Origin of the sequence: Caballeronia sp. LZ035 (genome assembly GCF_031451175.1) — a bacterium.
Classification (GTDB): domain Bacteria; phylum Pseudomonadota; class Gammaproteobacteria; order Burkholderiales; family Burkholderiaceae; genus Caballeronia.
Map to the genome: position 1 here is coordinate 1,054,436 of NZ_JARUXS010000002.1, position 55,136 is coordinate 1,109,571.

The following is a 55,136-nucleotide window of genomic DNA, read 5'->3' on the forward strand; positions in this document are numbered from 1 at the left end:
GGCATGTTGTCATTCTTGGACCCTACGAGCCGCTCGACGATTTCCGCGTTGCCGTCATCGACAACGGCGGAATGCCGATTGAATTGATTCAGACGAGCTTGACCAATGCAGAGATCTGGAGCCGTGCCGGCAATGGCGCGAAGTCTCAGCTTTACCGCTGATCTCGAGACTTGCGCACAACCGGCCGGCGAAGATCAATTATGCCAATTCGTCACGGTTCCGTTTTTGAACCAGAACCAGAGCGTATTGCCATAGCCTTCTTTGATGTGGACGTCGGCAACCGTGGTGGCCTGATTCACCGTCGACATGCCCGGGATCATTCCCGAAGCCATCGAAAGCAGGTTATTCCCCGAGCGGTTCTTGGAGTAGATCCATGTATCCGAGTTATTCGCGCTGGTCTGCTTGCTCTCGGGTTCTCCATACAGGGAATAGATATCCTGCTGGGTCGATTTACCGATCACGACATGCTGCTTGATCCAGACCGGATCGAATTTCTCGTTGCCCACTCCCATTGCTCCGCCCGTGGAGCACGCTGCCAGAGAGAGAAGCAGCGCAATCAGAAAGATTTTTTTCATGTTAGCGACGCTGAAAAGAGACTCGGACAAAGCGTTACGCTCGCGGATGGCATTCGCCGTCCGTGTAGGTAGCCTTGTCCAGAGGCGTCAGCCCCGGAATCACGAAAGCCGTGCAGGTGAACTTGCGGCCGCGCGCCGTGGTGGCGTCGTAGCTGATCTTGCTGCCGCCAATAGCATTTTTCTTCACGTATTGGACATTGGTCACCGTGATCTCGTCAGAGGACGCAAGACCCAATGTCTTTGCCGTCGTGGTCTGCATCTCCGTCATGTTCAGCTGTGTGCCCCCGCAGGCTGAAAGAACAAGACACATTGCAGAAGCAGCAGCGCCATAAAACATAACTCTCTTGAACATGTTTAACTTCCTTTTCTTGGTAAGTGCTTACAGAGTGTTACGTAATATAAACAGGTCTTTCATGGGCTGCAAGCTTTTAGCGTGGTAAATCGCACCCTGCTCAAGGAGGGTTGAAAAAATGCTGTCATATCCCGGAGCGAATTGACGCACTCACACGGTGCGTCTTTCGCCGCGCGATCAGACGATCCAGGCGGGTGCATGCGGCAGCGTGGCGCTCTGTGCAATATCGTGATTGATCCAGATGCGGGCACTTTCCTTTGCAGCGATTGCCTCGATCCTGCTCATCGAAGCAAGCGAGGCGTGTGGCGCGGCATTGAATTGCGGAACCCTGCGATGCTTCAGGTTGCAACAACTATGCGCGACGTCGCCGCTCAGGATAACCGGGCCGGTTTGCGGAAGGCGTATCAGCAAGGAACCATGGCCCGGCGTGTGTCCGGGAGTATGAAGCAGACGGATGGCGCCGTCGTCGAAGATGTCGCAATCGCCTTCCACGATTTCGATGTCGTTCTGACGCATTGAATCGTAGAGCTCGGGAAGATAGCCCCACGCTTCGGGATGCGGTCCGAACATGGCATCGTGCTCAGCGCGCTGGACGATCCAACGAGCATTTCTGAACAGCTTCGCATTGCCCACATGGTCATAGTGTGCATGCGAGAACAGGATGATGTCGACGTCGTCGGGAGAGACGCCTATGGCCTGGAATTGCGAGGCGATCGTCCGGGTCACGATGCCGCGAATACCGTGCGCCATGATCGCGCCGCCGGGTTCGGCGTAGACGCGATCCGGCGTGCCTGTGTCCCACATAAGCCACTTGTTCCTGTGGCGGATGAGGTAGGCATTGCAACTCAGCGTCATGGGTACGCCGACATTCACGCCCGGCGAGTAGATCGAGCCGTCTTCGACGCGCGCTATCCCGCCATCCAGAATGCAGATCTTCTCGACGGTGGCGTGCTCATGCATGGCGCGCGCCGGTGCGTGATGGAACCGCTCGCTCACGAGAGCCGTGCTCGGTTGCGCCGGAACTGGCCGACCGAGAGCCATACCGCCGAGATGAGGAAGTAGGCCGCGCCCACGCCGGCATAGCCTGCGATTCGGGAAATGGCCGCAAGCAGCGGTGTGGGCGCAAGCGTGAGGAACAAACACCCGGCGACTGCGGATTGCGCGCCGCTCAGGATCATCGCCCATTGCGCACCCGATTGCTTCCAGCGACGCAGCGCAGTGGCCAGTTGCAGCAGTCCGGACAAGATGGCCCAGACGCCGAAGACGCCGAGCACCCAGGCCGGATCGGTCTTCAATGCTAGGACTACGGCGGCGGCGGTTGCGCTGCTGATCGCTACGTTGATGGCCTGAGTGCGGTTGTCCGTCTTGCCGCCGCTGCGTGAGAGGTCGAGATAGTTGGCGAGCGCATCCCAGGCGGGATAGAGGACCAGCAGGATCGCCGCGGCTAAAGTGGAATGCATGCCCACTGCGAAGGCCAGTCCTACCCATACGACCGAAACCGCCGCACGAGTGAAGTAGTAGTGCCTGAGCCATTGCTCGGCGCCGGCGCGCGTTTCCTGTGTGATTCGATGCTCTGCCATGTGAAACTCCCTTGAAGATAGTGATCGAGAGGTTCTCAGTTATGGCGGTGGGTGGCCATCGGTCAAATGACCGAGGCGGCCTGAAAGCGTCGTCGCGTATAGTGGGGCCTTTCCGGCGCCCTCTCTTCGCTGACATCCATGACCCCTTCGGAAGCCAGCCGTCTCCCCTTGCTCGTGTTCGATTGCGTGAAGGCGCTCGCCTTCATCGGGGACCTGAGCATGGGGCAGCCCACCGATCATTCGCCTCGCACGGCATGGCTCGCCGCGCGTCTCGCCGATGCGGCCGGGCTGTCTCCGGCGGATCGCGATGCGGTTCGTGAAGCAGCTTTGCTGCGCTGGTCCGGCTGTACGGCGAACGCGGCGGGCTTTGCGCAGGTCTTCGGTGACGACGTGGCGTTTCGCCAGGCCATGCTCGAAGAGCACCCGGACTGGGCAGAGCCGCTCGAAGCGCTTGGTGATGCAGGCGCCGCGTTGACGCCGCTCGCCGTGATTCACTGCGAGGTCGCGGGAGAGGTAGCGCGCATGCTCGGATTGAGCGCATCGACTGAGATCGCGTTGCGCCATGTCTTCGAAACGTGGGATGGCCGTGGCTTGCCTGCGCATCTCGCGGGTGACGCCGCGCCTGCAGCGGTCTTTATCGTCGCGCTGGCCGGCGATCTGGAGATCTATAGCCGCGTGTTCGGCGTAGAAGGAGCGCTGACCCGACTGGCGCAACGATCGAACAGCCGCTATCCCGCCGACCTCGTAACACAAGCGACCAGGCATGCGCGGGAATGGCTGAAGCAATTGCACGATCTGTCATCTGCCGAGGTCGATGCCGCGCTGCTGACGCAGCACATGCAGCAACGCACGTCGCCGGCCTTGGTCGCGGATGTCATCGATCTGAAACTGCCGTGGATGACCGGCTTCTCGCGCACGGTTGCGGCGACCGCGTCGGCCGCGTGTGTCCGGCTCACGTCGGACACGGAAGCGCATGCGCGTGTGTATCACGCCGGATTGATACATGGCATTGGCCGGGCGTCGGTGCCCAACGCCGTATGGAATCAGCAGGAGCGTCTGACCGAAAGCGCCTGGGAGAAAGTGCGTCTGGTGCCGTACTGGACGTCGCGTGCGGGACGTCTGGCCGGCGCGATCGGCGAAGCGGCGGATCTCGCATCGTATGCCTATGAAAGGCTCGACGGCTCCGGCTACTTTCGCGGCGTGCGCGACCGGGCGATCAACATGGAAGCACGCGTGCTGGCGGCGTCGGTGGCATGGGTGGCGCTGCGTTTGCCGCGTCCGTGGCGTCCCGCGCTATCGTCCGACGAGGCCGCGCGACAGTTGCTCGACGACGTGGCCGGCGGTCGCCTGGATGGCGACGCAGTCGACGCGCTTCTCGCCGACGCCGACAGCCCGATCAGACGCCCGGTCAACGAAGCGCAGACGCGCGTGCTGCTTTCGGTACGGGAGATCGAAGTCCTGCGATCCATCTCGCGCGGCGCGAGCAACAAGGAAGCAGCGCGCGAACTCATGTTGAGTCCGAGTACGGTGCGAACGCATATCGAGAATATCTTTCGCAAGCTCGAATGTTCGACCCGTGCAGCCGCGACGCTGAAGGCATCGGCGATGGGTTGGCTGTGACGCTGATTCAAGCTCGTAGCGTTTGCTTGAACAAGGCGAGCAGCGCCTGCCAGCCCCGATCAGCCGCGTCCGGGTCATACACGGGAAAGTCCGGGACCATCCAGCCGTGCAAGGCGCCGTGGTAGGTCTCTGCGCGGTAGCGGACGCCTGCATGGATCAATGACTCTTCGAGACGTGCTGCCATCGACGGCGGGTAGCTTTCGTCGTTGTCGGCACTCGCGATGTACACCTGTGCGGCCAGACCGGCCACGAGCAAGTGCGGGCTGGTTGGCGCGTCCGTTGCCAGATTGCCGCCATGAAAGCTGGCGACGGCTGCGAAGCGCTCAGGGAACGTCGCTGCCGCGCCCATAGCGATGCCGCCGCCCATGCAAAAACCCACCGCGCCCAGCTTGCCGTGCGCAATGTCCTTGCGCGTGTCGAGATAGGCCAGGAAGTCGCGGGTGTCGCTTGCGGCCTTGTCGACTCCGGTGGTCGCCATGAGCGGGCCGAGGATGGCCATCACATCGCCCTTGAACACGTCCTTGGGTACCAGCGGTTCGTATGGACCGAACCGGTAGAAAAGATCCGGCAGCAAGACGACATAGCCCGCGTCCGCGAGCTTCGTGGCCATGTCGAGCATGGCGGGCCGGATGCCGCCAGCATCGCCATAAAAGATCACGGCAGGCCAGGGTCCGACGCCGCCCGGCGACATGACATACGCGGGACACGCTGCGTCAGCGATTCGGATGGTGACTTTTTCGGTAGGCAAGCTTTTTCTCCAGCGATGAACGTGCAATTACGACTCGTCAGGTACCGGGTACTTCCACGACGACTTGACCTCGCGCAGCGCGACGCTCGATTGTATCGACGCGATGCCCGCCTGCTTGCGCAACACACGCTCGATGAAGTCGCCGTATGCATCCAGATCGGGCGTCACCACCTGGAGAATGTAGTCCGCGTCGCCGGTGATCTTGTGGCACGACAACACTTCCGGCCGGCCACGCATGACGGCCTCGAAGTTATCAGCGGTTTTGTCGGAATGGATATTGATGCGGATGTGTACGAAGGCCAGCAGGTCGAGGCCGATGGCGCGTCGATTGAGGTTGGCCTGATAACCTGTAATCACGCCTTGGTCCTCGAGGTGCTTGCGTCGCCGCCAGCACGGCGTGACGCTCAAGGAAAGCTGTTCGCCCAGCGCGGCATTGGAAAGCGTGCCGTCATTCTGAAGCAGCCGCAGCATGGACCGATCGACCGGATCCATGACGGGTCTTGAACGATTTGTGCTCATTCGGCCTTATCCTTGGACAAACGTTCTAACAGTGTAGGCTTTCGCGCATCCAAAAGCAAAATCAGTGCGGCGACGCGTGACTAGACTTGTTCAGTCTCAGCGCGGCGGTTTTCCATGCTTACCATCTATAGCAGCGATCACAGTCTTCATCAGGGTGTGGAACTGAAGGACGGTGCGATCTCCGAGTCTTTCGAAAAGCCGGTTCGCGCGGAAGCGATACTTCGTCAGGTCAAGGCGGCGGAGCTTGGCGAGGTTATCGCGCCGACACGCCATGAGCGTCATCACTATGTCGGCGCGCATAGCGAAAGGTATGTCGAATTCCTCGCGCATGCTTGGGACGAGTGGACCGCCACCGGCCGCACCTGTCAGGCCTTGCCGCTGGTATGGCCCGTTCGTGGACTGCCGAGCAAGGTCATGCCGCAATTCATCGACGGCAAGCTCGGCATGTTCTCGATGGATGCGGGATCGCCGATCACCGCAGGCACCTGGGACGCGGTTTCCGCCAGCGCGAATTCGGCGTTGACGGGCGCCGAGGCCTTGTACAAAGGCACGAATGCCGCGTTCGCACTGTGCAGACCACCGGGACATCATGCCGGGCACGAATACATGGGCGGGTACTGCTACCTGAACAATGCGGCTATTGCCGCACAGCGTTGTGTCGAACAGGGCGCGCGGCGCGTGGCCATCCTGGACATCGACTTCCATCATGGCAACGGCACGCAGGACATCTTCTACGAACGCAAGGACGTGCTGTTCGTCTCCATCCATGGCGATCCCAGCGTGTCCTTCCCGTATTTCTCGGGTTATGCGGAGGAACGTGGCGCGGGCGAGGGCGTGGGAAGCAACCTCAATCTCCCCTTGCCGCGCGGTACGACATTCGATCTCTACGAACCCGCGCTGCTGCAAGCCGGCGCCGAGATTGCACGGCACGGCGCCGATGCATTGATCGTCTCGCTGGGCGTCGATACGTTCGAACGTGATTCGATCGGCCATTTCCGTCTGAGCACGCCGGACTTCACGCGCATCGGCCAGAGGGTGGCGACGTTCGGCTTGCCGACGCTCTTCGTCATGGAAGGCGGCTATATGGTCGACGAAATCGGCGTCAATGCCGTGAACGTACTGCTTGGATTCGAAGGGCGCGCGTAAAGGCGTTTGCTTCCCGCAAGCGCATGGCAAAAGGTGAGCATATGAACCGTCTTGTGTATCTCTCTTCCGACTGCCTGTCGGACCTCGACGGCTTTCGCGTCGAAACCAGCATGCAAGGCGTGCGCGCCGACATCGTCCTCGACCGGCCGCCGTTCAACGTCATGTCTTTCTCGCAACACGAGCAGATCCGTGCCGTCATAGAGGCGCTGGATCGGGATCCGGTCATTCAGATCATCGTGCTGCGAAGTTCGCGCGAACACTTCTCCAATGGCATGGATGCAATCGGTCTGAGCCATGCGGCCATGCAGCACGCATCGAGACTGGTCTACGCGGTGAGCGCTCCTTCGCGCTGTAGCAAGCCGGTGATTGCAGCAAACCGCGGTCATTGTTTTGGCAGCGCATTCGAGTTGTCCCTGACGTGTGATTTCCGCGTGGTCACGGAGTCCACGGTCTATGCGCTGCCGGTGCTGCACGACGGCCATATCCCGGCGTACGAGAGCATGCGGCGGCTGCATCGGCTGATAGGGTCGGGCAGGACCAAGGACCTGGTCATGCGATCGCGCTTCCTGGATGGCGTGAAGGCCTACAACTGGGGCATCGCGAACGAGTTCACCGTGGACACCGAACTCGAAAACGTCACCGATGCGCTGGTCGAAGAGTTGCTCGCAGCGTCACCGGCAAAGCCGCGCGCAATCAAGGCGTTCTTGAACGGTATCGATGACGGATTCTCCGGCCTGGAGTACGGAGCGGGGAGCAACCCGCAGACGATCCTTGCCTGAGTCGAGGCGACCCGCCCGCATCACACGCCATATTGCTCTCGAAGAATCGCCGCTGCGTCCGCAAGCGTTCGAAGCTTCGCCTCGGCAATCCGGCTGCTGCTGACCGGTGCATCGGCGAAGGTCGCAAAGCCGCAATCCGGATTGAACAGCACACGCTCGACGCCGAAGAGGTCGATGGCATGGCGCGCCGCGCGCAACATGTCGTCGAGCGGTTCGACATGCGCGTGTTTCTGATTGCACAGTCCGACGCCGATACGCAGCCTGTCGGGCAAGCGTTTCAACAGGTCGATTGCGCCGGCGCGTGGCGTATGCAATTCGAGAAACAGCGTGCCGACGTTCAGCGCGCCCAAGGTCCCGATGAGAGGCCCGTAGTCGCCGGTCATTGCGTGACTCTCGTCCGTGCTCCAGTTGCCCCGACACATGTGCATGGCGATCCGTTCCTGAGGAAAGCCTTCCGTTACCGCGTTGAGCAGGTCGCGCGCGAACGCGAGTTCGGTAAGCGGATCGCTTTTCGCCGACAACGCACCGCACATGAAACTGCGCTGGCTCGTCATGCCCGAGAATGCGACTTCGGAGAGCACGGGTTCATCGAACTGCACCAGCGCCGCGCCTTGCTCGAGCAGCGCGGCCAGTTCTTCCCGCAGGATCCGTACGATATCCACGGCCAGCTTTTCCCGACTCTCGTAGGCGCGATCCGACACGCATTCCAGCCACATGGTCCGCGTCAACAAATAAGGACCGGGCAACGCGATCTTGACGGGCTTTGCGGTCAAGCCCTGCACGCAGGCAAGCTCATGCACCGCGAGCGGCCTGCTGCGCCCGAGCGGTCCGAACACGGCCGGATGACGCACTTCGGCGGCCGGCACGTCCAGTGCCCGCAGCTCCAGCTCGAAAGCCTGTGGATCGTCCACATACGGCAGCAGGTCGGTCAACGGAATCAGCTGACAGTTATCCAGCAGGCCGCCGACGAAGCTCGCGTAACTATCGCGACGCTGCTCGCCGTCCGTAACGACATCCACGCCCGCGCGCAACTGGGCCGCGACCGCCAGTTCCACGGCGTCGTCGGCGCTGGAGTCGAAGTGCGCGTCATCAAGCCGTCCCTCCATGTGCTCGTGGAGCGCCTGAAGCATCCATCGCGGTCTCGGCCAGCTGCCGATGCCCATTACCGAAAGCGGGCGGATGGGCGGCGCAGGCTGCGCCACGGGCACGCGTTGCATGGACTGCGGCGCTGGCTCACGGGAAACAAGCAATGCCCCCTTGCTGACGAGAAAGCTTCTTTGCCTGCCGTCGCGGGTCATCGAGACGAGTTCATTGCCCGTCATGCGGCACCACGCCGGCAAGTCTCCTTCAACGGAGCTTTCGGTCGAGCGGATTTCGAGCAGCTGACCCGTGTGCAGCGGATCGATATGCTTTCGTATCAACAGCAACAGACCGTTGCCGCAATCGAGATCACCGCCGTCGAAGCTGGCGGCAGGCGTGTGCGCGTGTTGTTCGAAGGGTTTCATTATGCAGGGTCCATGGCATCGCCGGGAGCCGTCACGCGTGCATAGAGTTGCGCGGCGTGGGTGTCATCGAATGCGTCGGCGGGCACGTCGATCGCCATGCCGCCACGGGCCAGACCGATCACGCGATCGGCAAACGCACGCGCCAATGCAACCTGATGCAGGCTGCACAGAACGGCGACGCCCTGTTCGCGGCAGCAACGCCGCAATAGCGCCAGTACCTCCATGCCGCTGCCCGGATCGAGACTCGAAACAGGTTCGTCCGCCACGATCAAGCGCGGTTGCTGCGCCAGTGCACGCGCGATGGCCACCCGTTGTTGCTGACCGCCCGAGAGCCCGTCGACGCGACGTTTCGCGTAGTCCAGCAGATTCACGCGGTCGAGGCAGTCGAGTGCGAGCATCCGGTCTGCACGCTCGAAGCGCCGCGCGATGCCGCGCCACGCGCTGACATGGCCGAGACGGCCCGCGAGCACGTTGTCGAGCGCGCTCAACCGCGGGACGAGATGCAGATGTTGAAAGATGACCGCGACCTGCCTGCGCGTGCGATGACGCAGCCCCTCGACTGGCGCGCCCGCCACTTCGATGATGCCGGCATCGGCTTGATCGAGGCCTGCAATGCAACGCAACAGCGTGGTCTTTCCCGCGCCGCTCGCGCCGAGGAGCGCGGCAAACTGGCCCGCTTCAAGCGTGAGATTCACGTCGCGCAACACATCGATGCCTTGCAGGCGCTTGCCGACATGCGTGATCCGCAAGATCGGCTCGACATCGGCGGGTCGCGACGAGGAGGAAACATTCATATTCGTTTCCTGCGCAACCAACCGGAGATCTGATCGAGCGTCGTGACGACGACAAGGATGACCGCGATGATCGTGAACAAGCGATTGAAGTCGAGCAGGTCCAGACTGTTCTTCAACTCCTGTCCGATGCCACCGGCGCCCACCACACCGAGCACTGTCGAGGCGCGCACGTTGAATTCCAGCCAGAACAGCGTCGTGGACGCGAATACCGGCAGGACGTCGGGCAGCACCGCATACGCGATGCTCGTGAAGCGTCCCGCGCCGGTGGTGCGCACGGCGGCATAGGCGGAGAGATCGGTGTTCTCCAGGTGATCGGCGAACAGCTTGGCCGCGCTGCCCCAGGTATGGAGCGCGATGCCGAGCACGCCGGCGAACGGGCCGAGTCCGACTGCGGCGACGAACAGCAGCGCGAACACGAACGAATCGATACCGCGCAACATGTTCAGGAACCACCGCACCGGATAGTAGAGCGCGGGCAGCGGCGTCAGGTTACGGCTGGCGAAGAGGGCCGCCGGCAGCGCAAGCAGGGCGGCGAAGGTGGTGCCCACCGCGGCCATCGCGAGCGTCTCTGCAATGCGCTGAATGATCAGCGGCAGGTCATCGACACGCGGCGGCCATGCCTGCACGAGCCAGTCCGCCAGCTTCGGCAGCCCGGCCACGAGGCGCGCCGGATCGACGCGAGCCAGGCTGAAGCACACGGCATAGAACGCCACGACTGCAAGCAGCGTGGCAACGAAGCGCGCCTGCGCCGCGACGCCCCTCTCGGCAGGCGTCGCCACGTCAGCTCTTCGCGCGAATCTTGCCGACCGCGATACCCGCGTTTTCGATCACCGAATAAGACGCATGCGTCGCCGTCACGAAGCCTGTATAGCGCGGCGGCAACAAGGTCGCGGCCTGTTGCGGCGTGAGCGCAGTGAGGATGTGCTGGATCTGCGCGACCCGATCGGCGGAGGTGCCGTGCGGGACCACGATCGCATCGTTCGGCAAGGGGTCCGAGGTCCAGACGATCTTCGTTCCTTCGGGCTTGATCTTGTGACTCGCGATCATGGCATTGCGATTGCGGTCGAAGTCCGTCGCCAGATCGACTTGAGCGGACTGCACGGCGACTTCGTTGGCCGCATGCGTCGCGCCTTCGGTGTACTGCCAGAAGGTCTTCGGGTCGATCTTCCAGACTTCCTTCGCGTACCAGGTGGGAATCAGCCAGCCGGATGTGGAGCCGACGTCGGCGAAGGAGATCGACTTGCCCTTCGTATCGTCAGGGAAATGCTTCACCTCGATCTCCGGACCGCCGACGATGATGCCGCGATAAAACGGCTGGTCGTCGTACTTGACGGTCGCGAGTGCCTGGCATTGCGTCGCGTTGTTCGCGATCACGTAGCCCCACGGTCCCATCCAGGCCAGGTCGAGCTGGCCTGCGCCCATGGCCACGGCCATGCCCGCCCAGTCGGTAGTGGCCGACAGTTCGTAGTCGGCATTGAGCTGCGCGGCAAGCCACGCGAAGAAGGGGCCGAAGCTCTTCTTCGTGTCGTCGGCGCTGGGCAGCAAGGGGCCGACGCCGAAGCGCAATGTCTTGCGGGTCTGTGCACGGGCGAGCGGGGCAAGCGCCCACGAGGAGGCGAGGCCGGCGGCGCCAGCCACGAACATTCTGCGTGTGGTCATGTGAGCCCCTAGTAGCTGAGACTGGGGCAGCCGTCACCCATGAATTCGACGAGCATTGCACCGCCCACGATGCGGGCGCCGGCAATAAGCTTGTCTTCGTCGAGCGAGCGCTTTTTGAAGCATGGCGAGCAGACATAGAGCGCGCCGCCCGCATCGACGAAACTGCTGATGAGTTCCCTGAGCGGCGCAAAGCCCGGCTCGTGGATGTCGTCCGCATAACCGGACTGGGACAGGCGTGTACCTTCGATATTCAGGAACACGACGACTTCTTTCTCGCTGGCAAGCGCCGCGTTGGCGACCACGAAGGCGACCGTGGCACGGTCGGCGTCGTCTTGGGCTCGAGTCAGACTGACCACGAATTTTCCAGACACGATATTCTCCCGGTTCTCCAGTTATGCAACGAGCGTGTGACGAGACGGACGGTGAGGCCCTTCGTCACGACGACATCAGGCTTTGGCTTGAATGTAGAAAAGACCTCGCTTTGGATCGGCAAGCAGCAGCCGATGTCCGGTGATACGGCAATAAGCCGGAATATCCTCGATCGCGCCCAGGTCTCGTGCAGTCAGTCTGACGATTTGGCCGGGCGCCTTCCGCAACTTCACGCGAAGCTTGAGCAGCAGTTCGCCGCAGCCCATGTCGCCTGCGTCCCACGCTGTATCGAACGTGGGTTCTGATAAGGCTGCGTGCGAATCATGCAAGGCGAGGCTCCCTCCGATCGAATGGACAAGCGGCGAGATGCAAGATAGCACGGGCTTGTGAGGGAATGCAGCGACCCTGCAGGGGGCGGGTCAGCGGCTGCCTCTGGCGTTCAAGAACGGGTTGCGAGCGCTGCGCTCACGCATTGGGGATGCTGTCGACTTGCGGCGAGGGCTCGCCGACATTGCTGCGCGCCTGCGTCTGAAGATAAGCCAGCCCGCCGCCCGCCGACACGATGTCCATCACGAAAGCCGGCAAGGTCGGCACGCGATGTACGACGCCGCTCGCCATCTGCCGGATCAGCCCGTTTCGATAGTCGATCTCGAGCGTCTCGCCATCCGCGATGGCATCGTACTCAGTCGCTGAGATTTCGAGGAAGGGCACGCCCATGTAGACCGAGATGCGGTATGGCGCACGGGTCAGCTTCATCGCCAGCAATCCCAGCCCGATCTCCTTCATCGCAAGAAACGGATGGCTATGCTGACTGCCGTGAGCGAAGCGCTTCCCGGCCATCAGCATGTCGCCCGGCCGGGTTTCATCCGCGATCTCGGGACGCACCTCATGCAGCAGGTGCTTGCGCAGCTCACGCGGGTCGTAGTTGAAGACATGATTCGCGGAGATCAGCGCGTCGCTCGACACGTCGTCGGGCAGTTTCCAGACTCGGCCTGTTGCCATGAGCGGCGTGTTCATACAACGGTCTCCTGCAAAAAATCTCTCGGATCGGCCACCCGGCCCGCAAGCGCCGAAGCGGCGACCGTCAGCGCACTTGCCAGATAAATGTGCGCATCCGGGCTGCCCATGCGGCCAGGGTCGTTGCGCGTGCTGGTGCTGATGCGCACCTCGCCCGCCGCGAGCTGTGCAAGGCCACCGAAGCAGGGTCCGCACGTCGATGGCGCGATCTGCGCGCCGGCTGACATCAGCACGCCCAGCACGCCTTCGGCCATCGCCTGCTCATGCACTCGGCGCGTGGCGGGAATGACCAGCAGCTTCACGTTGTCGTGGACTTTTCGCCCCTTCAATAGCTCGGCCGCCGCGCGCAGTTCAGCAAGACTTCCGGATGCACATGAACCGATATACGCATGCTGAATCTCGATACCGCCCAGTTCCGCCGCCGTGCGCACGTGCGTGGGCGAGGGCGGAATGCTGACGAGCGGTTCGAGCGTGCCCGCATCGATGTCGATCGTGCGCAGGCAGGGCGCGTCTTCATCGCCGCGAAGGAGCGACGGCTCCGGCACGCCCGCTTCGCGCAGATAATCGAGCGTGCGCGCATCCGCCGGCACGAGGCCCGCATCGGCGCCCATATCGACGCTCAGACCGGAGATCGTGCAGCGCTCCGGCACGGAAAGCCGTTCGATAGCGGTCCCGCTGTATTCGATAACGCTCTCGTTCGCTTCGTCCGCGTCGATGAGCCGCATCGCATGCAGCACGACGTCGCGCGCCGTGACGCCCGCTGGCAGCACGCCATGCACGCGCACGCGGATCGTCCGGGGCACCTTGAGCCAGATGCGGCCGGTCGCCATGATCATGGTCACTTCGATGCCGAAGGGCATCGCCAGCGCGCCGACGCCGCCGAGTCCTGGCGTGTGCGTATCGGCGCCCGCGACGAACATGCCGGGCGCAACCAGCCCGCGCTCGATGGTCAGCGGATGCGTAATGCCTTCGCTGTCGAAGAGATGACCCACCTGCATCTTGACGGCGAGTTGCCGCGTGAGACGGTTGCGATCGGCGGCGGCCACGCTGTGCGCCGGCGTCTCGTGATCGATGGCAACGACGAGGCGCTCGGGATGCGCAAGCGTGTCGATGCCGATATCCGCGAGCCGCTTCACATACGCGGGATACGACACCTCGGGCATCGTCGTCAGATCGGGCGTTGCCCAGATCACTTCGCCCGGCTCGACGTGCGCGCGCCCGCTTGCACGCGCCAGGATTTTTTGGACCAGCGTCGCAGCCATGAATCACGCCCCCTTCACGACCTGGCGCTCGAACGCCGCATAGTGCGGCGCGCCGAGCATCTCGGTGATCTGCGCGAGCGGGGCCATGTCCGGCACCATCGCGGCCGTGCTGCCTTCCTCCTTCAGGCGTTCCAGCAGGGTGCGCTGCCAGCCGACGATCCCCTGAATCAGCGTGATCGGATAGAGCGACATGCCCAGTCCGGTCTGCGCCAGTTCACGCTGGGGTTGCAACGGCCGGATAGTTTCCGCGACCGTGTGAATGACCGGGATGTGCACCGCCTCGGCGACCGCACGGCACTCGTCCAGCGACGACAGCGACGGAACCATCACCGCATCGACGCCGAGTTCCGCCATGGCTTTCAGGCGGCGGATCGCCTCGCCGACGCCGTGCAGCGCCACCGCGTCCGTGCGTCCGATGACGAGGAAGTCCGGCGAACGCCGCGCGAGCAACGCGGCGCGCAGCCGGCCGGCCATCTCGGCATCGTCGACGAGCGCCTTGCCCGACATTGCGCCGCAACGCTTCGGCGACATCTGGTCTTCGAGGTGCATCGCCGCCACGCCCGCGCGTTCGAATGCGCGCACGGTTTCCGCGATGTTGGACACATCGCCGTAACCGGTGTCCGCATCGGCGATCACCGGCAGATTCACCGCCGCGACGATCTGCGCAGCCTGCGCGATCATCTCCGACCCGCTGATGAGGCCGATGTCTGGCTTGCCGCGGCTCGCCGCCACGCAATAGCCCGACATGTAGACGGCCTCGAAGCCCGCGGCCTCGATGAGCATCGCGCCGAGGGCGTCGTGCGTGCCCGGCACTGCCACCGCCTCGCGTCTCGCGAGCATGGCGCGCACTCGCGCCCCCTTGCTTGCATCCTGCGACAAAGAAGAATTCATATGACTGGCCTCACGACTTCGGCAGCGTCGCTACGGCCTGCTTGACCGCTTGCGAATCGAACTGGTTGGCGGCGGGAATGAACTGGTTGGTGTACACGTCCTTCGGATCGAGCGGCCCGGCGAGCTGCTTGTTGGCCTTCAGGAAATCCACCATGGCGGTGGCCGATGCGGATGGGGTTTCGCCCATCTTTTCGCCCGCATCCGTTTTCAGGTAGGTCATGCGCATGTTGACGAGCGCCAGCGCCTGTTTCATCGCGGCTGCGTCTGAAAGACCCGTCGGCTTGCTGGCGGGAAACTCTTCCCAGTGCGCACGAATGGCGCCTTGCGGATCGGCCATCGTGATCTGCGTGCCCTGCACGACGCAGCGCAGCAGCTTTTCGATCACTTCAGGATGCGACTTGGTGTAGTCATCACGCACGAAATAGGCGCTGCCGAACGTGAGCTTCTCGGCGGAAGGCGACTTGAACACACGCAGCTTGAGGCCCATGTCCTCCGCGAGCGCGATCTGCGAGTCCCAGGTCCCCCAGATATCGACCTTGCCGCTGCGCAGCGCCGTAATGGCTTGCGCGCCGGTGCCGGTCTCGACGAAGGTCACATCCTTGTCCGGGTCGAGTCCCGCCTCGGCGATCTGTCCTTTGATGATGTTGACGAGCACCGCGCCATAGGAAATCACGCCGATCGTCTTGCCCTTGAAGTCCTTGATGCTCTTGATCGGACTCGAATCCAGCACCACTGGAAACTGGAAGTTGTGGCGGATGTTCAGATAGACCGCCTTGATCGGCGCGCCCTTGGAGCGCGCCACGATCGCCGCGCCGGGCGCCATGTTGACGAACTGCGCCTGACCCGAGAGCACCGCCTGCATGCCGGCGGTCGAGTTGATCGGCTGGATGGTCACGTCGAGACCTTGCTTCTGCCAGCACTTGGTGTAGAGCGGGATGGACGTGTTGTTGGCCTGCGATGCATCGATGACCGTGGTGCCCACCGCCATCGTGATCTTCTGCATGTCCTGCGCGTTCGAGATGCCCGGCGCCGCGACGAGCGGGAGTGAAGCGGCGAGGGCGCACAGCGTCAGGCGGGCGCGGGTTGTACGGGTCATGGTGCGTGTCTCCTTGCTTTTTATGAATGGGGCCGTGGTGTCTTCTATCGGCCTTTGAATTGCGGCGTTCTGCGCTCACGAAATGCGCTGCGGCCTTCGACGAAATCCTCGGTGGAAAACAGCAGCGTCTGGCCTTCGAGTTCGAGCGCGAGTGCCGCGTCCAGAGACTCGATGGGCTTGGCAAGCGCGGCCTTCGTCAGCGCCACGGCGACGGGTGCGGCGTCGCTGAACGACTCGGCGAGCGCGAGGGCATCGGCGAGCAGCGCAGCGGGTTCGGCAAGTTGATCGACGAGGCCGAGCGTGGCCGCTTCCTGGGCATCGAGCACGCGGCTCGCGAACAGCACGCGCCGGGTCTGCGCCATGCCGATGCGGCGCGGCAGCGTCCACAGCAGACCGAAGTCCGCCATCAGGCCGAGCTTGCCGAACACTGCGCCGAACTTCGCTGCATGGCTTGCGATCACGAAATCGCACGCCGCCGCGATCGACAGTCCTGCGCCGTGCGCCGCGCCGTTGACGGCCGCGATGACCGGCTTGTCGCCGGCTGCGATCAGCCGGATGAGCTGCTGGCCGCGCCGCATGCGCGCACGCACGTTGAGGGGATCGTGATCGCGCAGGCCGTCGAGATCGCCGCCCGCACAGAAGCTGGTACCGTTGCCGGTGACGACGATCGCACGGCACGCGTCGTCCTGCTGCGCGGCCTCGAGCGCCGCGATCAGGCCTTCACGCAGTTCGGCCACGAGCGCATTGCGTTTGTCCGGCAGATTCAGCCGGATCAGCAGGACGGCGCCATGCATTTCGCAGCACACGGGCGCGCTTGTGTCGCTTGCAGTTTCATCGCTCATGCCAGTGTCTCCTCGTGCACGGGGCGAAGGTCGAGCGGCGCGCCGAGAAACGCGCCGCCATCGATGCGCAGCAGTTGTCCGGTGATGAGCGCTGCCGCATCGCTCAGCAGGAACGCCACGAGTTCGGCAATCTCGCCGACGCTCGCGTTGCGGCCGAGCGGCGTTGCCGCGCCGAGCGCCTGGATTGCATCGGCGCTATAGGACGCGACGAACGCTTCCGTTTCCACCGCCGCCGGGGCCACGCTGTTCACGCGAATGCCGCGTCCACCCCATTCCAGCGCGAGCGCACGTGTCAGTCCGGCCACGCCGCTGCGCGCCGCCACCGCATGCGCCAGCCCGAGACCACCGCGCTCGGCGGGACAGATCGACAGGTTGACGATTGCGCCGCCGTGCGGCATCGCGTCGTGCGCGGCGCGCGACGCGGCAAACACCGCGTTGAGATTGAGATCGACGACCGCCGCGAAGCCCTTGGGCGAGATCTGCTCGGCGCGCGCGGCAAACTGGCCGCCCGCGTTGTTGACGAGGCCATCCACGCCGTGTTCGCCCGCGAAGGCATGCAGCGCTGAACGCAGGGCCTCGGCGTCGCGCACGTCGCAGATGTCGTAACGGAATGCACCGTCCGCGTCCGCGATCATGCGGCCGGTCTCGGCGAGGCTTTCGGCATGCCGCCCGCAACCGCCGACCGTCGCGCCCAGCGCCGCGGCCCGGCACGCAATGGCGCGTCCGATGCCCGAGCCCGCTCCGGTCACATAGATGCGTTTGCCGCGCAGTGCGGACGTGGCGAGGACCGGCGCGGACGCATTCACGTGTCGAGCCCTTCGCGGACCACGCGCTTCGATTTGTGCGTGCTGCGCGGCAAGCTTCCGGCCGGCACGATATCGACGGTTGCGCGGACTTGCAGCTTCTCGCGGATCTCGTGCGCGAGCGCTTCTGCCACGCCCGCGCCGAGTGCCGCGCCTTCCAGTTCGACGCGCAAGCGGAAGCCGGTCAGGAAGCCGGTGCGGGCATCGCATACGGACGGATCGAGCACGATCTGATACTCGCTGCTGAGTCCCTCGAAGCCGCGCACGATCTGCTCGACCGACGAGGGAAACACGTTCACGCCGCGGATGACCAGCATGTCGTCGGCACGGCCGCGCACGCCGCCCGGCAGGCGCGCGTGCGTGCGTCCACAGGCGCAGCGGCTGCTGTCGCGCACGACGACGTCGCCGGTCCACCAGCGCACGAGCGGACCCGCCTGCTTGTCCAGGTGCGTGAGGACGAGCACGCCCGGTGTGCCGTCGGCAACCGGACGGCCTTCGTCATCGACGATCTCCGCGTACGCAAAGTCTTCCGCCAGATGCGGGCCGTTCTGCGCGTGACAGTCCTGGCCGATGGTCTGGAATTCGAGGCTGCCGTAGGCATCGAAACATTTCGCGTTCCATTCGGCTTCGAGACGCTCGCGCGTGGCCGGCACGCTCGCGCCCGTTTCGCCGCCGAGCATGATGTGCCGTACCGGAGACTCGCGCGCGTCGAGGCCCATCGAACGCGCGGTATGTGCCAGATGCGCCGCGAACGACGGTGTGGCGGTAATCACGCTGACACCGTATTCGAAGATCGAGCGGATCTGCCTTTCGGAGTCGGCGCTGCCGCCGGGAATGCAGGTCGCGCCGAGCTTCTGGTAGCCGGCCGTCGCGCCGAGGCCGCCGACGAACCATGCATAGCCAAACAGGCACTGATACACGTCGCCGGGCCGCACGCCTTGCGCATGGGCGTAGCGTGCGTAGAGTCCGGCCCAGCGATCCAGGTCCGCTTCGGTCCAGTATTGCGGCGCAGGCGCGCCGCTGGTGCCCGAAGAAAAGTGGATGCGCCGCACGTCGGCGGGCGCGGCGGCCTGGAACTCGCCGTAAGGCGGCACGCGGCCGATCGAATCCACATAGTCACGCTTGCGGGTGAACGGCAGCGCGCGCAGGTCGTCGAGGCTCGTCAATTGCGCGGCGCGAAAGCCGTGTTCCGCGAACAGGCGACGGTAATACACACTGTGCTCGCCGACGTATTCAAGCTGCTCGCGCAGGCGCCCGAGCTGATAGGCGCTGATTTCTTCACGCGTCCAGGTCTCGCAAGCGTCGCGTGGCGTATCCGTCGGCGTGAGCGTGTCAGCCTGCATACGTCGCTCCCAGTCCGCGCACGCAGAACGCGGCCACGCTGTCGGCGGTGGCATTGCGTTCCGCGATGGTTTCGGTGCGGCGCGGGCGATACCAGATCGTCGTCCAGTTGAGCGCGCCGAGCAGCGCCTTCACCACGACGTGCGTGTCCTGCTGCGGCAACGACCCCGCCGCCATCGCCTCTTCGATCGCGCCGACGAACAACGCCTGATACCGGTCGCGCATGGCCAGGAACTCCTTAAGCACCTTGCGCTGCGCCGGCGTGGTCTGGCCGTGCAGATGCATGTCGAGACCCTGCACGACTACGCACTGGAATTCGATGTTGCTCATGATGATCAGCACGTGCGCGCGGGACATCGCGGCAATGCGGGCGATGGGATCGGCGACGCCTTCCGCCGCCATGGCGACCGCGTTCGTGACCATCTGCATGGCTGCGCCGTGGACCTGGAAGAACAGATCGGCCTTGCTCTTGAAGTGGTGATAAATGCGGCCCTTGGTGCAGCCGAGCACCTCGGCGACATCGTCGATGCTGGTGGCGGCGTAGCCCTTGAGCATGAACGCGCTCGCTGCCGCGTGCAGGATCTGGGCGACGCTGCTGCTGTCGTCGTCGGTGGACTTCGATGCTTTCGGCTGAGCCGCGCGGCTGCGCACCGGGCGGGATTCGACTTCGACCGTCATGCGGATTCTCCTGTTGCCTGGGCACGGATCGCGCGCGCGATGAGCAGGCGCTGGATCTCGGAAGTGCCCTCGTAGATTTCAGTGACACGCTGGTCGCGATACAGACGTTCCACCGGATTCGGCTTCACGTAACCCGCGCCGCCGAAGATCTGCAGCGCGGCATCGATCACGTCGTGACTCGTTTCGCTCGCGATCAGCTTGGCCTGGGCGGCCAGCACGGAAACGTCGCGGCCGTTGTCATGGGCGCGCGCCGCTTCGTAGGTCAGGGCGCGGGCTGCGGACAGGCGGGCCGCGAGATCGGCGAGATTGAAACCGAGCGCCTGATGATCGATCAGCAACTGACCGAACGTGCGCCGCTTCGCAGCATACTCCACGGCCAGGCGGAAAGCGGCCAGCGCCATGCCGCAGGCCTGCGCGGCCACGCCGATGCGTCCCACATCGAGCGAACCGAACGCCATGCGCAGGCCTTCGCCCGGCGGCGCAAGCATGCGCGCCTGCGCGACCCAGGTATCGAGTTCGATCGTCGCCGTGCGGGTGCCGCGCATGCCCATCTTGTCTTCGAGCTGGCTGTCGTCGACGCCGGGCGCCTTCGCATCGACGAGAAACGCGGCAATGCCGTGCTTGCCCGCGCCCGCCTCGGTCTGCGCGAACACGACGTACCAGTGCGCCGCGCCGCCGCCGCCAATCCAGCACTTCTCGCCGCGAATGCGCCAGCCGCCGTCTTCTGGCGTCGCGAGGGTTTGCATCGACGCGGGATCGGAGCCTGCGTGGCGTTCGCTCAACGCAAACGAGATGGCTTCGCCGCGCTCGATGAGGCCGCGCAGCAGTTCGCTCTTGAGCGCCTCGTCGCGCATCAACAGAAGGGGCGCCGCGCCAAGCTGGATCGTGGCGACGATGCCGCTCGTCGAAGCACAGGTCTGCGCGATCTCTTCGACCACCGCGCAATACGCGACCAGGCTCGCGCCGCCGCCGCCGTGGCGCGCGGGCAGCACCATGCTGGCGATGCCGCTGTCGCGCAGGCGCTGCACGGTTTCGAGCGGATAGCGCTGACTCGCATCGATCTCGGCCGCAAGCGGTGCAAAGCAGGTGGCGGACAGTTGCGCGGCAAGATCGCGCCAGCGCGTCTCCGCAGCGTTCAACTGCGGCTGCCACACCACCTCGCGCGTTGGACGGAGGTCGCGCGTGGCGCCGTCCCCGGGCTGCTGATGCGCCCTCTCTTCACTCTCTGCCGCAACGGCTGCGCGTTCGGAAATATTCATTCGCCAAGACCCTGCCAGGTTCGAAACGGTTGACCCAAAAAAATACTGTGTAGTATGCTCGGTCAACGCATCATACTAACGAGTATGTTTTCGGTCAACAGCGCGCAGGGCAGGGAAAGCCCGCCCCGGAAGCTGCAAACCGATCAACAGGAGACACGCGATGCACACACAGGAAACGGCTGCTCAGCCGCTCAGGGTGTTCTGGGCGCCGGGTTGTTCGAGCTGTCTGCGTACCAAGGAGTTTCTGACGCGGCATGGCATCGCGTTCGAATCGGTGAACGTGGCGGCGCAGGCGGGCGCGATGGACGAGTTGCGCAGTCTCGGCGCCCGCAGCGTGCCGGTGCTCGCCATCGGGACGCGCTATGTGTATTGCCAGTCGCTTGCGGACATCAAGACTTTCCTCGAACTCGATATCCCCGACGACACGCGGCTGACGCCTGCCACGCTGGCGGAGCGGGTCAACCTCACCATCACGAAGGCGCGTGGCTTCGTGATGCAGTTGCCGGACGACGTGCTCGACGGTCCGTTCCGCAACAGCTGGGCGCCGCCGCGCGGACTGGCCCATCACGTGTTCCGCGTGGTCGAGGCGTATCTCGAAGCGGTCGAGGAACAGCGCGAACTCACGTACGAAATGACGATGCGCGGCACGCATGAAGTGGTGCCGGGTCAGGACGTACTGACCTATGGTGGAGCGGTGCTCGCGCGCTTCAACCGCTGGTGGCAGAGGCATCGCGACGATGACTTCTCTGCCATGCAGCCCACCTACTGGGGCGAGCAATCCCTGCACGAAGTGCTCGAGCGCACGACCTGGCATTCGATGCAGCACGCGCGGCAACTGACGGTCGTGATCGAGGCGCAAGGCCATGCGGTCCGCGAGCCGTTCACGCCCGCAGACCTGGCCGGCCTGCCGCTGCCCGAAAAGGCGTGGGACGACGACAAATAATGCTTTCAACAACGGAGACGACGTGAACCTGATCGACAAGGTAGTGGCGGTGACGGGGGCGGGACGCGGGATTGGCCGGGAGATCGCGCTGCTGTGCGCGCGCGAGGGCGCGGCGGTGGTCGTGAACGACTATGGCGGTGGGGACGGCAACGAGCCGAACCCTGGTGCGGAGGTGGTCGAGGAGATCGTGAAGGCCGGCGGGCGCGCGGTATTGAACGCGGCCAGTATCGCTGACGAGCAGGGTGCGACGTCCATCGTCGAGGATGCGGTGCAGCACTTCGGCCGCATCGACGCGGTGGTCAACAATGCCGGCATTCTGCGCGACCGCATGTTCCACAAGATGAGCCATGCCGAGTGGCGCGACGTCGTCGATGTGCATCTGAACGGTTATTTCTATGTATCGAAAGCGGCGGCCGTTCATTTCAAGGAGCAGGGCAGCGGCGCGTTCGTTCATTTCACGTCGACGTCAGGGCTGGTCGGCAACCTGGGCCAGGCGAACTACGCGGCGGCGAAGATGGGTATCGTCGGCCTCTCGACGTCGATTGCGCTGGACATGCAGCGCTACAACGTGCGTTCCAACTGCATCGCGCCGTTCGCGTGGAGCCGCATGACGGCATCGATCCCGGCGGAAACCGAAGCGGACAAGGCGCGCGTGGAGCGGCTCAAGACCATGTCCGCCGACAAGGTGGCGCCGCTCGCCGCGTTCCTGTGCTCCGACCTTTCGAAAGACGTCACGGGCCAGGTGTTCTGCGCGCGCAAGAACGAGATCTTCCTGTTTTCCCTGCCGCGCCCGGTGCGTTCGATGCAACGCGCCGAGGGCTGGAGCGTCGATACGCTCGCCTCGGATCTGCTGCCCGCTTTCCGCCCGACCTTGCAGCCCTTGCAGCGCTCGTCGGATGTGTTCGCGTGGGATCCGGCATGAATGCCGCGTTCGAACCCGCGCGCATCTTGGCAGCGCCACCGCGCGAAACCGTCGCGACGCACGATGTGCGCGACGTGATGCTGTATGCGCTGGGCATCGGTGTCGGCAGCGAGGCGGCGACCTCGGCTTCCACCTTGCGATACGTCTACGAAGACCGCCTCCAGGTCTGTCCGACGATGGCAGTGGTGCTCGCCTGGCCCGGCTTCTGGTTGAAGGAACCGCAATACGGCGTGAACTGGCGCAAGGTGCTGCATGCGGAGCAGTCGCTGGAAGTGTTCGCGCCCTTGCCTTGCGAAGGCCGCATCAGGAGCGTGCTGAGGGTCGAGCGCATCGTCGACAAGGGCGCCGACAAAGGTGCGCTGCTGTACTCGCGGCGCGACCTGTATGCGAGCGAGAGCGGCCAGTTGCTCGCGACCGAACGCCGCGCCACCTTTCTGCGTGGCGACGGCGGACGCGGCTCGGCGGGCCCGCACGACGATGCCGCGCCGGCGCCACATGCGCTGCCGGAACGCGCGCCGGACAGGTCGGTCGCGCTTGCCACCCGGGACGATCAGGCGCTGCTGTACCGGCTGAGCGGCGATCGCAATCCGTTGCATATCGATCCGCATATCGCCGAGTCAGCGGGTTTCGCGCGGCCGATCCTGCACGGCCTGTGCACTTACGGCGTGGCGGCACGCGCATTGACGGACGCCCTGTGCGACGGCGACGCCGCGCGCTTCTCGCGCATGGACTGCCGCTTCTCGAAGCCGGTCTATCCGGGCGAGACGATCGTCACCGACATCTGGATCACTGGCGCGGGCGAGGCGTCGTTCGTCGCGCGTGTCGCGGAACGCGATGCGGTCGTCCTCGGCAATGGCCGCTTTCAATGGCATTGAAGCCTTCAACCTGACGGATACAGCAATGATTGGAATCTTGGCTTGCGGCGCGTATGTTCCGCGTCTGCGCCTGCAGCGCGCGTCGGTGAGCGCGGCGCACGCGTGGTTCGCGCCGGCATTGAAGGCGCATGGCAAAGGCGAGCGGGCGATGGCGAACTGGGACGAAGACGCGCTCACGCTCGCGGTGGAAGCCGCGCGCGACGCCGCCCCCGAAGCGGCGCGCGGGGACATCGGCACGCTGATGCTCGCCTCGACGAGTCTGCCGTTCGCGGACCGGCAGAACGCCGGCATCGTGAAGGAAGCACTCAATCTCGCCGATGACGTCTTCACCCAGGACATCACCGGCAGCCAGAAAGCGGGCACGGGCGCGCTGATCCAGGCTTTGCGCGGAGTAGCCTCCGCCGATGCTGCGCACACGCTCTGCATCGCGTCGGAGCGCGCGGCCGCGAAGCCTGCCTCGGAGGCGGAACTGATCAACGGCGATGCCGCCGCCGCGTTCGTGCTGGGACGCGGCGAGCCGATCGCGCGTTTCATCGGCAGCCATTCGGTCTCGGTCGATTTCGTCGATCATTTCCGCGGCAGCGACGCCAGTTTCGACTACGGCTGGGAAGCGCGCTGGGTCCGCGACGAAGGCTATGGCCGCATTGCCGGCGACGCGCTGATGCAGGCGCTCGCAAAGTTCGGCCTGGCCGGCGAGGACGTGCATCGCCTGATCGTGCCGATTCCGGTGCGTGGCGTGGCCGAAGCGCTGGCCCGGACCTGCGGCGTGCCGGCGAGCGCCATCGTGGACACGCTCGGCGCCACGCTGGGCCATGCGGGCTGCGCGCAGCCGCTCGTGCTGCTGGCGCATGCGCTCGAACGCGCGCAGCCGGGCGAGCGGATCGTGCTGCTCGGCTTCGGCCAGGGCGCGGACGTGCTGATCTTCGAGATCATGCCCGCCATCGCCACCCAGGCGAACGCGACCAAGCGCGGCGTATCGGGCTGGCTCGCGCGCGGCAAGCCCGAAGCGAACTACCTCAAGTATCTGTTCTTCACGGGCGGCATCGGCCTGGATACCGGCATGCGCGCCGAGTTCGAGCAGAAGCAGCCGCTCACGGCGCTGTATCGCAACCGGTCGGCGGTGCTCGGTCTGGTCGGCGGGCGCGATCCGGAAAGCGGCGCGGTGCAATACCCGCCGACTGGCATCGCCGTGGGATCGCACGATGCGCGCAGCGCGACGCTCGAACCCTATCCGCTCGCCGAACGCACCGCGCGCGTGCTGACCTTTACGGCGGACCGGCTGGCTTTCACGCCCGATCCGCCGGGCTGCTACGGCATGGTCGAGTTCGACGGCGGAGGCCGCATGCTGGCGGAGTTCACGGACGCCGATGCGGATCAGATCGAAGTCGGCCGGGCCATGCGCATGAGCTTTCGAATCAAGTCCGTCGATGAGCGGCGCGGCTTCGTCAAATATTTCTGGAAGGCGATGCCCGCCTGACAAGGAGCGAATCAACATGCCCAAAGGCATTCGGGACAAGGTAGCGATACTCGGCATGGGCTGCGCGCGTTTCGGCGAGCGCTGGAACGACGACGCCGACGATCTCATGGTCGAAGCCTACACGGAGGCGCTCGCCGATGCGGGCGTCGAGACCGCGCAGATCGACGCGGCGTGGCTGTCGGTGGGCTTCGACGCGATGAACATCGGGCCGTCGGGCATTCCGCTCGCCATGGCGCTGCGGCTGCACGACATTGCGGTCACCAAGGTCGAGAACTACTGCGCGTCGGGCACCGAGGCCTTTCGCGGCGCGGTCTATGCGGTGGCTTCCGGCGCGGCCGACATCGCGCTCGCGCTCGGCGTCGAGAAGCTCAAGGACACCGGTTATGGCGGCCTGCCGGTACGCACGCGCGGCACGACGTTCGACATGATCGGCGTGGTGGGATCGGCGCCCGGCAACTTCGCCCAGCTTGCCGGCGCCTATCGCGCGCGGCACGGCGTCTCGCGTGACGATCTCAAACGCGCCATGGCGCACGTCTCGGTCAAGAGCCATGCGAACGGCGTCAACAATCCGAAGGCGCATCTGCGCAAGGCCGTGGACATCGACACCGTGCTGAACGCGCCGATGGTCGCCGAGCCGCTCGGCCTGTACGACTGCTGCGGCGTCTCGGATGGCGCGGCCTGCGCGATCGTCACGACGCCGGAGATTGCCCGCGCACTCGGCAAGGGCGGCGAACTCGTGACGGTGAAGGCGCTGCAACTGGCGGTATCGAACGGCTGGGAACTGCAGGGCGCGGGCTGGGACGGCAGCTATTTCCACACCACACGTATCGCCGCGCAACGCGCCTACGACGAAGCGGGCATCACGAAGCCGCGCGAGCAACTGAGCCTGATGGAAGTCCACGACTGCTTCTCCGTCACCGAACTCGTGACGATGGAAGACCTGCACGTGAGCGAGCCCGGCGAAGGCTGGCGCGACGTGCTCGACGGCCGCTTCGACGCGGACGGCGCCAATCCATGCCAGATCGACGGCGGCCTGAAATGCTTCGGGCATCCGATCGGCGCATCGGGGCTGCGCATGATCTACGAGAACTATCTGCAATTGCTGGGCCGCGCGGGCAAGCGGCAGGTGCGCACGCCGCCGGTGTTCGCGCTGTCGCACAACCTCGGCGGCATGCCGAACCAGAACGTCAGTGCCGTCGCGATCGTCGGCCTGGCCGGAGCCTGACGATGCTCGACCGCGAAACTCTCGAACAACTGAAAGACTCCGTGCGCCGTTACGTGCGCGAGAAACTGGTGCCGCTGGAGCAGCAGGTCGCCGAAGAAGACCGTATCCCGCCCGGCATCATCGACGACTTTCGCCAGATGGGCCTGTTCGGACTCTCGACGCCCGAAGCATACGGCGGTCTCGGGCTCGTCTGCGCGGAAGAGATCGAGATCATCATCGAGCTGACGTGGGCCTCGGCGGCCTTCCGCTCGGCGGTGGGCATCAATCTCGGACTCGGCTCGCAAGGCATCCTGATGGATGGCACCGAGGCGCAGAAGGATCACTGGCTGCCAAAGATCGCGAGCGGCGAAGTCATCACGAGCTTCTGCCTCACGGAACCCGATTCGGGCTCGGATAGCGCGGCGCTGCGCACGCGCGCCGTGCTCGATGGCGACAGCTGGGTCATCGACGGCAGCAAGCGCTACATCACCAATGCGCCGGTCGCGGGGCTGTTTCTCGTCATGGCCCGCACGCATCCGGAACGGCTGCCGAAGAACGCGCACGTCACCGCGTTCCTCGTGCCGGCAAATACGCCCGGCGTGACGGTCGGGCCGAAGGACAAGAAGATGGGTCAGGCGGGCGCCTGGTCGGCGGACGTGTACTTCGAGAACGTGCGGGTGCCGCAGAGCGCGATCATCGGCGGCGAACCGGGCCGGGGATTCGTGACGGCCATGAAGTCGCTCGATCGCGGCCGCATCAATGTTGCTTCGGTGTGTGTCGGGCAGGCGCGGCGCATTCTTCACGAGGCCACGCAGTATGCCGTCGGACGGACGCAGTTCGGCGAGCCGTTGGCGAGTTTTCAGCTGATCCAGGCCATGCTCGCCGACAGCCAGACCGATCTCTACGCCGCCGAATGCATGCTGCGCGACGTCGCCCGACGCCATGACGCGGGCGAGCGTGTCTCGCTCGAAGCGTCGTGCTGCAAGCTGTTCTGCTCGGAGATGGTTGGCCGCATCGCGGATCGCGCCGTGCAGATTCACGGCGGCGCGGGCTATATGCGCGACAGCGCTGTCGAGCGCTTCTATCGCGACGTGCGGCTGTTCCGCATCTACGAGGGCACGACGCAGATTCAGCAGATCATCATCGGCAAGGAACTCGCCCGGCGTGCCGCGGCGTCATGACTTCATAAAAGACACGGAAACGGCGACATGGATCTCGGACTCAGAGACAAGGTGGCGATCATCACCGGCGGCGCGCGCGGCATTGGCGCGGCAATCGGCGAGCGTCTGGCGATGGAAGGCGCGCGCGTCGCGGTAGTCGATCGCGATGGCGCCGGTGCGCGGGCGCAAGCGGACAAGCTCCAGACGATGGGCGTGGAGGCGCGCGCGTATGCCGTCGATGTCACCGACGAAGCATCGGTCAACGACATGGTCGAGGCGGTGGCGGACACATGGGGCAGCGTGCACCTGCTCGTGAACAATGCGGGATTCACCCGCGACATGCGTATCACGAAGATGGGCGTCGGCGACTGGGACAGCGTCGTCGATGTCATTCTGAAGGGCGCCTTCCTGTGTACGCGCGCCGTGTTGCCGCACATGACAGCGGAAGGCCAGCGGTGGGGACGCATCGTCAATATCTCGTCGCGTGCGCATCTGGGCAATCCGGGGCAGGCGAACTATTCGGCGGCCAAGGCGGGACTGATCGGCTTCACGCGGGCGATGTCGCTGGAGAATGGGCGCTTTGGCGTGACCGTGAATGCGATTGCGCCCGGCATCATCGACACGCAGGCGGTGCGCGATCTGCCTCACTACGACAAGGTGCGCGAAGCCGCCGAGAAGACCACGCCGGTGCCGCGCATGGGTGACCCGTCCGATGTCGCGGATGCGGTGGCGTTCCTGCTGTCCGAACGCGCGAGCTATGTGAGCGGCGATCTCCTGCACGTCTCAGGCGGCAGATACTGAAACTCGGGCGTCAGGCGGGGCCGAAGCGCGCGGCCCCGCGCGTCATGACCTTCACGTTGCGTTCGATGGCGAACACGTCGAAAGAGAGCTGCTCGCCTTCAGTGGAGGTCCGGCTGGACGCTTCGATGCGCAGCGTGTCGCCTGGAAACACCGGCGCGCTGAAACGCGCTTCCATCTCGCGAAGTTCGCCGGGGGCTCGTTCGAGCGCGCGCAACAGCATGTAGCCCGCGATGCCGAAGCTCGCCATGCCATGCAGGATGGGTTGCGCGAATCCTGCCGCGCGGGCGATGGCGGGATCGGCATGCAGGCCGTTCATGTCGCCGTTCAGGCGAAACAGAAGCGCGGTTTGCGGCGGCACGGCGTAGTCGAATGCATGACGCCGCGCGGCCTTCAGCGGCTCATGCGGCGCTGATTCACGCGCGCGAGGTGCGGAGCCGAATCCGCCATGAGTGCGCAGGATCGAGGTCATGTCGAGCGTGGCGATGTGCGCGCCATCGTCGGCATCGAACAGCTTGCGTCTTGTCACGACGCGCGCACCGCGCTCGCGGCCGAGATCCTCCACGGCCGTTACGCGGCTTTCGCTGCGCACATGTGCGCTGGTTGAGAGAGGACGGTGAAGTTCGATGCGCTGCGCACCATGCAGCATGCCCGTCCAGTCGAGCCCGAGACTCGGATCGCCGAGCCATGGGCCTGGATCGGCGAGGACGGTAGCGAAGGCCGGCAACACAGCAAGGCCTTCTTCATACACGTACGCGAGCTGTGCCGGGTCCAGCGGCGCCTGGCCGATGCCCAGCGACAGCGCGTAAAACATGATGTCACGGACGGTGTAGCGCTGCGAGAGAGCCTCGATCGGCCAGTTCAGCAGTTGCGCCGGATCCAGCGGCGCGTGCGCAGGCATGCCTCAGGCGGCGAGGGCGAGCGCCGCTTCTTCGGCGACGCGTCCGCTCGGATTGCCGAGCAGGGTCGTGCGATACATCATGCGCGGCTGCGTCTGGTCGTAGTCGGAAAGCGCGATATGCATGGCGCTGCGGTTGTCCCACATCATCAGATCGCCGACCTGCCAGCGGTGCCGGTAGACATTCTCCGGCTGCACGCTGTGCTGATACAGATACTCGAGCAGCGGCTGGCTTTCGGCGCGCGTCATGTTCTCGAACGAAACCGTCGTCATCTCGCTCACGTAGAGCGCCTTGTGACCTGCTTCGTCGTGCACGCGCGCGACCGGCTGAAACACGGGCGGATTGCGCCGGCGAATGTCCGCGAGATCTTCCGCCGTGCGGTTTGTCTGCGTCTCGCGCGCGATGGTCATGTCATGCAGCGCCCAGCGTCCGTCGAGCATCGACTGGAGGCCAGGCGAAAGCGTTTCCCACGCCCGCGTCATGTTGCAGAACATCGTGTCGCCGCCGACCGGCGGCAGCACCGAGCAATACAGCAGCGAACCCTTGGCGGGACGCGTGGTGGTCGACAGATCGGAGTGCCATTGCCGGCCCACGGCGAGCCGCTTGCCGCCCGCTTCATGATTCGTCACCAGCAGGATTTCCGGATGCTCCGGATGCCGGAAGCGCGGAATGGAGGCGTGGTCGTCGAGCGCACCGAAGCGGCGGCTGAACGCAACATGCTGCGCGTGATCGAGCGACTGGCCGCGAAACAGCAGGATCGTGTGACGATGCCAGGCGTCCCGCAACGCGGCGATGGTGTCGTCGTCGATCGCCGTGCGCAGATCGAGCCCGACCACTTCCGCGCCGATCGCCGACGCGAGAGGTTTCAACGTGAACGTCATGATGGAATCCGTGTGATGTGACGCTGTACCGGGTGCGATCAGACCTGCGCGATCTGCTGCTGCTCGGACCAGAACAACAGCTTCTTCTGCAGCATGTGCATCAGCAGATGCAGCACGATGCCCATCGCGGACAGCACGACGAGCGCGGCGAACACGCCAGCGGTGTCGAGGTTGTTGTTCAACTGCATGATGAGATTGCCCAGCCCCTTGCGCGAACCGACGAACTCGCCGACGATCGCACCCAGCACGCTGAAGATGACCGCGATGTGCAGGCCGGCGAAGATCATCGGCGCGGCGCTCGGCAGGCGCACCATCGTGAAGATCTGCCAGCGGCTCGCTTGCAGGGAACGCATGAGCTCGATGCGAGAGGTATCGGTGGAGCGCAGCCCGACGATCACGTTGACCAGGATCGGAAAGAACGCGACGACCGCCGCCATGATCACCTTCGACGTCATGCCGAAGCCGAACCAGATGATGAAGAGCGGCGCGATCGCCACTTTCGGCGTGGTCTGGATGGCAATCAGATACGGGTAGAGCGTCTTCTCGACGAAGCGCGATTGCGCGATCACCGCGCCGAGCATGATGCCGAGAAGGGTCGCCAGCAGGAAGCCGAGCAGCGCTTCGGCAAGCGTGGTCAGGCCGTTGCTGATGAAGAGTCCGGACGAGAGGCCGTTGACGAGCGCGTGAAAAATGTCGGACGGCGCGGGCGCGATGTAGATGGGCACCGCCGCGAGCATGAAGCCGATTTCCCACACGGCGACGACCAGCACGAACAGCGCCGGCACGCAGATCCATTCCGGATGTTGCTTCAACATGGCGAATGCCTGACGGCGCGGCGTCGACGGCGCATGCGGAATCGCGAGTTCGGCGCTCATTCTATGAATCCCCTGGCCTTGAAGTGTTGACGGATGCGGCGCGTGTACGAGCCGAAGCGTTCGGTGGTCATGACGTCGAGATCGCGTTGCGCAGGCAGCTCGACGTCGACGATTTCAGCGATGCAACCCGGACGGCTCGACAGCACGAGCACGCGGCTGCCGAGAAACACCGCTTCCGGAATCGAGTGCGTGACGAACAGCACCGTCTTGCCGGAGTCGCGCCAGATACGCCGGATTTCGACGTTCATGGTTTCGCGCGTCATGGCGTCGAGCGCGCCGAACGGCTCGTCCATCAGCAGCACGGCGGGGTCGTGAACCAATGCGCGGGCAATCGCGACGCGCTGCTGCATGCCGCCCGACAGCTCGTTCGGATAGCGGTGCGCGAAGTCGGCCAGGCCGACCATGTCGAGCAATTGCCGGGCGCGCACGCCGGTCGCCTCACGATCGAGCTTGAGCACGGTGGCGGGCAACATGACGTTGTCGAACGTGGTCTTCCACGGCAACAGGACCGGACTCTGGAACACGACGCCAATATCGCGCTGCGGACCGCCGATGGCTTGTCCGTTGACGCGAATGGTGCCGGAGGTACGCGGGATGAGACCGGCCAGCATCTTGAGAAGCGTGGACTTGCCGCATCCCGAAGGACCGACGACGGTAATGAATTCACCCCGGTCGATGGTCAGGTCGATGGGACCGAGGGCCTGCACCAGGTCGCCGCTGCGGGTGCGGTAGTGCTTCTGCAGACCTTCGATCTGGATGAGGGCGGGAAGCGGCGTACGCGGCTCGCTGCCGGAGAGCGACATTGTGGGCATGCGATCCATGACGGCGGAAGCTCTCCTTGAACATCAGACAACGAAGAAGCCCGGCTGACGGGCGAGGTGGCATTTGCAAGGACATACTCATGAGTATGTCGTGAAGGAAATCATACTGACGCGTATGTTGGGCGTCAATAGAAGCGGGTAGGTGTTTACGCGGGAGACATTGGGCTCGCGCGTGCAACGCGGGGCAGTGCCGAACCGGCGTGTTCCGTAAGGTATGAGAAATGCGCGGATAATGGCGTTTTCTTCCGCGTGGCCGGGCGTTCTGCGAAGCCAGGCGGGAAAGACGAATCTGGCCGGCCGTTGAACAGCAGGAACACCCTGCGTCTATCGACGATAACGAACTGGGCCTATGCGGTCACCGTGACGCTCACGCTTGCCTCGGGCGCCGCCATGCTGCTGGCATCGAACGCTCAGGAAACCGAGCGGGAAGCCGTGGCGCAGCGCCACGCGTTCGATCAGGCCACGTCGAACCTCGACACCGAGGTCAACGCGCTGGGCTCGCTTGCGCGGCAATATGTGGTAAGCGGAAATCCCGCCGATCTCGCCGCTTATCAACGGGAGTTGTCCTCGCTCGGTGCGGTTGAGGAGCGCACGCGCCACATCCGCGACGCCGGCGCGCTCGCCGATGAACTCGACGCGCTGCACGATGCCTTGCGGCAGGCGGACGGCATGCGTGACATCGAAGCGGCCGCGCTGGCTGCCGCGAAGGCGGGCGACCATTCAAAAGCGATCGACATCGCCTTCTCCGCTGACTTCGGACGTTCGCTCGAACGCGCGCGCCGGGATGTCGAGCGATTCCAGTATCGCCTCGATCAACGCACCGACCTCGCCGTTCAACGCGCGGAGGAAGTCTCGAGAGTATGGCGCACGGTGGCGGAGTCGATGCTCATCATCACCGGGCTCGTGTTCCTGTTCGTGCTGTACTTCATCTTCCGCCGGCGCGTTCTGCATCCCGTCGTCAAATTGAGCGATGTGGTGAGCCGCCTGGCCGCACAGGACTTCGCCGTCGAGCCGCCGCGCTACGACCGCATCGACGAGATCGGCGACATGGCGCAAGCGCTGCGCGTGTTTCGCGAGAATGGACTCGTGCGGCAGCGCCTCGAACGCGAACGGGAAGCGGACCGCGTCATGCGCGATTCGCTGTCGCGCATGACGCAACGACTTCATGGATGCAATGACACCCAGGATCTGATCGGGGTCGTCGAACGCTTCACGCCTGAACTTCTGCCATATACGCGCGGACAGCTCTATCTGCTGGACGCCGAACGCGTGGCGATGCGGGCGGCCTGCTCGTGGAAGTCGCCCAGGCACACCTCGGAGACGTTTTCTCCGGATGCGTGCTGGGGCATCCGGCGGGGCAGTCTGCATCGTCCTGCGGGCAAGCAAGTGGATGTGCCGTGCGCACACTTGCAGCTTGCCGATGGCGCCGTGCCCGACACCTGCTGTTTGCCGCTCGCAGGACAACATGGCGCGCTGGGCATGTTGTACCTGGAGTTCAGCGACGGCACGCCGCACGATGGATCGCTCTACGAATATCTGCGGATGCTGGCGGAAAACATCGGCTTTGCGCTGGACAATCTGCATCTGCGCGACACGCTACGCGAACTGGCCATGGCGGATCCGCTGACGGGCTTGCGCAATCGCCGGCAACTGGATCTGTGGACGCAGGATGAACTCGCGAAGACGGCGCGCACGGGGCAGGAGACAGCGTGCGCGATGGTCGATATCGATTTCTTCAAGCAGTTCAACGACGACGACGGGCATGACGCGGGCGATGCCGTCCTGCGTGCCGTGGGCGGCGTGCTGCGGCAGGCGACGGATGACGCCGACCTCGTGTTCCGGTATGGAGGCGAGGAGTTTGCCGTTCTGATGGTCGGGGTGAACGCTGAAGAAGCCGTGCGACGCGCGGAGGGCATGCGCGCCGGGATCGCCGCGCTCGTGGTCGATCACGATGGCAAGCCGTTGGGTCCGGTCACGGCATCGGTCGGTGTCGCGAGTGCGCCTGCGGAATGTGCACGGGCGTCGCTCATTCAGTGCGCCGATGCGGCGCTTCTGGAAGCCAAGCGCAAGGGCAGGAACCGGGTGGAGCGGCATGCAGCGGAAGTCCGGCGAGGCGCGAGCATTGCCTAGATCGCGGCTTCTCGCGTGCTCAGTCGACGAAGCCATACAGGCGCGCCGGATTTGCCACGAGCATCTTGTACAGCGCGTGGTCATCGCCGCACAGAGGCAGCACGTCGACGAGACTTTCATCGTGCAGCACCGGATGGCGCGGGTTCGGATGCGGATGGTCCGTGCCCCACAAGACGCGCTCAGGCGAAGCCGCCAGCACAGCGCGCACGAACGGCGCGGCATCGACGAACGGCGTGCCCGTTGCTGAAATTCTGTCGAGGGCCGAAAGCTTGATCCAGCAGTGATCGCGTCGCGCCCATTCGAGCAACTGCGCGAAGCCCGGTTGTTCCAGTCCGGCAGCAGCGTCGATCCTTCCCATATGATCGATCAGGAATGGAACGGGCAACGCGTCCAGCATCGGCTGCAGTTCGCCGAGTGCCGTCGCATCCAGATGCAATGACACATGCCAGCCCAGCTCGGCTATCCGGTGCATCAGGTTCCGGAACTCAGCCGGATCGGGAGGCGTCCAGAGATGGCGCACGAAGCCGAAGCGCACGCCCCGAATGCCGCCCTCGTGAAGCGTCTGCAACGCATGATCGGAGATGGACGTCTCGACCAGTGCGACGCCGCGCCGGGCGTGCGGCCGGTCGGCGATGGCATCCAGCACGATCCGGTTATCGGTCGCGTACACCGTGGCCTGGACGATCACAGCGCGGTCAATACCCAGCCGTTCGTGCAGCGTGCTCAGGACGAGCTTGTCGGTCTCTTCCTCCGGCGTATAGGGCCGTGATGCCGCGTACGGGAAGCTGCAAGCAGGCCCGATCACGTGACAGTGCGTATCGCATGCGCCGCGTGGCAAGGTGAACCGGGGCCGCGTTGCTTCGATGGAATCGGTCACGATTCAAGCTCCTTGAAGAGGCGCGCGTGCCTCGCTGATGCTGTGAGCTGACGGGCGATCCGTCGCTTCAGGTCCACGGTTGTCGTGCTCGCCGGCTGGCTTCCATCGGTTCGTGTTCCAGGACGCGATCGCCATCAGCAGCACAGCGCTGCCGCCGATGAACGCCGCGATGGCCACATTCAAGCCGATCGACGGCGCAAGGCGGGCGATTGCGTAAGGCGCGACCGAACTTGCGGCGGTCATCGCATAGCTGATGCCGATGCCGGTTGCGCGGCCGCGGACCGAGAAACGCATCGACTGGTAAAGCGGCAGGATGCCGAAGAGTCCGCTCGCGAACAGTCCCATCAGGATGGCGCCGAGCGCCAGCAGCCAGAGGTTCGACACCAGCGTGTAGAGAATGGTGAGCGGAATCACCATGCAGAGAAACAGCACGATGGTCCGGCGTTCGCCGAGGCGCGCCGCGACATAACCGCAGATCGGCTTGCCGCTGATGGAGCCGACCGAATACGCGGCGAGAAACGGATAGATGCGGCTCGCATCGATATGCCGCGCCGACATCAGGAACGTGGGATACAGCACTTGCACCGACCACAGCATGAAGTTGATCGCACCCGAGAACAGCCACGCCTGGACGGCGGCGGGATTGAACTCGAAGGCATCGAAGCGCTTGCGCTGCGGACGCTCACGCCGCTCACGCAACCACTCCGGCGATTCGGCGATGTTCTTGCGGATGAAGAGCGTCAGCAAGGCGGGCAGGGCGCCGATCACGAACATCCAGCGCCATCCGAGCACCGGGAACAGCAGATGGAACGCGCCCGCAGCGACCATGTAGCCGATCTCATAGCCGGAGACCATGATGCCGGAGGCATACGGGCGGATTGAGTCGGGCACGGTCTCCATCATGAGGGAGACCGACACGGTCCATTCGCCACCGAAGCCGACACCAAACAGAACCCGCATGACCATGAACGACGCATAGCTCCAGGTGAGACCGCTCAAGCCTGCGGCGCAGGAGAACCACAGCACCGCAGCCATGAACACGAGCTTGCGGCCGAAGCGGTCGGCCGCCATACCCCAGCCTATCGTGCCGACGATCTTGGCGAGGCCCGTGGCGGTGACGATCAGGGTCATGGCCGGCAGGCCGACGTCGAAGACCTTTTGCAGATGAGGCAGCAGGAACAGCAGCATCGCGAAGTCGAATGCGTCGAGTGCCCAACCCGCCGTGGCGGCTGCGATCACTTGCCAGTGGGTGCGCAATCCAACCCATGGGGAAGCCTGCGTGGCCGCGATGCTGGCCGTTTCGTTGTCGCGCTGTAGGTGTTCCAAGCTGCAAGTCTCCGCAAGTCGTGTGCGTCAGAAGAGAATGTTGAGGCCGGTTGTGACAGCCAGCTGATGCGAAGCGTGGGCCGCATTCAGCGTAGCGTTGCTGATGTAAGTTCCGTGATAGGTCGTGTAATCGCTTTCGAGGTACAGGCGCGTGCGCTTCGACAACAGATAGACCGCGCTCACGATCGCCAGGTTCTTGCGTCCCTTGGCGGTGGGCAGATTCGTCACGTAATAGCCGGCGCCGAGGTTGATGTCGTAGCTGACGTTGTAAGTCAGGCCGCCCCAGTAGTTCTCGGTACGCGAAGCGGTAGCCGGTGCTGCGTTTGCGGTGGTTTCGTTCATGTAGCCGCCGGCGAAACGCAAGGCGCCGAATTTCAGTTCGGAGCCGAAGGCCACGTAATCGTCCGGTTCATAGGCCGCGCCTGCCAGCACGGTCCTGTGAATATAGGTTCCGCCCACATTGAAGAAGCCGACCTTGTATTGCAGGCCGATCCCACGCGCGGTGCCGTCGTTGAAGTCGCCGGCCACGCCGCCCGGCGCGAGTTCGGCGCCGAGCCGAAACGGCCCCCACGTGGCCGAATACTTGATGTCGTTGCTGAAGTGCGTGCCGTCGACGGCGGGCGTGAGCGGAATGATGGCCGGATAAGCGAAGAAGAACGGATCGAAGTCATGCAGCACGTCGTGACCGAGCGTGTACTGACGACCCAGGTCGAGCGACCCATACGGGCTTGCGACGCCCACGTAGGACATGCGATTGAACAGCAGGCCGGTCGTGTTGTCGAATGCGCCGGTCGCGGTATTGAAGCCGGATTCGAGCTGGAAATGGACATTCCAACCGTCGCCGATCATCTCCTGGCCCGTGAAGTCGAGCCGGTTCGCCGTGTACCAGCCGTAAGAGCTCATCGTGATGTCATGCGTCTTGCCGTTGCTGATGTAGCGCACTCCACCGTCGACATTACCCGCCAGACTCACCGACGATTGCGCATGCGCACTGCATGCGAACGCCCCGACGGCGATCGTACAGACATGCCATTTCCTGTTCATCCAGTTGATCTCGTTTTATTGTTCCGTGCACCATGCATGGGCGCAGGGATGTCTCCTTGATACGACCGACGCGTGCGAAAGCATTGGGCAACGCGTGCTTGCGCTGAATGGATGGGGCTCAGTTCAGACGAGCGCAACGATGAACCGTTGAACGGCGTGCGTCTATTGAATATTCGGGTGGGTCCGTTAACTGGGGCGTAAAGGCTGAAGCGCCGGTTGGGAGGAAGAGCGGGGCGACTGTGCGCGGGTATCCGGCATCAGGGGAGCGCGGTGGCGCTGCGAAAGGAAGGGTCAGGCGGCACGGCCGGGCAGGATGAATCGCTGCCCCTCATGCGAACGGACCGTGCGTGCCTCGGTCTGTCCCGGCGCGAGCGGCCACGGCGGATTGTCGGTGGCCGCCTTCGTCTTCTGAGTCGATCACTGCAGGCCGGCTTCGGCAGATTGCCGAAGTCCGTAGCTCGCAAGATGGAGCGATACGAGATCGAGCAACGCAAAGTGCTGTGTTGCCTCTGCCTGCCCGATCAAGACCTCGGCGTCGCGGATCCGGATCATCTCGCCGATCAGGTGATCCGCCTCGATCTGCGCGCCGCGCTCGATGTCTTTCATCATCGACGCTGTCACGCATGAAGCCGGGTCCGTCACAACCGACCGGATACGTGCCTCGGCGGCGTCACTGAGCGGGTATCCGGCTTTCCTTGCGACATCCGCGCATTCGTCGAACAGGGCGTTCGCGAACGCCACGCCGCCCGCGGTGATGACCGTGCCGATGGAGGCGCGCATCAAGCTCGTCATGCCGGCTGCCGTGGCGATCTGCACCCACTTCTCCCACATCTGACTGACGATGCGCCCGCTGGCAATCGCTTCGCAGCGCGCGCCCTCGAAACACGCTTCGAGTTGCCTGACGCGAGTCGAGACGCGTCCGTCGAGTTCGCCGAAATACAACTGATGGGTGTCGTTGAGATGCCGCACCGAGCCCTCGTCATCGAGCGCGGCTGAGATGAGGCAGAACCCGCCCAGCACGTTTGCCTCGTTGAAGCGCGTCTTCAATCGCTCCAGATGCGCGATGCCATTGAGAAGCGGGACGATGGCCGTGTCCTTGCCCACTGCTGGAGCAAAGGCGTCCATGGTGTCATCGAGATCGTACGCCTTGCACCCGACGAGAATCGCGTCGTATAGCACCGGTTCCCGCGCGAGCGCGTCCCGGCTCACGACTGCGGGCCGCGCGATTGTCGTGTTCCCGAACGGGCTGATAACCATCAGGCCGCGCTCGCGGATTTGCCGCGCGCGCCGCTCGCGCAACAGAAACGTCACGCTGGCGCCGTTGTCGAGCAGCCGCGCGCCGAAATAGCCGCCGAGCGCACCCGCGCCGATGATCAGAATCCGCATGATTGAGCGTTCCAGAAATGTCCTGAGCGTTGGATACGCAGCCTATCGCGTTGAAACGATGGTCGCCAATTCACGCCATTAATGAGCCGCATGAACCTCCTTGATAAGCCTGCTTAGCGTTATCGGGCAATAAGCCGGGTTTATTTTGATTCCGAGTTTTGGTTGATTTGCGTCAAAAAAATTCTGAGTCGAGACTTGCCTTCGTGTCACGTCCCACTCGTTGTTCTTCGTGCCGTGTCCACGTCGTCTGACCGGGCACAGGCGTGCTGGCGTCCCAGCCGCCGGGCGCCCGATGAGTCTCAACCAGAACAGATACCGAACCCCTACATGACAAGCAAACTCAAGGCGATATCGAAGAAAAAGACGTGCGTGTGGCTGAGTGCTCCGCTGGCATTTTGCGGCGTCGCACATGCGGAAAATGCGGTGACGCTCTACGGAATCATCGATGACGGTTTGACCTACACCACCAACATCGGCGGCAAGAGCGCGTGGCAAATGCAAAGCGGTATCGCTCAAGGAAGCCGCTGGGGAATGGTCGGCAAGGAAGACCTGGGCGGTGGCACGGCGGCGGTGTTTCGCCTCGAAAACGGCTTCAACGTCAACACCGGCACGCTCGGGCAAGGCTCTCGCCTGTTCGGGCGCGCGGCCTACGTCGGCTTGAGCAATGCGCGCTACGGCACGCTCACGCTGGGACGCCAGAACGAATTCATGGGTGAATACGTTGGCGCGTATGGTGCGAACGGCAACTGGGGCATCCTTCTGCCGCATGCCGGCGACCTCGACAATACCGGCATCGATTTTCGGGTCAGCAACGCGGTGCGCTATGTGTCGCCGACCTTGGCCGGCGTGACCGTGGGTGCGCTCTACAGCTTCGGCGGCACGCCGGGACAGTTGGGTCTCAACGCGGTCGAGTCGTTCGGCATCAATTATTCGAGCGGACCCTTGAGCGTGGCCGCCGCCTTCACAGCCATTGATCATCCGGCCACCGCCGTGCCGGAAGGGGTCTGGACCACCAGTAATCCAGTGGACGGCAACTACGGCATCGCCGCCGGACACTACCGCTCGACGGGCATTTCCGCTCAGTACACATTCGGTCAGGCGAAGGTCGCCGCGGTGTACACCAACACACGTTTTTCTTCCCTGGACCCGAGCCTGGGCGCGCGCATCGATGGAAATGTGACCTTCAATATTGGCGAACTGGTTGCAGCGTATAACTTTACGCCATCGTTCCAGATCGGCGGAGCATACAGCTATACGGCGGGCAAAGTGTCCGCGACCGGTGCGACGCCGCGCTATCACATTCTCGGCGGCGTAGCGGATTATTTCCTGTCCAAACGCACCGACGTCTACTTCCAGACCACCTGGATGCGCGCAGCCGGCGACGCGAGCGTCGCCGGTCTGGCGCCGGTGATCGGCGCGTCGGACGGGAAGAACCAGTTGATTGCCCGCGTGGGAATTCGCAGCAAGTTCTGAGCATGCGCGCGGGATGGAATGCGCGGTGTCGCCGATGTGCGCCCGTCTCACGAGGTGGGCTGTCGATCAGTCAGTTTCAGCAAACAAGGTAACTCACATGTCAAACGTCAGTGGCAAGGCAGGCAGCTACATGAGCGGATACGACGGCCGGATCAACACGGTCGTCCTGCTGTGCTTTTTCGTGATCGTATCGGAGGGCTACGACGCGGCGATCATGGGCGCGATCGTTCCGGCGCTGATGAACTACGCGCCGTGGAATCTGAATGCCGCCGAGATCGGCGCGATGAGCAGCGCGGCCTTGCTCGGCACGCTGGTCGGCTGCTATGTCATGAGTGTCGTCAGCGACTTCATGGGGCGCAAGCCGCTGCTGCTCGCGTGCGTGTCGATGTTCTCCATCTCCATGCTCGTCTCGGCCGTGGCGCCCACGCCCTTTCTGTTCACCCTGGCGCGGGGCATCGGCGGCATCGGGCTGGGCGGCGTCATCTCCGTGAGTGCCGCGCTGACGGTGGAGTTCTCGGCCCCGCATCGCAAGAACTTCAATTTCGCGCTGATGTACTCGGGCTATTTCGTCGGGGCGCTGCTGTCTGCCCTGGTGGCGCTGGCCTTCATGCAGCAGTATTCCTGGCGCTTCGTGGTGGCGGTCGGCGCGTTGCCGCTGCTGTATGTGCCGCTGCTGTGGAAGTACATGCCGGAGTCGCCGCTGTATCTGGTGTCGCGGGATCGTGCCACCGAAGCGCGGACCATCGCCGCATCGCACGGCCTGTCGCTCGATGCACTGCTCGCCGAAAGCGGATCGGCCGGGACGAAGCTCTCGCTCGGCCAGTTGTTCCGTGAGATCTTCTCGTCGCGCAACCTCTACGCGACGATCGCATTCTGGGTCGCGCAGGTCGCCGCGGTGCTGAACCTGTACGGCATCGGCACCTGGTTGCCGCAGATCATGCGCCAGATGGGCTACAACCTCGGCTCCAGCCTTGCCTTTCTCGCGACCTTCATGATGGGCTCGGCGCTCGGCGGCATCCTGATCGGCCGCTATGCGGACCGGCTCGGCCCGCGCAAGTCGGTGCTGCTCACTTACCTGATCGGTGCGGCGTGCCTCGTCGCGTTGTCCGTGAAATCGTCGCTGCTCGTGACGTACTGCCTGATTGCAGTGGCCGGGCTGGGCACGGGCGGTGTCGCGATGGTGCAGCTGGGGCTGATCTCCACCTACTACGCGCCGCATGTCCGTTCGAGCGCGATCGGCTGGGCCGTGGGCATCGGCCGCGTGGGCGCGATGGCGGGCCCGCTCGTCGGCGGCTTCATCCTGCGCGGCGGCATCGACGTCCGATGGAACTTCTACGTCTTCGCGGCTGCGGCGGTGTGTGCGGGCGTGTTCGTCGCGCTCGTGCCGAAACGCGCGCAGGAACTGGGCGCCACGGACAAGACGGGCGCGTTCACGCACTGACACTGTCCGATCCGATTGGCCGTATTCATGCGCCTTGCGCCGTTGCAGGCATCGAGCCTGAGCGACGCAGGGCGTATTTCATTTTCGACTTCGAGGAGCTCGTTACATGCGCTTCACTCTTCATCTGGAAGGCGCCATGCGGACGGCACAGGCGGCCGGAAGCCGTTCCGCGACCGCTGCGGACGCTGTCGCCCTGCACGCCTGGCTGGCGTCGCGCCACGCCGCGTTCGACGGGCTGACCAAGGCCATCGTCCACACGCCGGTCGCGGAAGGCGTGAGCGATCCCTATCACGGCCGTGAGGCGTCACCGGACTGCGTGCTGCAGCTGTATTTTTCGGAACTGGATGGGCTGGAGCGGAGTTGCCGGACGGAGGGTCCGGTCGCCGAGTTGCTCCTGGCGATGGCGTCGCACACGTGCGCCGATTACGACTGGACTCAGCAGACCATGGCCGCGCGCAGCTTCGCCGTGTCCGAGACCGACGTGTGTCTTGCCGCTGCGGACGCCCGCCCGCACTGCACCTATCTGGTCGGCTACCCGGGTCCCGCGGATGACCTGCATCTCTGGCTGCGGCACTACATCGACCACCATCCGCCCATCATGGCGAAGTTTCCGGGGATTCGCGAGGCCGAGATTTTCACGCGCGTCGACAGTCCGAACACGCTGGGTGTGCAGCGAGCGGATCTGATGCAGCGGAACAAGGTGGTATTCGACGATCCGGCCGCGCTGCACCGGGCGCTGGCCTCGGAGATCAGACACGAGATGCGGGAAGACGGCTTGCGGTTCCCGCCGTTTGCGGGGGGCAGTTCGCACTATCCGATGGCGAGCGTGGCGCGCCGCTACGCGTAAAGCGGTCCAGGTAAGCGCCCGGACCATGCGGACACGCACGGGCCGGGCGCATGACCGCGTTACTGCCTGTAGCTCGTATCGAAGCGGTCCAGACGGCGGATCAGCGCGTCGAGCACCTGATCGCCGCCGCGGAAGCGCGGGTCGTATTGCAGCGCGTCTTTCGTCGAGCGCTGGCTGATCGCGGACGACACCGGCAGGATCGTGCCTCGCATCGAATGCGTCGCCACCTGAATTTCGCATGCGCGGTTCAGCGTCCAGATCAGCACGAAGGCATGCCCAAGCGACACGCCATGCGACAGCAAGCCGTGATTGCGCAGGATCAGCAGGTTCTTGTCGCGCAGCGAGGCAACCAGGCGGTCCTTTTCCTCGTCATGGACGGTCGTGCCTTCGAACGTGTGATACGCGATCTTGTCGTAGAGCTGCGAGGAATAGATGTTGTGATCCACCAGACCGTCTTCCATGCACGCCACCGCGACGCTTTCGGTCGTATGGATGTGCATCACGCAATGGGCGTCGGCAACGTGTTCATGCAGTGCGCTGTGAATCGTAAGGCCTGCCGGATTCACGGGATAGGCACTCTCGCTCAGGATATTTCCTTTCAGATCGATCTTGATGAGATTCGATGCGGTGACTTCGTCATATGCCAGCCCGAACGGATTGATCAACAACTGATCGCGCTCACCGGGCACCCGCAGCGTGATGTGATTGAAGATCAGTTCGTGCCAGCCGATCATGTGGAACACACGATACGTCGCCGCGAGTTTCACCCGCGCTTCCCACTCGGCCTCGCTGCAGTTGCGCGGTGCGCTGCCGGGCAGCGAAGGGTGTCGTTCGTTCATTGCAATGCCTCGTCGTTTGATGGTGACCGGCTGGCCTGCATGGCGGCAGCGCTTCGATGCAGCCGGACTGGGGGTGATTGGATCGCGTGTCTGGCGGGATGAAGGACGCCGGGTCAACGCATGAAGAGACCGCCGTTGATATCCCAGCACGCGCCGGTGGCGAAGCGGGCCTCGGCGGAAGCGAGCAGCACGGCTGCATCCGCGACATAGGCCGCCGACCCGAGCTGCCCCACCGGAATGCTGGCGATGACCTGCGCCAGCTTCTCGGCCGGCACGCTCTCGTGCACGACGGGCAAGTCGAGCGGTCCGGGCGAAATGGCGTTGACCGTCACGCCGCAGGGCGCGAGGTCGCGCGCGAAGACTTTCGTCAGCGTGATGGCGCCGCCTTTGGCCGCCGCATAGTGCGCGCCGGTGGCCGAGCCGCCGTTCTGGCCCGCGAGCGAAGCGATGTTCACGATGCGCCCGGCGCCTTGCGTGGCGAAGTATTGGCCGAAGACCTGGCAGCCGAACAGCACGCTGCGCAGATTGATGTCGATGACCCGATCGAACTGTTCGGCCGTGATCTCCATCACGGGCACGACCCGGGACGCGCCCGCATTGTTCACCAGCACATCGATGGCGCCCCAGCGGTCGAGCAATGTATCGCGTGCCGCTTCGAAATCCGCTTTCGATGTGACGTCGAGCTTGATGGCGCAAGCGCTCGATCCGTCGACGCTCAAGTCCTGCGCGACCGACTGCGCCGCCTCGACGGCAATATCCGCCAGGGCAACGCGGTAACCCGCTTCGTGAAAGCGACGTGCGACGACTGCACCGAGCCCGCGTGCGGCGCCGGTCACGAGTACGACTCTGTTCGACATGGTGCAGCCCTCCTCAAAGCTTCGATGTGCCGCGTGCGAGCACGGACTCGATATGCGCGGCGACGGCGCACACCTGTTCGTCCTCGCCCTTGCGGCCGACCACCTGCAAGCCGGCTTTGAGCGCCGACCCCTCTATCGGGACGGGCAGCGTGAGCGCGGGATGTCCGCTGAGATTGAATGGCCGGATGAGCGCTGACATCGCGATCACCGAGGTGCCGCTGCGGGCGGCTTCGAGCGTGATGGGCAACGAGGGCAGCGTCGGCAGAATGAGCACGTCTGCCGTGTCGAGCGCGCGGTCGACTTCGTCTGAAAAAATGCGGCGGATCTGCTCGGCTTTGGCGAGATCGGCCTCGCTCGTATTCGCCGCCGCTTGCAGGCGCGCGTCGATATCGACGCCGAGCCTGCCGCCGCCGACCAGGTGGCCGAACGCCCGCCAGGTCTCTGCGTTGATGACGGCGAGACCCGCTGCGAACGCATCGCGCATGGCTTCGAGCCGGATGTCGTGCGACGCCAGGCCGCTGCGCGCCACGGCTGTTGCGACGGCGCTCTGGATGTCGTCATCGGCTTCCACGCCGACCACGGCGATGCGTGCGTTCATTGCCGGCTGGCGCGCCTGGCCGCTTTGAAACGACGGATCGATCGCGAGCATCACGTCGATGACCGTCGTCATGTCTCGCGCGAACGGACCGACGCAGTCGAGCGTGGTTTCACGCGGCGCGACGCCGTCACGCGAGACACGGCCGAACGTTGGCTTCAGACCGATCACGCCGCAGCATGCAGCGGGCCCGCGCACCGAACCGCCGGTGTCGGTGCCGAGCGCGGCATCGGCGAGGCGCAAGCCCACCGCCGACGCCGAGCCGCTCGACGAGCCGCCGGGTATGCGCGCCGCATCCTGCGGATTGCGCGGCGTGCCGTGGAAATCGTTGATACCGGTCATGCCGAACGCCAGTTCGTGCATGTTGGTCTTGCCCGTGATCCGCCAGCCCGCATCGAGCAGACACTGCACGACCTCGGCATGCCGCGGCGCGGGCGGCGCATCGGCGAGCGCGCGGCTCGCGGCCGTCGTAGCGTATCCGGCGATATCGATGCTGTCCTTGATCGCGATGGTCGGTGCATCGGCGGGCGCGTGGGTGGCGAGATCGAACTGTTGCAGGAAGGCGCTCATGCCGGAATTCCTTTGGCGGGATTGACTTGCCAGGGTGCGTCGAAGAGACGTTCGGTGCGGAAGTGGCGAATCAGCCAGAGGCGCTCGTCGTGCGGCGAGGGCACGAAGTCCACTTCCAGGCGCGCGCAGACGAGTTCCGCCTTGCCGTCCACGTAGCCGGACGCCTGCAGCATCATCCAGCGGCCTTTTGCCGTGTCGCCGTTCACTTCGATGTGCTCGCTCGTCAGGAAATGCGCGTTGGTGGCGAAGTGCGGCGTGGGCGGCAGGTAGCGCTGCAGCATGGCCACGATCTCCGCGGGCCCCTGCAGGCGGCCGAACTTGTTCACATACTGCGGGCCGATTCCTTCCCATACGGCGTCTTCGCTGAAGAGTGCGGCGAGCGATTCGCCAGCCAGCGTATGGGCGGGCACGTCGCACAAGGCCATGTAGCGCGCGATGGTCTTGCGCACGGCTGCATGGGCCTCGAGCGCGCGCAGGCGTGTCTGCAGCGCTTCGATGGTCGTATCCGTCATGTGTTCATCCATTGCTCGCGGCGACGGGCGGCACGGTCAGCGCGCGGCCCACACGCGCCTCGATCTTGCCGTAGCGCCACAGGTTGTATTCGCCGACCGGCGTCGTGCGATACAGATTGCATACGGCGGTGGCGGTATCGAAGTCGGCGACGTCCGCCATGATGTAGAAGGTCCACGGCGCGCCATCGGCGTGGCCGACCACCAGGCGGTCGTCATCCATGATGCCGAGCACGCGCACGGTGTCCATGGCTTCGATGGCGTTGAGCATCTTGCCGTAGGCCTGCCACACTTCACCGATTTGTTCGCGCGGCAGGTCGAAGAAGTTCTGCGAGACGCCGCAACAGAAGAGCACGCGCAATGGGAGCTGTCGGGTATCGGTCACGATGCTGGGTTCCTTCATTCCTTGATTCAATAGAGTGCCATCGTGCGGGCAGAGGCTATCTGCCGAGCGCGCGCGCCGTTTTTCCGCCGATGCCGAAATCCGTGTTGGGGATGTCCTTGATCATGACACGGGTGGACAGCAGCGGAACATCGAGCAGGGCTGCACTCGTTTCGCACAGGTGCGCGATCAGCGCCTGTTTCTGCGCTTCGGTACGGCCCGCGATCAGGATGGCCACGATGACAGGCAGCGCCGCGGAATCGGGCTTGCCGCCCAGCCCGATGTGCGATACGGGCAACTCCGACAGCAGAATCCGCACGGCTTCGGCGGGTGCCCCGATGGCATCGACGGTCGCCTGCGTGAGCCCGTGAATGAGCGATGCCTTGCGTGCGTCGGAATGGCCTTGCGGAAGGAAGACTTCGAGTGTGGGCATGACATGTGTGCGAAAGCGCATCGGGGCAACCGTTGCCGCGATGCGCAGTGGACAATCAGAGCAGGAAGCCGATGGCGTTCAGTGCTTCAGTCGAATTGATCAGGCGGATGACCTTCTCGACGATACGCGGCTCGCTGTCCGACATGCTGAGCTTGTGAGTCAGATCGGCGGCGAAGAGGGTCGTCTCGCCGCGCTTGTACGCAACGATGACCTGCGACGATTTCACCTCCACGATCCCCGCGCTCTCGTCCGAGCGCGTAAAGCGCGACACGGTCCGCACGGTGCGTGCCGCATCGGAGGCGGAGGCCGAATAGCCCGAGGTCATGCGCTGCACACGCAGTTCGCGCATGTGCCGATCATCGTAGGCGTAGTTCAGCGTGGCGGCGAAGTCGGTCGCCTCCGGATCGATGGGCACCACATAGTGGCCTTTCGGGTCCCACAGTTCCAGCCATGCGCGATAGTCGCGGCGATCCAGCAGTTCGGCTTCGCGCCAGATGAATTCGACCGCGCGCGCGAAGGTCTGGTTGCTCAAGAGTGCGTTACGGTCGTCCATCATGCCTGCTCCATCATTGCGCGCCATTGCTTATAGGCTTCGCGCATGCCGGTTTCATCGGTGGCGTGCGCGGTCTTCTCTCCGTTCGGAGCGGTGGTTTCGCGGTTGAGGCCGCGGTTCACGAGAATGGGCACGTCGGGGCCGGCATGCGAGCCGCGCTGCACCCGCTCCCACGCTTCGGCATCGTCCGGGCTGCCGAAGCCGAACGGACCCTGGAAGTGCTCGTGAATGCGCAGGCGCACGCGGTTCGCTTCGTCGGGGCCGCCGTCCATCGCCAGCGCAACGTGACGGATTTCGGTTTCATTCACGGAGATGGGCCGCAGCACGCGGAAAAACGCCATCGAGAGCGCGAGGTTCGGGAACAGGTTCAGATTGAAGCCCACGCCCATCAGCGAGCGCACGATGCGCCGCACTTCTTCCGGCGTATGCTTCTGCGCGAGTTGCGCGGCGAGTTCGTTGAAGCGCTCCGGCAGCGGCGCGCCGTCGTCCTTGTCGAGGTCGACGATTTCCGGCACCAGCACGGCGAGGCTGTGACCGTTGCCCAGCGAGCGGCAGAAAGCCTGGTCGCTCGTCATGAAGCTGGTGATGGCCGCTGCGGTTTCCTCATCGATGGATTTCATCCACGACTTGTGTACGACCGGGAAGTGATACAGGTCGGTGGTGTTCTCCAGCTGGATCTTCCAGTTGCCCTTGAACTTGAACTTGTGCTCGCCGTTGGCCTTGACCGGATAGCCGGCGCCCTGCTTCATGAACAGGTCGATCCACGGTCTTGCGCCGCCAAGGAAGTCTTCGAGCGGTTCGATCGCGTCGTTGAAGCTCGCGAAGATCAGCCCTTGATAGATTCCGACGCGCAGTTTCTTGAGCGGCAGATCGCCTTTCTCGCAGACGCCTTCATAGCCGTCGCCATAGGGCAGGGCGCGCAGCGTGCCATCGAGCGCATAGGACCAGCTGTGATACGGGCACGTGAAGCCCTTCGCGTTGCCCTTGTGCTCCTCGCACACGGTGGCGCCGCGATGCCGGCAACGGTTCTGCAGCACATGCACCGCGCCGGCCTTGTCGCGCACCACGATGACCGGCTGACGGCCGATGGTCGTCGTGATGAAGTCGCCCGGTTTCGGCAACTCGCTGTCATGCGCGACCCAGACCCAGGTCTTGTAGAAGATGCGTTCGAGCTCTTCCTCGAAGAGTTGCGGGTCGGTGTAGAGGGAAGGCGCAATGCGATCAGCCTCGGCACGTTTGCCGAGCGCGCTCGTGTCGATGGTTTGGTAGGTTGGCGTACTCATCGTAATCGTGGGGAAGTTGAGTGGCTAACACGAGGTGCGCCATTCGACATCCGCGCATCCTCTCGTTGACAGCAGTCTCGCTTTGCACGGATCATGCGTCAAATCGATTAAAAAGAGGTCGCCCGATAAGTGCGGCCGATATCTCGCGAGTCCCCCATGACATCCATCGACCACGTCGACCTCAACCTGCTGCGCGTATTTCAGGCCATCGTGGAAGAGCGCAGCCTGACGAAAGCCGGCGAACGGCTGGCGCTCTCGCAACCCGCCGTGAGTTACTCGCTGGGCCGTCTGCGCACCCTGTTCGACGACACACTGTTCATCCGCACGCGTTCCGGCATGCAGCCCACGCCTGTAGCGCTGGAACTCGCGGAGATCGTCGGGCGCGCGCTCGACACCGTGCGTCAGGCGCTGCGTTATGCGGAGCGTTTCGATTCCGCAACCAGCACGCGCACGTTCCGCCTGTCGCTTTCGGACGCCGGCGAGATGGCGTATCTTCCGGCGCTATGCGCCGCGCTTCAGGAGGCTGCGCCGCGCGTGAAAGTGGTGGTCGAGCCGATGCCGGTCGAAGACATCGAAGAGGCGCTGCGGTCAAGCAGGCTGGATTTTGCGATCGGCAATTTGCCATCGCTGCTGCCGCGCACGCGGCACGAGCTGTTGTTCGAAGAGTCGTACGTATGCATGACCCGCAAGCGGAAGGATCTGCCGAAAGGGGACACGCTCGAGCTCGAACCGTTTTTGTCGGCGTCGCATGTGCAGGTGCGCTCGCTCGAACATAGCCACCATTCGCTCGACGACGCGTTGCGCGCGCAAGGTGTCGGACGCAATATCGCGCTGGCGCTGCCACATTTCGTCGCGGTGCCCGGCGTGCTCGCCGCCACCGATCTCTTCGCCACGTTGCCTGAGCGCCTCGCGCATATTCTCAATCGCGGCGATGCGTTCCGTATCTATGCGTTGCCCGTGCATTTGCCGAAAGCGGCCGTGACGATGCACTGGCACGAGCATTTTCACGAGGACGAAGGCATTGCCTGGATGCGCGGCCTGATGACCGAGATCCTCGCGAGCTTCACGGCGATGTGACGCTCACAGATCGAGTACGAGCACCGGCGTTCGTGAGCGGGACACGCAGCAGCAGATCACGCCGTTGCTCGCGCGTTCCGCCTTGCTCAGGCAATGATCGCGATGCTCCGGCTCGCCGCTTACGACATCGACCATGCAGGTGCCGCATACGCCCTCGCCGCATGATGTATCCACCTCGATGCCAAGCGTTGCAAGTGCCTCCACGATGGACGTCTCCGCACCCACGCGCACGGCCTGTCCCGTGCTCGCGATCTGCACCTCGAAGCTGTCGAGCGATGCGTCGCTTGCAAGCGCGGGCTCGGCCTTGAAGCGCTCCAGATGGATCGATTCGGCGGGCAGGCGCGTGTTCGCCGTCTCGACGACGAGGTCCATGAAGGGCGCCGGACCGCAGGTGTAGACGTGCGCATCGGCGCCTGCTTCGCGCACGCAGGCATCGAGGGCGGCTGGGAGCGCATCGCGCTGGACGCCGAAATGCAGCTTCACGTGCGCATCGAAGGGCGCGCGGGTGAGCAAGGTCATGAAAGCCGCATGCGCCTCGCTGCGCGCGAAATAGTGCAACGTGAAACGCGCCTGGCGTGCGGCAAGTCGGTATGCCATGGAAAGCAAGGGTGTAATGCCGATGCCGGCGCCGATCAACACATGCTCGCCCGCGCCTTCCTCCAGCTTGAACAGGTTGCGCGGCGCGCTCACCGACAGTTCGCTGCCGACGCTCACCTCCTCGTGCAATGAACGCGACCCGCCGCGCGACTGCTCTTCTTTCTTCACGGCGAAGATGTGCGTCTCGACGCATTCGGGATCGCCGCACAGCGAGTATTGCCGCGTGACGCCCGATGGGCCGGTGACGTCGATATGCGCACCGGGTTCGTAACGCACGAAGGGCAGTCCGTCGAGACGCGAGATGCTGAAGGAGCGCACGCCGTGCGCTTCCTCGCGTAGCGCGTCGACGCGGACCTTGAGGACTTGAGCTTGCATGATGCCTTCCGATGTGTCTTCCAGTGACGATGCGTCCAGATTAGCGATCTGCGCCCGATAAGAAAAATAGATTAAAAAGCCGTTTGTTCATCGATGGGGCTTATGTCCGGGCGACGATGCAGTCAGTGCGCGATCGGGCGTCGCCGTGCTGGGTCGGGACGGGCGTCAAACAGGCAGAGAGCGACGTGCTGTATCAATCACGCAGATACATGCATGCTTCCCTCATTACCCGCCGGGCTGGTGGAACATGGCGTGAAGCGACTCCCGCAGCCAGGCAATGCCGGGATCGGAGGCGAACTGCGTGTGGGAATGCACCTTGATTTCGATGGGCGGCAGCGAGAAGGGCAAGGGCAGGATCCGGAACGCCTTGCCGCGATTGAAACGTTGCGCGATGCTCTTCGGGAAGATCACCGCGAGGTCGGTGTGCATCACGATTTCGGGCGCGACCACGAAATGCGGCAGTCGCAGCACGACATCGCGTTTGAGTTCGAGGTCGTCGAGCCATTGCTCGACCATGCGGTGGCCCGTGGCATTGGTGCTCGCATAGACGTAGCGCAGCGTCGCCAGGTCCTCGCGCGACGGTCGGGTCTTGCGCAGCGGATGACCGGCGCGCACTACACACACATGCTCGTCCACGAACAGTGTCTGGCTGACGCAACCCGCGTCGAGGCCCGGCACGTAGCCCAGCGCAAGATCGATTTCACCGGCGCGCATGGCCGCGCTCACGGACTCCACCGGAACGTTCGCCACTTCGATGCGGATGCCGCGCGCCTCGCGATCCAGCATCGCGACCAGCGGCGGCAGGAAATAGAACTCCGACATGTCGGACATGGAGACGCGAAAGACGCGCTGCGCGGTGGCCGGATCGAACTGCGCGAGTTGCTGCATGGCGTCGTTGATGATCGCGAAGGCCTGCGCAAGCGGCGGATAGAGCCGGAAGGCGGCGTCGGTGGGCACCATGCCGCCGGGCGTGCGCTGGAACAGTGGATCGTCGAAGAGACCGCGCAGCCGGCGCAGCGCGTGGCTGACCGCCGGTTGCGTGAGGCCGAGTCGGTCGCCCGCCGCAGTCAGGCTACGCAGGTCCCAGATGGCGAGAAACACGCGCAGCAGGTTCAGGTCGGCTATGCCGGATGAAGGCTTGGTCATGCACGTCGCTCGCAAACGAAGGCGTACAGCGCATTGCGCGCCGCGCCGGTCAGGGTGCCCCGAGATTAACGCAGATGCGCCCCGTTGCAAAATGCGGCCCAGCGCGTCACACGGTCTCGCACGTGAGGTGATGGAACCTTCTGTCGAAGTAGACGAGTCCACCTGCCTGGCCGCGCAAATCGATGTGCTCGATCTGCACGAAAATCACCGAGTGCGAACCGACCGTCTTGCTGTCGACGATGTGGCCTTCGAGCGTGACGAGCGCATCGTCGAGCACCGGGACGCCGAGACGGCCTGGCCGCCACGCGACGCGCTCGAAGCGTTCCTCCATCGTGCAACCTGTCATGCCGGCGAACACGCTGGCCGGTTCCTGGCCACGCACCCCGAGTACGTTGATGCACACGTCGCCGTGATCATGCAGCACGTCATGCACGAAACTCGACTGATTGATGCAGACGAGCATGGTGGGCGGCGAATCGGTCACCGAGCAGACCGCGCTGGCCGTGATGCCGCAGCGCCCGCGCGGTCCGTCGGTGGTGATGACGTTCACAGCTGCCGCGAGACTCGCCATCGCGTTGCGGAACTGGATGCGTCGTTCATCGTGTGTCATGGCTGTCGGTCCTGGGGCGCTTCAGGGATAGGGCGTGACCGGCGGAATGCCGACGAACACCGCACCCGACGCGTCGAACGTGCCTTCGCCGAGGAATGCATGCTGCGTGACGACGATCGAATCGCGCACCAGGCGCTGCATTCTGCTGGTGCGGTAGATTGCGCCGATCCCCGCCATCTTGTAGGCGTTCATCACGATCTCCGCGCACGTCTGCGCCGCATGTGTGGCGGATAGCCGAAGCAGATTGGCTTCCGGCGCCAGCACCGGGTCGCCCGCGAGCACGGTGCGCCAGGAGTTCTCTGCGGATTCGAAGAAGAAAGCCCGGGCGCTGCGCAGTTGCGCTTCGGCTTGCGCGATGCCCGAACGATAGTAAGCGCGGTCGGCAAGACGCGGGGCGCCCGTCGTGGTCTTCGTGACGCCGGACATGCCGGCGAGCAGATCGAGCGCCGCCCGCGCGAGGCCGATATTCACGGCCGCATGAACCTGGGCCTGATAGGCGATGGCGGGATAGCGATAGAGCGGTTCGTCGATCAGCGCCGCGCCGCCGCGCACGAAGGTCCATGGTTCAGCGACATATTTGTCCTTCAGGCGCAGGTCATGACTGCCGGTGCCCTGCATGCCGACTACGTTCCAGTTATCGACGATCTCGACTTCGTTCGCGGGAAACACCGCGGTGAAGGGCTTGCCTGCGTTTGTGCCGTCGGAACTGGCCGGCGCGCCGCCGATCCCCACGCCGATCCAGTCGGCGCCCTTGCAGCCGCTCGCGAAGTGCCATTGTCCCGAGACGAGGAACCCGCCTTCCGCGCGCGCTGCCTTTTGCAGCGGATAGAGGCCGCCGGAAAACACCTGATCCGGACCGGACGCGTAGATGATTGCCTGCGTTTCGACGGGCAGCGACGCGAGGTAGGTGTTGGCCGAACCGAACGCGGCGACCCATGCCGTCGATCCATCCGCAACGGCGATGCGTTCGAGTATTTCCAGAAAGCGCGGCGGCGGCAGGGCATCGCCGCCAAAGCGCTTCGGCGTGCTGGCGCGGAAGATGCCCGCGCGCTTCATCTTCGCGACCATGTCGCGGGGCACATGCGACAGCGTGTCGAATTCGTCGCGGCGCCGCACGACTTCTTCGATCAGCGCATCCAGCGTCAGCGGGCCGGCATAAGCCGGGTAATCGGTTTGCGAGTCGATGAGCGAATCGCTCTGAAGAGCATGCATGCGTGATACCTCTTGATCGATGATGTTCGATGGTTCGCCTGGTGCTTCGAACGATATGAGCAGCGCGTGCACCGGTCAAATTCGAGCCAAAAATGCGGGATATGAATTCGCTGCATGAGCTCGTTCGGCCATGCCCGCATGACCCGATAAGCGCCATGGATTCGAATGGACACATTTGATTGATTTGACGGATGGCAACGCGGTCTTTACCGTTTTCACGCTGTCCAACAACGAACCAGAACATTCCCCATGACTACCGCGACGATCGAACGCATCGAAACCCGCCTTGTCGATCTGCCGACGATCCGCCCTCACAAACTCTCGGTCGCCACCATGCACGGGCAGACCTTGATGCTGGTGAAAGTGTTTTGCAGCGACGGCGTGGTCGGGATGGGCGAGGGCACGACGATCGCCGGCATGGCATATGGTCCGGAAAGCCCGGAGTCGATGAAGCTCGCGATCGACGCCTATCTGGCGCCCGCGATGATCGGCCGTGACGCAACGCGCGTGCAGGCCTTGATGGCGCATGTCGGCAAGCTGGTGAAGATCAATCACTTCGCGAAGAGCGCACTTGAAACCGCGCTGCTCGATGCACAGGGCAAACGCCTTGGCATCGCGCTCAGCGAATTGCTGGGCGGGCGCAGGCGCGAGCGCCTGGCCGTGGCGTGGACGCTTGCGTCCGGCGATACCGCGAAGGATATTGCGGAAGCCGAATGCATGCTCGAAGCGCGTCGTCATCGCATCTTCAAACTGAAGATCGGTGCGAAGGACATCCGGCAGGATATCGAGCATGTTGCGCAGATCAAGCGGGCGCTTGGCGAGCGCGGCTCGGTGCGCGTCGACGTCAACATGGCGTGGAGCGAGACACAGGCGGCCTGGGCCATTCCCGCGCTGGCCGATGCGGGTTGCGAACTGGTGGAGCAACCGGTTGCGTCCGTTGCCTCACTGGCGCGTCTCATGCGTCGCTTTCCCGTGGCATTGATGGCCGATGAAATCCTGCAAGGCCCGGAGAGCGCGTTCGACATCGCGCAACGCCACGGCGCCGATGTATTCGCCATCAAGATCGAGCAGAGCGGAGGCGTGTTCGCCGCGCAACGCGTTGCCGCCGTCGCGGATGCGGCGGGTATCGAACTCTATGGCGGCACGATGCTGGAAGGCGCGTTCAGCACGGTGGCCTCGGCGCATCTGTTCTCGACCTTCGTGAATCTCCAGTGGGGTACGGAGTTGTTCGGGCCGCTACTGATCACCGAAGAGATTCTGACGAAGCCGCTCGACTACAGCGACTTCGAACTCACCGTGCCGGATGGTCCGGGCCTGGGCATCGAGCTTGACGAAGCGGTGGTCAAGCGCTTCACCCGCGACGGCCTCATCAAGGTCACCCGCTGACGCGGTATTCATCATCAGGAGCTGACGATGCTTTTCCATGTACGAATGGACGTGACCATTCCGGCCGATATGCCGGCCGGTGTCGCCGACGAAATCAAGGCGCGCGAGAAGGCCTATTCACAGGAACTCCAGCGCAGCGGCAAGTGGCGCCATATCTGGCGGCTGGTGGGCGAATACGCGAATTACAGCGTGTTCGACGTGGCCAGCAATGCCGAACTGCACGACATCCTGAGCGCTCTGCCGCTGTTCCCCTATATGAAGATTGCGGTGACGCCGTTATGTCGCCATCCGTCGTCCATCCGTGACGACGACGCATGACCTCGCATGCCTGCAAGGCGGTTAGAACATCCCCACATGAATGGAGACATGAATCATGAGCGTCAAAATATTCGAAACGAATGAAGTGCAAGAGCTGCTCAAGGCCGCCACCAATCTCGGCACCGCCGAGGGCAATGCCCGCGCGAAGGCCATCACGCATCGCCTGCTGAGCGACCTCTT

The 55,136-nt window shown here is 64.2% G+C and carries 60 protein-coding genes (2 of these 60 running past the window's edge); 19 read left to right on the forward strand and 41 right to left on the reverse strand.

What is annotated here, in order from left to right; translation table 11 throughout:
- Positions 1–161 carry the 3' end of a hypothetical protein gene (locus tag QCE88_RS20370; protein ID WP_309905464.1) on the forward strand. It extends 232 nt beyond the left edge of the window, so the window shows 161 of its 393 coding nt (coding positions 233–393); its start codon lies off the left edge, out of view; the stop codon is at positions 159–161.
- Positions 162–194: 33 nt separating this feature from the next.
- Here QCE88_RS20370 and QCE88_RS20375 read toward each other — a convergent pair whose 3' ends face one another.
- The 4 genes from QCE88_RS20375 to QCE88_RS20390 form a co-directional block, all read right to left on the reverse strand.
- A complete protein-coding gene (locus QCE88_RS20375) occupies positions 195–575 on the reverse strand; it encodes a hypothetical protein (protein WP_309905465.1) in 381 nt (126 codons plus the stop codon).
- Between the two features lie 34 nt (positions 576–609).
- Positions 610–927: a hypothetical protein gene (locus QCE88_RS20380; RefSeq protein WP_309905468.1), complete on the reverse strand. Its 318-nt coding sequence runs from the start codon at positions 925–927 to the stop codon at positions 610–612.
- A gap of 177 nt (positions 928–1,104) precedes the next feature.
- Positions 1,105–1,887 (reverse strand): N-acyl homoserine lactonase family protein, encoded by a 783-nt coding sequence (locus QCE88_RS20385; protein WP_309905469.1) that lies wholly within the window; start codon positions 1,885–1,887, stop codon positions 1,105–1,107.
- Between the two features lie 32 nt (positions 1,888–1,919).
- The gene (locus QCE88_RS20390) at positions 1,920–2,507 is read right to left on the reverse strand and encodes a DUF308 domain-containing protein (protein WP_309905471.1); all 588 of its coding nucleotides are present in this window, start codon (positions 2,505–2,507) and stop codon (positions 1,920–1,922) included.
- Between the two features lie 138 nt (positions 2,508–2,645).
- On the opposite strand from QCE88_RS20390, the gene QCE88_RS20395 reads away from it, so the two are divergent.
- Entirely contained in the window at positions 2,646–4,127 is a 1,482-nt protein-coding gene (locus QCE88_RS20395; RefSeq protein WP_309905474.1) for an HD domain-containing phosphohydrolase, read from the forward strand.
- 7 nt (positions 4,128–4,134) lie between these two features.
- On the opposite strand, the gene QCE88_RS20400 is transcribed toward QCE88_RS20395, so the two are convergent.
- Both QCE88_RS20400 and QCE88_RS20405 read right to left on the reverse strand, forming a co-directional pair.
- Positions 4,135–4,818: a dienelactone hydrolase family protein gene (locus QCE88_RS20400; protein WP_309905476.1), complete on the reverse strand. Its 684-nt coding sequence runs from the start codon at positions 4,816–4,818 to the stop codon at positions 4,135–4,137.
- 84 nt (positions 4,819–4,902) lie between these two features.
- Positions 4,903–5,394 carry an Lrp/AsnC family transcriptional regulator gene (locus QCE88_RS20405; RefSeq protein ID WP_309905479.1) on the reverse strand — a complete coding sequence of 164 codons (492 nt, stop codon included), beginning with the start codon at positions 5,392–5,394 and terminating at the stop codon, positions 4,903–4,905.
- A gap of 114 nt (positions 5,395–5,508) precedes the next feature.
- Here QCE88_RS20405 and QCE88_RS20410 point away from each other — a divergent pair, with 114 nt between their 5' ends.
- Positions 5,509–6,540 carry a histone deacetylase family protein gene (locus tag QCE88_RS20410; protein WP_309905480.1) on the forward strand — a complete coding sequence of 344 codons (1,032 nt, stop codon included), beginning with the start codon at positions 5,509–5,511 and terminating at the stop codon, positions 6,538–6,540.
- A 110-nt stretch (positions 6,541–6,650) separates the two neighbouring features.
- Positions 6,651–7,319 carry an enoyl-CoA hydratase/isomerase family protein gene (locus tag QCE88_RS20415; protein WP_309905483.1) on the forward strand — a complete coding sequence of 223 codons (669 nt, stop codon included), beginning with the start codon at positions 6,651–6,653 and terminating at the stop codon, positions 7,317–7,319.
- Between the two features lie 20 nt (positions 7,320–7,339).
- On the opposite strand, the gene QCE88_RS20420 is transcribed toward QCE88_RS20415, so the two are convergent.
- The 15 genes from QCE88_RS20420 to QCE88_RS20490 form a co-directional block, all read right to left on the reverse strand.
- Entirely contained in the window at positions 7,340–8,824 is a 1,485-nt protein-coding gene (locus tag QCE88_RS20420; RefSeq protein ID WP_309905485.1) for a 5-methyltetrahydropteroyltriglutamate--homocysteine methyltransferase, read from the reverse strand.
- Positions 8,824–9,618, reverse strand: a complete 795-nt coding sequence (locus QCE88_RS20425) for a phosphonate ABC transporter ATP-binding protein (RefSeq protein ID WP_309905486.1) — start codon at positions 9,616–9,618, stop codon at positions 8,824–8,826. Before QCE88_RS20425 ends, QCE88_RS20420 begins: the two co-directional genes overlap by 1 nt.
- A complete protein-coding gene (gene phnE / locus QCE88_RS20430) occupies positions 9,615–10,397 on the reverse strand; it encodes a phosphonate ABC transporter, permease protein PhnE (RefSeq protein ID WP_309905488.1) in 783 nt (260 codons plus the stop codon). Before phnE ends, QCE88_RS20425 begins: the two co-directional genes overlap by 4 nt.
- A gap of 1 nt (position 10,398) precedes the next feature.
- Positions 10,399–11,277 (reverse strand): phosphate/phosphite/phosphonate ABC transporter substrate-binding protein, encoded by an 879-nt coding sequence (locus tag QCE88_RS20435; protein WP_309905490.1) that lies wholly within the window; start codon positions 11,275–11,277, stop codon positions 10,399–10,401.
- 8 nt (positions 11,278–11,285) lie between these two features.
- Positions 11,286–11,648, reverse strand: a complete 363-nt coding sequence (locus QCE88_RS20440) for a DsrE family protein (protein WP_309905492.1) — start codon at positions 11,646–11,648, stop codon at positions 11,286–11,288.
- 75 nt (positions 11,649–11,723) lie between these two features.
- Positions 11,724–11,975 (reverse strand): sulfurtransferase TusA family protein, encoded by a 252-nt coding sequence (locus tag QCE88_RS20445; protein ID WP_309905494.1) that lies wholly within the window; start codon positions 11,973–11,975, stop codon positions 11,724–11,726.
- A 136-nt stretch (positions 11,976–12,111) separates the two neighbouring features.
- Positions 12,112–12,663, reverse strand: a complete 552-nt coding sequence (locus QCE88_RS20450; protein ID WP_309905495.1) for a 3-isopropylmalate dehydratase — start codon at positions 12,661–12,663, stop codon at positions 12,112–12,114.
- The gene (locus QCE88_RS20455; protein WP_309905497.1) at positions 12,660–13,925 is read right to left on the reverse strand and encodes an aconitase/3-isopropylmalate dehydratase large subunit family protein; all 1,266 of its coding nucleotides are present in this window, start codon (positions 13,923–13,925) and stop codon (positions 12,660–12,662) included. The genes QCE88_RS20450 and QCE88_RS20455 overlap by 4 nt, the downstream gene beginning before the upstream one ends.
- Before the next feature lie 3 nt (positions 13,926–13,928).
- Complete coding sequence (locus QCE88_RS20460) at positions 13,929–14,816, reverse strand: isocitrate lyase/phosphoenolpyruvate mutase family protein (protein WP_309905500.1); 888 nt, start codon at positions 14,814–14,816, stop codon at positions 13,929–13,931.
- Between the two features lie 10 nt (positions 14,817–14,826).
- Positions 14,827–15,912 carry an ABC transporter substrate-binding protein gene (locus QCE88_RS20465; RefSeq protein WP_309905502.1) on the reverse strand — a complete coding sequence of 362 codons (1,086 nt, stop codon included), beginning with the start codon at positions 15,910–15,912 and terminating at the stop codon, positions 14,827–14,829.
- A gap of 44 nt (positions 15,913–15,956) precedes the next feature.
- Positions 15,957–16,754, reverse strand: a complete 798-nt coding sequence (locus QCE88_RS20470; RefSeq protein ID WP_309905504.1) for an enoyl-CoA hydratase-related protein — start codon at positions 16,752–16,754, stop codon at positions 15,957–15,959.
- Complete coding sequence (locus QCE88_RS20475; protein ID WP_309905505.1) at positions 16,751–17,560, reverse strand: SDR family oxidoreductase; 810 nt, start codon at positions 17,558–17,560, stop codon at positions 16,751–16,753. Before QCE88_RS20475 ends, QCE88_RS20470 begins: the two co-directional genes overlap by 4 nt.
- Positions 17,557–18,900 carry an AMP-binding protein gene (locus QCE88_RS20480; RefSeq protein WP_309905507.1) on the reverse strand — a complete coding sequence of 448 codons (1,344 nt, stop codon included), beginning with the start codon at positions 18,898–18,900 and terminating at the stop codon, positions 17,557–17,559. Before QCE88_RS20480 ends, QCE88_RS20475 begins: the two co-directional genes overlap by 4 nt.
- Complete coding sequence (locus QCE88_RS20485; RefSeq protein ID WP_309905509.1) at positions 18,890–19,576, reverse strand: TetR/AcrR family transcriptional regulator; 687 nt, start codon at positions 19,574–19,576, stop codon at positions 18,890–18,892. Before QCE88_RS20485 ends, QCE88_RS20480 begins: the two co-directional genes overlap by 11 nt.
- Positions 19,573–20,835: an acyl-CoA dehydrogenase family protein gene (locus QCE88_RS20490; RefSeq protein WP_309905511.1), complete on the reverse strand. Its 1,263-nt coding sequence runs from the start codon at positions 20,833–20,835 to the stop codon at positions 19,573–19,575. Before QCE88_RS20490 ends, QCE88_RS20485 begins: the two co-directional genes overlap by 4 nt.
- A 160-nt stretch (positions 20,836–20,995) precedes the next feature.
- Between QCE88_RS20490 and QCE88_RS20495 the strand changes: the two genes are divergently transcribed.
- The 7 genes from QCE88_RS20495 to fabG are packed head-to-tail and all read left to right on the forward strand — an operon-like array spanning position 20,996 to position 28,217.
- Positions 20,996–21,778 carry a glutaredoxin domain-containing protein gene (locus tag QCE88_RS20495; RefSeq protein ID WP_309905513.1) on the forward strand — a complete coding sequence of 261 codons (783 nt, stop codon included), beginning with the start codon at positions 20,996–20,998 and terminating at the stop codon, positions 21,776–21,778.
- 22 nt (positions 21,779–21,800) lie between these two features.
- Positions 21,801–22,700, forward strand: a complete 900-nt coding sequence (locus tag QCE88_RS20500; protein WP_409018170.1) for an SDR family NAD(P)-dependent oxidoreductase — start codon at positions 21,801–21,803, stop codon at positions 22,698–22,700.
- Positions 22,697–23,575 carry a MaoC/PaaZ C-terminal domain-containing protein gene (locus QCE88_RS20505; protein ID WP_309905515.1) on the forward strand — a complete coding sequence of 293 codons (879 nt, stop codon included), beginning with the start codon at positions 22,697–22,699 and terminating at the stop codon, positions 23,573–23,575. The genes QCE88_RS20500 and QCE88_RS20505 overlap by 4 nt, the downstream gene beginning before the upstream one ends.
- Before the next feature lie 25 nt (positions 23,576–23,600).
- Positions 23,601–25,052 carry an OB-fold domain-containing protein gene (locus tag QCE88_RS20510; protein ID WP_309905516.1) on the forward strand — a complete coding sequence of 484 codons (1,452 nt, stop codon included), beginning with the start codon at positions 23,601–23,603 and terminating at the stop codon, positions 25,050–25,052.
- A gap of 16 nt (positions 25,053–25,068) precedes the next feature.
- A complete protein-coding gene (locus tag QCE88_RS20515; RefSeq protein WP_309905518.1) occupies positions 25,069–26,277 on the forward strand; it encodes an acetyl-CoA acetyltransferase in 1,209 nt (402 codons plus the stop codon).
- Positions 26,278–26,279: 2 nt separating this feature from the next.
- Positions 26,280–27,437, forward strand: a complete 1,158-nt coding sequence (locus QCE88_RS20520) for an acyl-CoA dehydrogenase family protein (protein WP_309905520.1) — start codon at positions 26,280–26,282, stop codon at positions 27,435–27,437.
- Between the two features lie 27 nt (positions 27,438–27,464).
- Positions 27,465–28,217, forward strand: coding sequence for a 3-oxoacyl-ACP reductase FabG (fabG, locus tag QCE88_RS20525; RefSeq protein ID WP_309905523.1), 753 nt, complete (start codon positions 27,465–27,467; stop codon positions 28,215–28,217).
- Between the two features lie 10 nt (positions 28,218–28,227).
- On the opposite strand, the gene QCE88_RS20530 is transcribed toward fabG, so the two are convergent.
- The 4 genes from QCE88_RS20530 to QCE88_RS20545 are packed head-to-tail and all read right to left on the reverse strand — an operon-like array spanning position 28,228 to position 31,681.
- Positions 28,228–29,115, reverse strand: coding sequence for a MaoC/PaaZ C-terminal domain-containing protein (locus QCE88_RS20530; RefSeq protein ID WP_309905525.1), 888 nt, complete (start codon positions 29,113–29,115; stop codon positions 28,228–28,230).
- 3 nt (positions 29,116–29,118) lie between these two features.
- Positions 29,119–29,994 (reverse strand): TauD/TfdA family dioxygenase, encoded by an 876-nt coding sequence (locus tag QCE88_RS20535; RefSeq protein ID WP_309905527.1) that lies wholly within the window; start codon positions 29,992–29,994, stop codon positions 29,119–29,121.
- 38 nt (positions 29,995–30,032) lie between these two features.
- On the reverse strand, positions 30,033–30,869 hold the full coding sequence (locus tag QCE88_RS20540) for an ABC transporter permease (RefSeq protein WP_309905528.1): 837 nt from the start codon (positions 30,867–30,869) through the stop codon (positions 30,033–30,035).
- Positions 30,866–31,681, reverse strand: coding sequence for an ABC transporter ATP-binding protein (locus QCE88_RS20545; protein WP_409018194.1), 816 nt, complete (start codon positions 31,679–31,681; stop codon positions 30,866–30,868). The genes QCE88_RS20540 and QCE88_RS20545 overlap by 4 nt, the downstream gene beginning before the upstream one ends.
- Positions 31,682–31,990: 309 nt before the next feature.
- On the opposite strand from QCE88_RS20545, the gene QCE88_RS20550 reads away from it, so the two are divergent.
- Complete coding sequence (locus QCE88_RS20550) at positions 31,991–33,820, forward strand: diguanylate cyclase (RefSeq protein WP_309905533.1); 1,830 nt, start codon at positions 31,991–31,993, stop codon at positions 33,818–33,820.
- A gap of 19 nt (positions 33,821–33,839) precedes the next feature.
- On the opposite strand, the gene QCE88_RS20555 is transcribed toward QCE88_RS20550, so the two are convergent.
- The 4 genes from QCE88_RS20555 to QCE88_RS20570 all read right to left on the reverse strand — a co-directional run bounded on the left by QCE88_RS20555 (position 33,840) and on the right by QCE88_RS20570 (position 38,453).
- The gene (locus QCE88_RS20555) at positions 33,840–34,697 is read right to left on the reverse strand and encodes an amidohydrolase family protein (RefSeq protein WP_309905535.1); all 858 of its coding nucleotides are present in this window, start codon (positions 34,695–34,697) and stop codon (positions 33,840–33,842) included.
- 3 nt (positions 34,698–34,700) lie between these two features.
- Entirely contained in the window at positions 34,701–36,023 is a 1,323-nt protein-coding gene (locus QCE88_RS20560) for an MFS transporter (protein WP_309905537.1), read from the reverse strand.
- A gap of 27 nt (positions 36,024–36,050) precedes the next feature.
- Complete coding sequence (locus QCE88_RS20565) at positions 36,051–37,067, reverse strand: porin (RefSeq protein ID WP_309905538.1); 1,017 nt, start codon at positions 37,065–37,067, stop codon at positions 36,051–36,053.
- A 417-nt stretch (positions 37,068–37,484) separates the two neighbouring features.
- The gene (locus tag QCE88_RS20570; protein WP_309905540.1) at positions 37,485–38,453 is read right to left on the reverse strand and encodes a ketopantoate reductase family protein; all 969 of its coding nucleotides are present in this window, start codon (positions 38,451–38,453) and stop codon (positions 37,485–37,487) included.
- 327 nt (positions 38,454–38,780) lie between these two features.
- On the opposite strand from QCE88_RS20570, the gene QCE88_RS20575 reads away from it, so the two are divergent.
- From QCE88_RS20575 to QCE88_RS20585, 3 genes are all read left to right on the forward strand, one after another.
- Entirely contained in the window at positions 38,781–39,926 is a 1,146-nt protein-coding gene (locus QCE88_RS20575) for a porin (protein WP_309905542.1), read from the forward strand.
- A gap of 97 nt (positions 39,927–40,023) precedes the next feature.
- Positions 40,024–41,367, forward strand: coding sequence for an MFS transporter (locus QCE88_RS20580; protein WP_309905544.1), 1,344 nt, complete (start codon positions 40,024–40,026; stop codon positions 41,365–41,367).
- Positions 41,368–41,473: 106 nt separating this feature from the next.
- Positions 41,474–42,214 carry an ethyl tert-butyl ether degradation protein EthD gene (locus tag QCE88_RS20585; RefSeq protein WP_309905546.1) on the forward strand — a complete coding sequence of 247 codons (741 nt, stop codon included), beginning with the start codon at positions 41,474–41,476 and terminating at the stop codon, positions 42,212–42,214.
- A gap of 59 nt (positions 42,215–42,273) precedes the next feature.
- On the opposite strand, the gene QCE88_RS20590 is transcribed toward QCE88_RS20585, so the two are convergent.
- The 8 genes from QCE88_RS20590 to QCE88_RS20625 all read right to left on the reverse strand — a co-directional run bounded on the left by QCE88_RS20590 (position 42,274) and on the right by QCE88_RS20625 (position 48,235).
- On the reverse strand, positions 42,274–43,053 hold the full coding sequence (locus tag QCE88_RS20590; RefSeq protein WP_309905549.1) for a class II aldolase/adducin family protein: 780 nt from the start codon (positions 43,051–43,053) through the stop codon (positions 42,274–42,276).
- A 113-nt stretch (positions 43,054–43,166) separates the two neighbouring features.
- Complete coding sequence (locus QCE88_RS20595; protein WP_309905551.1) at positions 43,167–43,910, reverse strand: SDR family NAD(P)-dependent oxidoreductase; 744 nt, start codon at positions 43,908–43,910, stop codon at positions 43,167–43,169.
- Between the two features lie 13 nt (positions 43,911–43,923).
- On the reverse strand, positions 43,924–45,075 hold the full coding sequence (locus QCE88_RS20600) for an amidase (protein WP_309905553.1): 1,152 nt from the start codon (positions 45,073–45,075) through the stop codon (positions 43,924–43,926).
- Entirely contained in the window at positions 45,072–45,587 is a 516-nt protein-coding gene (locus QCE88_RS20605) for a nuclear transport factor 2 family protein (protein WP_309905555.1), read from the reverse strand. The genes QCE88_RS20600 and QCE88_RS20605 overlap by 4 nt, the downstream gene beginning before the upstream one ends.
- A 4-nt stretch (positions 45,588–45,591) precedes the next feature.
- Positions 45,592–45,969, reverse strand: a complete 378-nt coding sequence (locus QCE88_RS20610; RefSeq protein WP_309905557.1) for a hypothetical protein — start codon at positions 45,967–45,969, stop codon at positions 45,592–45,594.
- Positions 45,970–46,024: 55 nt separating this feature from the next.
- Positions 46,025–46,399, reverse strand: a complete 375-nt coding sequence (locus tag QCE88_RS20615) for a tautomerase family protein (RefSeq protein ID WP_309905558.1) — start codon at positions 46,397–46,399, stop codon at positions 46,025–46,027.
- A gap of 55 nt (positions 46,400–46,454) precedes the next feature.
- A complete protein-coding gene (locus QCE88_RS20620; RefSeq protein ID WP_309905561.1) occupies positions 46,455–46,955 on the reverse strand; it encodes an aromatic-ring-hydroxylating dioxygenase subunit beta in 501 nt (166 codons plus the stop codon).
- Positions 46,952–48,235 carry an aromatic ring-hydroxylating dioxygenase subunit alpha gene (locus tag QCE88_RS20625; RefSeq protein ID WP_309905563.1) on the reverse strand — a complete coding sequence of 428 codons (1,284 nt, stop codon included), beginning with the start codon at positions 48,233–48,235 and terminating at the stop codon, positions 46,952–46,954. Before QCE88_RS20625 ends, QCE88_RS20620 begins: the two co-directional genes overlap by 4 nt.
- 156 nt (positions 48,236–48,391) lie before the next feature.
- On the opposite strand from QCE88_RS20625, the gene QCE88_RS20630 reads away from it, so the two are divergent.
- Positions 48,392–49,312 (forward strand): LysR family transcriptional regulator, encoded by a 921-nt coding sequence (locus QCE88_RS20630; protein ID WP_309905564.1) that lies wholly within the window; start codon positions 48,392–48,394, stop codon positions 49,310–49,312.
- A 3-nt stretch (positions 49,313–49,315) separates the two neighbouring features.
- Here the strand turns inward: QCE88_RS20630 and QCE88_RS20635 are convergent, their stop codons facing one another.
- From QCE88_RS20635 to QCE88_RS20650, 4 genes are all read right to left on the reverse strand, one after another.
- Positions 49,316–50,284, reverse strand: a complete 969-nt coding sequence (locus QCE88_RS20635) for a PDR/VanB family oxidoreductase (RefSeq protein WP_309905566.1) — start codon at positions 50,282–50,284, stop codon at positions 49,316–49,318.
- A gap of 225 nt (positions 50,285–50,509) precedes the next feature.
- Complete coding sequence (locus QCE88_RS20640) at positions 50,510–51,430, reverse strand: LysR family transcriptional regulator (RefSeq protein ID WP_309905568.1); 921 nt, start codon at positions 51,428–51,430, stop codon at positions 50,510–50,512.
- 106 nt (positions 51,431–51,536) lie between these two features.
- Positions 51,537–52,040, reverse strand: coding sequence for a 4-hydroxyphenylacetate 3-monooxygenase, reductase component (gene hpaC, locus QCE88_RS20645; protein ID WP_309905570.1), 504 nt, complete (start codon positions 52,038–52,040; stop codon positions 51,537–51,539).
- A 21-nt stretch (positions 52,041–52,061) separates the two neighbouring features.
- Positions 52,062–53,252, reverse strand: a complete 1,191-nt coding sequence (locus QCE88_RS20650) for an acyl-CoA dehydrogenase family protein (protein WP_309905572.1) — start codon at positions 53,250–53,252, stop codon at positions 52,062–52,064.
- Positions 53,253–53,501: 249 nt separating this feature from the next.
- Here QCE88_RS20650 and QCE88_RS20655 point away from each other — a divergent pair, with 249 nt between their 5' ends.
- The 3 genes in view from QCE88_RS20655 to catA are tightly spaced (at most 55 nt apart) and all read left to right on the forward strand, a layout consistent with a single transcriptional unit that may run on beyond the window.
- Positions 53,502–54,638, forward strand: coding sequence for a muconate/chloromuconate family cycloisomerase (locus QCE88_RS20655; RefSeq protein ID WP_309905574.1), 1,137 nt, complete (start codon positions 53,502–53,504; stop codon positions 54,636–54,638).
- 27 nt (positions 54,639–54,665) lie between these two features.
- Entirely contained in the window at positions 54,666–54,956 is a 291-nt protein-coding gene (catC, locus tag QCE88_RS20660; protein WP_309905575.1) for a muconolactone Delta-isomerase, read from the forward strand.
- A 55-nt stretch (positions 54,957–55,011) separates the two neighbouring features.
- Positions 55,012–55,136, forward strand: the 5' end (the start) of a protein-coding gene (catA, locus tag QCE88_RS20665; RefSeq protein WP_309905577.1) for a catechol 1,2-dioxygenase. 829 nt of this gene lie beyond the right edge of the window; only the first 125 of its 954 coding nucleotides appear in the window; its start codon is at positions 55,012–55,014; the stop codon falls past the right edge of the window.

Excerpts from the sequence above, each read along its gene's own strand:
- QCE88_RS20580 (WP_309905544.1), top strand. The coding sequence starts at position 40,024 with ATGTCAAACGTCAGTGGCAAGGCAGGCAGCTACATGAGCGGATACGAC.
- QCE88_RS20485 (WP_309905509.1), bottom strand. The coding sequence starts at position 19,576 with ATGACGGTCGAAGTCGAATCCCGCCCGGTGCGCAGCCGCGCGGCTCAG.
- QCE88_RS20470 (WP_309905504.1), bottom strand. The coding sequence starts at position 16,754 with ATGAGCGATGAAACTGCAAGCGACACAAGCGCGCCCGTGTGCTGCGAA.
- QCE88_RS20590 (WP_309905549.1), bottom strand. The coding sequence starts at position 43,053 with ATGAACGAACGACACCCTTCGCTGCCCGGCAGCGCACCGCGCAACTGC.
- QCE88_RS20650 (WP_309905572.1), bottom strand. The coding sequence starts at position 53,252 with ATGCATGCTCTTCAGAGCGATTCGCTCATCGACTCGCAAACCGATTAC.
- QCE88_RS20420 (WP_309905485.1), bottom strand. The coding sequence starts at position 8,824 with ATGAAACCCTTCGAACAACACGCGCACACGCCTGCCGCCAGCTTCGAC.
- QCE88_RS20390 (WP_309905471.1), bottom strand. The coding sequence starts at position 2,507 with ATGGCAGAGCATCGAATCACACAGGAAACGCGCGCCGGCGCCGAGCAA.
- QCE88_RS20655 (WP_309905574.1), top strand. The coding sequence starts at position 53,502 with ATGACTACCGCGACGATCGAACGCATCGAAACCCGCCTTGTCGATCTG.
- QCE88_RS20380 (WP_309905468.1), bottom strand. The coding sequence starts at position 927 with ATGTTCAAGAGAGTTATGTTTTATGGCGCTGCTGCTTCTGCAATGTGT.
- QCE88_RS20405 (WP_309905479.1), bottom strand. The coding sequence starts at position 5,394 with ATGAGCACAAATCGTTCAAGACCCGTCATGGATCCGGTCGATCGGTCC.
- QCE88_RS20410 (WP_309905480.1), top strand. The coding sequence starts at position 5,509 with ATGCTTACCATCTATAGCAGCGATCACAGTCTTCATCAGGGTGTGGAA.
- QCE88_RS20515 (WP_309905518.1), top strand. The coding sequence starts at position 25,069 with ATGCCCAAAGGCATTCGGGACAAGGTAGCGATACTCGGCATGGGCTGC.
- QCE88_RS20520 (WP_309905520.1), top strand. The coding sequence starts at position 26,280 with ATGCTCGACCGCGAAACTCTCGAACAACTGAAAGACTCCGTGCGCCGT.
- QCE88_RS20495 (WP_309905513.1), top strand. The coding sequence starts at position 20,996 with ATGCACACACAGGAAACGGCTGCTCAGCCGCTCAGGGTGTTCTGGGCG.
- QCE88_RS20600 (WP_309905553.1), bottom strand. The coding sequence starts at position 45,075 with ATGAGCGCCTTCCTGCAACAGTTCGATCTCGCCACCCACGCGCCCGCC.
- fabG (WP_309905523.1), top strand. The coding sequence starts at position 27,465 with ATGGATCTCGGACTCAGAGACAAGGTGGCGATCATCACCGGCGGCGCG.
- QCE88_RS20400 (WP_309905476.1), bottom strand. The coding sequence starts at position 4,818 with ATGTCGCCGGGCGGCGTCGGACCCTGGCCTGCCGTGATCTTTTATGGC.
- QCE88_RS20480 (WP_309905507.1), bottom strand. The coding sequence starts at position 18,900 with ATGCAGGCTGACACGCTCACGCCGACGGATACGCCACGCGACGCTTGC.
- QCE88_RS20540 (WP_309905528.1), bottom strand. The coding sequence starts at position 30,869 with ATGAGCGCCGAACTCGCGATTCCGCATGCGCCGTCGACGCCGCGCCGT.
- QCE88_RS20435 (WP_309905490.1), bottom strand. The coding sequence starts at position 11,277 with ATGACCACACGCAGAATGTTCGTGGCTGGCGCCGCCGGCCTCGCCTCC.
- QCE88_RS20635 (WP_309905566.1), bottom strand. The coding sequence starts at position 50,284 with ATGCAAGCTCAAGTCCTCAAGGTCCGCGTCGACGCGCTACGCGAGGAA.
- QCE88_RS20450 (WP_309905495.1), bottom strand. The coding sequence starts at position 12,663 with ATGAACACGCCGCTCATGGCAACAGGCCGAGTCTGGAAACTGCCCGAC.
- QCE88_RS20570 (WP_309905540.1), bottom strand. The coding sequence starts at position 38,453 with ATGCGGATTCTGATCATCGGCGCGGGTGCGCTCGGCGGCTATTTCGGC.
- QCE88_RS20585 (WP_309905546.1), top strand. The coding sequence starts at position 41,474 with ATGCGCTTCACTCTTCATCTGGAAGGCGCCATGCGGACGGCACAGGCG.
- QCE88_RS20620 (WP_309905561.1), bottom strand. The coding sequence starts at position 46,955 with ATGATGGACGACCGTAACGCACTCTTGAGCAACCAGACCTTCGCGCGC.
- QCE88_RS20535 (WP_309905527.1), bottom strand. The coding sequence starts at position 29,994 with ATGACGTTCACGTTGAAACCTCTCGCGTCGGCGATCGGCGCGGAAGTG.
- QCE88_RS20530 (WP_309905525.1), bottom strand. The coding sequence starts at position 29,115 with ATGCCTGCGCACGCGCCGCTGGATCCGGCGCAACTGCTGAACTGGCCG.
- QCE88_RS20575 (WP_309905542.1), top strand. The coding sequence starts at position 38,781 with ATGACAAGCAAACTCAAGGCGATATCGAAGAAAAAGACGTGCGTGTGG.
- QCE88_RS20605 (WP_309905555.1), bottom strand. The coding sequence starts at position 45,587 with ATGACGGATACGACCATCGAAGCGCTGCAGACACGCCTGCGCGCGCTC.
- QCE88_RS20385 (WP_309905469.1), bottom strand. The coding sequence starts at position 1,887 with ATGCATGAGCACGCCACCGTCGAGAAGATCTGCATTCTGGATGGCGGG.
- QCE88_RS20565 (WP_309905538.1), bottom strand. The coding sequence starts at position 37,067 with ATGAACAGGAAATGGCATGTCTGTACGATCGCCGTCGGGGCGTTCGCA.
- catC (WP_309905575.1), top strand. The coding sequence starts at position 54,666 with ATGCTTTTCCATGTACGAATGGACGTGACCATTCCGGCCGATATGCCG.
- QCE88_RS20505 (WP_309905515.1), top strand. The coding sequence starts at position 22,697 with ATGAATGCCGCGTTCGAACCCGCGCGCATCTTGGCAGCGCCACCGCGC.
- QCE88_RS20545 (WP_409018194.1), bottom strand. The coding sequence starts at position 31,681 with ATGCCCACAATGTCGCTCTCCGGCAGCGAGCCGCGTACGCCGCTTCCC.
- QCE88_RS20640 (WP_309905568.1), bottom strand. The coding sequence starts at position 51,430 with ATGACCAAGCCTTCATCCGGCATAGCCGACCTGAACCTGCTGCGCGTG.
- QCE88_RS20615 (WP_309905558.1), bottom strand. The coding sequence starts at position 46,399 with ATGCCCACACTCGAAGTCTTCCTTCCGCAAGGCCATTCCGACGCACGC.
- QCE88_RS20490 (WP_309905511.1), bottom strand. The coding sequence starts at position 20,835 with ATGAATATTTCCGAACGCGCAGCCGTTGCGGCAGAGAGTGAAGAGAGG.
- QCE88_RS20395 (WP_309905474.1), top strand. The coding sequence starts at position 2,646 with ATGACCCCTTCGGAAGCCAGCCGTCTCCCCTTGCTCGTGTTCGATTGC.
- hpaC (WP_309905570.1), bottom strand. The coding sequence starts at position 52,040 with ATGACACACGATGAACGACGCATCCAGTTCCGCAACGCGATGGCGAGT.
- QCE88_RS20460 (WP_309905500.1), bottom strand. The coding sequence starts at position 14,816 with ATGAATTCTTCTTTGTCGCAGGATGCAAGCAAGGGGGCGCGAGTGCGC.
- QCE88_RS20425 (WP_309905486.1), bottom strand. The coding sequence starts at position 9,618 with ATGAATGTTTCCTCCTCGTCGCGACCCGCCGATGTCGAGCCGATCTTG.
- QCE88_RS20630 (WP_309905564.1), top strand. The coding sequence starts at position 48,392 with ATGACATCCATCGACCACGTCGACCTCAACCTGCTGCGCGTATTTCAG.
- QCE88_RS20595 (WP_309905551.1), bottom strand. The coding sequence starts at position 43,910 with ATGTCGAACAGAGTCGTACTCGTGACCGGCGCCGCACGCGGGCTCGGT.
- QCE88_RS20465 (WP_309905502.1), bottom strand. The coding sequence starts at position 15,912 with ATGACCCGTACAACCCGCGCCCGCCTGACGCTGTGCGCCCTCGCCGCT.
- QCE88_RS20510 (WP_309905516.1), top strand. The coding sequence starts at position 23,601 with ATGATTGGAATCTTGGCTTGCGGCGCGTATGTTCCGCGTCTGCGCCTG.
- QCE88_RS20455 (WP_309905497.1), bottom strand. The coding sequence starts at position 13,925 with ATGGCTGCGACGCTGGTCCAAAAAATCCTGGCGCGTGCAAGCGGGCGC.
- QCE88_RS20625 (WP_309905563.1), bottom strand. The coding sequence starts at position 48,235 with ATGAGTACGCCAACCTACCAAACCATCGACACGAGCGCGCTCGGCAAA.
- QCE88_RS20415 (WP_309905483.1), top strand. The coding sequence starts at position 6,651 with ATGCAAGGCGTGCGCGCCGACATCGTCCTCGACCGGCCGCCGTTCAAC.
- QCE88_RS20375 (WP_309905465.1), bottom strand. The coding sequence starts at position 575 with ATGAAAAAAATCTTTCTGATTGCGCTGCTTCTCTCTCTGGCAGCGTGC.